The following is a 56,658-nucleotide window of genomic DNA, read 5'->3' as shown; positions in this document are numbered from 1 at the left end:
AAGGTGAGTCGGTCAGGCGCGGCGAGAAAATCGCCGAAATGGGCGACACGGACACCGACCGCGTCATGCTGCATTTCGAGCTGCGCTACCAGGGCCGTTCGATCGATCCGTCGCGGGCACTGCCGCCGCGATAAGCGTTCGCGGGGAATCCCGCGCTGCGTCGGGCACGCGCCCTGCAACTGCAGTGCGGGGAACCCGGCGTGCTATAAAACGCCCAATCGACAGGACGTGGCTTCGCGCCGCGTCCTCCTCTGATATCTGTAAGGAATTTGCAATGAAGAGCGCTTTTGCGTCCGTTTCGACGGCAGTCGCGATCGGTTTCGGCCTCCTGACGCTCGGCAGCCTCACTGGCTGCTCCAGCACGACCACCATGACCTATCTGCCCAGCGGCGACACCGGCTTCGCGATCAACTGCAGCGGCAGCGACGCAAGCTCCAGCTGGGCCGAGTGCTACAAGCAGGCGGGTCAGGTCTGCGGCAATTATGGCTACGACGTCGTATCGAAAGATGTCGACAACGGCGCCACGTCGGGTGGCACGGTCGGCGGCATTTTTGGCGCGAATGTGAAGAACCGCTCGATGGTGGTTCGCTGCAAGCAGTAGCAGAAAAGGCGTGTCAGGTACCCGGCGGGCAACGGCCACCGTGACTACCAATGGCGCCATCGCCCGGAGCGCGGATCGATCCGGGCGGCAAAGCGCAAGAGCACGCTGAGTGCGATCGGCCAGATCGCAAGGAAAGTAATCAACCAGCTCATCGCCGACGGAAAGAAAAGGTAATCTTTGATGATCCATCGCGTGTGTGAATCCGCCATGACCTTCGCAAATCCAGACGAAAAAAAAGCCCGGCACGAGGCCGGGCTAACGGGGGTTCGGCGCATATCGGCAAAGGACCGGTTCACCATGCGCCAGAACGAAATCTAACAACCCGCATTTACAAGTGCAATCTATTAATTTCACAAACAATGTGACACGGCGAACGGATTCCGCACTCCGTGAACTATAAATGTCGGAAATAAGCCGGCCAGAATCGCCGCACATTTCGGCTAATAAATCCGCGACTGGCGCAAATCAGAAACCGTCGGTTCACCGCAGGGCCGCAGCGCTTCAGCATCTACATGGAACACGCTAATATCGCCTGAGGAAAGGCCTCTGGCTGAATTTAACTATCCTCCCTAGTACCTAACCGACATGAGTACGGCGCATTATGTGCGGTAAAGTCTTGGTGCGCCAACGCACCAAGCCGACGTATTAGTTGTTATCGACCGAGATCAATAAAAGTCTACATCTTCAAAAGAAAATTCGCGATTGGCGAAATATTAAACATAGTCAAATCAGCCGACAAATTGCGAAGCGCCAATTCAAATGGCGATTTTCTTTTCATCAAACGAATGATAAGCGCCGCTCGCAAATGTTAAATCCAGCCGACTCGCAAAAGACGGCCGGAAAGCGCAGCGTTCACATGACCCGCAAACCGAGTTCGGTGATCAGCACGGCCGCCTGCTGATGCGAAATCGTCGCGCCTTTGAACAGCGCGGCATCGACGAGCCGAACGCCGCTGAGATCAGCATCGCGTAAATCTGCACCATCGAAACGCGCGCCCTTCAGGTGCGCATTCCTCAAGCTGCAGCCCTCGAAAGTCGCTTCACGAAAATCGACGCCGGCCACATCGGCATCCGAAAAATCCAGTTGCTGCAGCACGGCTTTGCGAAACGACAGTCCACGCAGATGCGCGCCGACCAGCAAGGTTTCGACAAAGCTCAAACCCAGCGCCGCGCACGCCTCGAAGTTCGCGCCGGTCAGCTTGCAGCCGCGAAACGATGCGGACGCGAGCTTTGCGCGCCGCCAGCTGGTGTTGTTCAGATCGCTTGACTGGAATGCCGCGTCGATCAGATCGGCAGACGCAAAATCGGCCTGGCGGCCACGGCAGCGGACCCAACGGGTATGGGACAGCGCGGCGCCGAAAAACGAAGTTTCGACGATCGAACAGCGATGAAACTCGGCGCCGCGCAAATCGAGTCGCGAAAGGTCGACGCCTTCGAAATCGCAGTCGGTAAAATGAAGCGGCTCATGGTGGCCGGCTTCGGCGCCCGCATGGTTCGCCGCGGTCAGGCGCTCCACGTCTGCGCGCGTCAGGGTGGCATCGCTCACCGCGTGGCCTCGCGCATCCGGCGCCCGCGTCGTTGAATCGAGTGACATGTAGGTTCAGAATCGATTTAGAAAGACCTTAAGCGTACCGGAACGCGCGCCCGCCTGGCGGGCCGCGCCGATGGTTTATAGTGACGGCCCCGTCAGAGCCCGCTTACGATGACTTCCACCCCCACCCCAAACGACGCTTCCAACTACGCCGCCCACAGCCCGCTGTACGCGACGCTGCTCGCGGAAACCGCAAAAATCGGCTGGACCGAACTCGAACGCTTTTTCGCACGCGGCATCTTGCTGCGCGTTGCGCGCGACCTCGATCTGGTGAGCGTCGCCGAGGCCATTGCCAGCGACGACACCAGGCAGGTCACGCAATGGCTGTCGGCGGGTCTGGTCGAACGGGTTCAGGCCGACACCGCCGCCGATTTCGCCGCGCGCGATCCCGACCTGTGGGCCGTGGTCGTATCGCCGTGGGTGTGCGTACAGGAACGCAGTTGAGCGACGCCACGCGCGCTACCGATTCGGCGAGCGCTGCGGCCAACGCTGCGGCGGATGCCGCCACCGCGGCCGTCGACCCGAACGGCCCGGCAGCCACGCCCGCCGTGCCGGTGCACTGGCATCGCCGCGTGCTGACGCTGGCGTTCCCGATCGTCCTCGCCAATCTGACCCAGCCGATCCTCGGCGCGGTCGACGCCGCAGTCGCCGGCCATCTGGACAGCGCGTCGTATCTCGGCGGCGTCGCGCTCGGCGGACTGTTTTTCAGCTTCGTGTTCTGGGGCTTCGGCTTCCTGCGCATGGGCACCACGGGCCTGGTCGCACAGGCTCACGGCGCGGGCCACGACGCGCAATTGCGCAACACCGTGCTGCGTGCGCTGCTGATGGCCGCCGCGATCGGCGCGGCGGTGCTCGCGTTGCAACTGCCGTTGATCGACTACGCGTTACGCCTGATCGGCGGCAGCGACGCAGTGCAGCGTCACGCGCGCATTTATTGCCATGCGCGCATCTGGGCCGCCCCGCTCGCGCTCGGCAATTACGTCGTGCTCGGCTGGATGCTTGGTACGCAGCGGGTACGGCTTGCACTGCTATCGCAGGTATTCATCAATAGCGTGAATATCGTGGCGGTGCTGCTCTACGTGTACGCGTTCCATTGGGGGGTGGCCGGGATCGGCGCAGCCACCGCCACGGCCGACGCGCTCGGCTTCGTGCTCGGCGCGGCGCTGCTGTGGCACGGCAGGCCGCGCGGTCTGCCGCCGGTGAACCGCGCGGCCTTGTTCGATGCGACGGCGCTCAAGCGCCTGGTCGTGCTCAATCGCGACATTTTCATCCGCACGTTGTGCGTGCTGTCGACGTTCGGATGGTTCGCCCATCTGGGCGCCCGGCAAGGCGACGCCACCCTCGCCGCCAATGCGCTGCTGCTCAATTTCCAGACCTTCATGGCTTATGGGCTCGATGGCTTCGCGCATGCCGCCGAGGCGCTGGTCGGCGCGGCGATCGGCGCGCGCAACAGGCACGCGTTCGTGCAGGCGGTCAAGGTCACCGCGCTGTGGTCCGCGATCGGTGCGCTGGGCTTCTCGCTGGTGTACTGGGGCGCGGGATCGTGGATCATCGGTCGACTGACCGATCAGGTGGCCGTACGCGCCGTCGCCGACACGTATCTGCCGTGGGCCGCGCTGTCGCCGGTCATTTCCGTGTGGGGCTTTCTGCTCGACGGCGTGTTCATCGGCGCGACCCGCACAGCCGAGTTGATGAAATCGATGATGATGTCGATGGTGGTGTTCGTCGCGGTGTCGTGGGCATTGCTCGCGCTGTACGGCAACCACGGGCTGTGGGCGGCGATGATGGTCTTTATGGCGGTGCGCGGCGTTACGCTGGCGCGCTATCTGCCGGGTGTTGTGCGTGGGATCGCGGGCCCGGCGGCGGCGTAGCCGTAGCCGTAGCCGCAGCGCCCGTGGACACAAGCGCCGTGTAGGCGAATTCGCCCGCCTCGCGCCTGCCAACGGGCAATCGCCATAAGATCATCCACTTGCATTTCGCATAGCGGGACCCCGTTACGGCTTGAAACAAGCGCATACATATCGCGCGTGAAGCTCGCCCTAGAATGACTTCAGCCCGCGCTCTCCGCGCGAACAGTCTGCGCGGGTCAGAAGCGCCGGCGTGCCCGCGCCGACGCTTCGCCTTCTTTCCTCACCGTACGGACGAATACGGCTAATGCGCATGCAAGGTTAGCAGGCACCTCAAGGCGCGGTGGGCACCATGACCGGCGGACGTGTGTCGGTCGGCACGCCGTGATAGTCAGCGGGATCCTGCGGCGGCGGGCCGCCATGATGGACTGACGAATCGTCCGCACAGCCGGCGAGGCCGGCAGATGCAGCCAGTGCAGCGGTCAATAAAAGCGTGATCATCGGAACGCGAAACATAGACAGTCGTCTCTCCAGACAGAATCGGACAACGGCAACCAGATGGAAAGCCGGGCGCGGAGAGTCTACCTGTAAAGCCCCATCCGCGATGCGCGACACGCGGTTCATCCCTCCCATTTCGTGATGCGTGACCTACTATGAAAGTCACAGCCACATGTCATAGGAGACTGCCATGGACGCTGAAACGATCGCGGGTCTGGTCGGGCTCGCAATAGGTCTGGCCGTGCTGTTCGCGCTGTCGATTTTCGAATCGAGAACTTACCGGCGTGAACATGACGGCGAGGGAATGCTGCATCACTGGCTGACTCATCAGAACATGCATATGCCGCATTGGAAGCGGCCGCGGCATTGAGTGATTAGAGAGATTTCCGCTTACGTTGCTGTGATGCTTCACAACGCGGGCACCTGCGGAGCGGCGTGAATGCCGGAGACAAGTCGTGTCGACCTCGATCATCACGTCGGCGCATTCATTGATCGATGCGCCGACATCCGATCGCGCAACGCGCGTGGTCGCCGTTTCGTTGCCTGGCTGCTTCGTTCGTGAGTCGCTTCGCTAGACCGATGGCGGACACGAGCGCGGTCCGTCACTTTGGCGCATGGCCGCGTGGCCAACCAAAACCAGACAACACGGAACGCGCGCAAATTCTTCCTGTTCAGCGCCAGTTCATTGCAACGCCAACGCCCATATCAATGCCTCGTCGCGCACCCGACACCGCTCTCTGCCGGCCGTCCCCGTTACCGCCCTGATAGGCACATGCCTTGCTGATGATCGACGGCAAGGCGCGCATTGAGAAGCGCGTCAATTGTCCCGGCGCTTACGCGCCGGACCAACCGGCGACGCGGCCCAGCCATCCCGAGGGCCAGACAGGGAGACTCGACAATGACCATCGGAACCATCCTGCTTATCGTGCTCATCCTGCTGCTGATCGGCGCGCTGCCGAGCTGGCCGTACAGCAGCGGCTGGGGCTATCGGCCGACCGGCCTGCTCGGCGTCGTGCTGATCATTGTGATCATCCTTCTGCTGATGGGCCGCATATAAAAGCGGCAGCATCGAACTCTTTTTACGTCCGATGCAATTCGTGGTTGACTCCGGCCCGTCATGCCTCTATTATCCTGCCTTCGTCGGAGCGTAGCGCAGCCTGGTAGCGCATCTGATTTGGGATCAGAGGGTCGAAGGTTCGAATCCTTTCGCTCCGACCACGAAAAGCAATACGAAACCCGCGTAGCCTCCGGCTTCGCGGGTTTTTGCTTTTTTACGCGCCACTTGCCGGGTTCGCGCGATCCATGTCGGATGCTTCAGGTACCCGCATTTATAGCGCCGTCACCGCCCATCTATCCGACCAAACCTTGCGGCCACCCGGGCCCGCATGCGACAGTCATTCAAACTGGCGCACAGTGACCACCGTGACCTGAGTAACGACACTCACTGATGCGCTGCAAAACAGAGTCAAGGAGACACGCATGGATCTGATTCTCTGGCGTCACGCCGAAGCCGACGACTACGCCGCCAGCGATCTCGCCCGCGCACTCACGACTCGCGGCCGCAAACAGGCGCAGAACGTCGCCAAGTGGCTGCGCACCCGTTTGCCCGCCGACGCTGTGGTTCTCGCGAGCCCCGCTGTGCGCACGATCCAGACCGCCGAAACGCTGAGCGACCAGTATCGCGTAGTGCGTGAACTTGCCCCCAACGCGAGTGCCGATGATGTCCTCAACGCTGCGGGCTGGCCGAATGGCATCGCGCAGACGGTCGTGATCGTCGGCCATCAACCGACGCTCGGCCACGTCGCCGCGCGACTGCTCGGCAACAGCAACGCAAGTTGGCCGCTGAAAAAAGCGGGCGTGTGGTGGATCGCGAGCCGCGAGCGCGACGGCGGCGAGCAAGCCGTCTTGCGCGCGGCGATGAGCCCCGATCTGATCTGAGTTAGATCGAATGCGGGCGTGAGAAAGACGCCCGTACCGGTCCGGGGCACGGCTAGCGAATCTCGGTCCCCCGTTGCCGGTCGCGCAAAAACAACGTCCGGGAAATCTCTCCTCAACATTACAAGCCCCACGCACGCGGCTTACACGAGGTCATTCAATCGTCATGGCTTTGCCATGCGAGCGTCACCAGGCGTTACTACATTGGCGAAAAAAGAAACCTTACTTTTTTCGAACAGGACCCCCAATGCGAGAACTGCCGACGTCTACCCTGCCCCTCGCTTCGATCTTCGACACGCGCAGTTTGCCGCGCGCCGAGGAAACGGTCACCGCGCAACATCGCCTGCAAGTCACGTGGGCACGCACCGACGACGAGCTTCGTGAAGCGCAGCGTCTGCGCTACCGTGTATTCGCCGACGAAATGGGCGCACGCCTGACAGGTCCCGCAGGTCTGGACGTCGATGCATTCGATTCGTACTGCGATCATCTGCTGGTGCGCGATCTCGACACGCTGAAGGTGGTCGGCACGTATCGCGCATTGCCGCCGCATCAGGCCGCGCGCATCGGCCGCCTGTATGCGGAAAGCGAGTTCGACGTATCGCGCCTCACGCACCTGCGCGCGAAGATGGTTGAAGTGGGCCGTTCGTGCGTGCATCCCGACTATCGCAGCGGCTCAGTGATCATGTCGCTGTGGGCCGGACTCGCCGCGTATATGAAACACAATGGCTACGAGACGATGCTGGGTTGCGCGAGCGTCGGGATGGTGGACGGCGGTCATTACGCGGCGAATCTTTACTGCTCGTTGCGCGACACGGCGCTGACGTCGCCGGAATATCGCGCGTTCCCGCATACGCCGCTGCCGCTCGACGAATTGCAGACCGGCGTCGAAGTCGCGGCACCGCCGCTCGTGAAGGGCTATCTGCGGATCGGCGCGAAGATCTGCGGTGCGCCGGCATGGGATCCTGACTTCAATACCGCAGACTTTCTGACGCTATTCCGACTGTCCGATATCAACGCGCGTTATGCGCGTCACTTCCTCGGCGAATGACCACGCGGTATTAACCACGCCGCGATACACGTAGAAAAGCCCGGTAAAACCGGGCTCTCCATTCACGCGTGATGCGCAAAAGCTTCACTCGTCCGTATAAACCACGCGATACGGAATGCCGACCTTTTCCCACTCCGCCGCTTCCTGAATCAGGCTGTAATCGGTCAACGGATTATTGGCGACCCACTCGTTCGGCAAGCGCACTTCGTACCCGCCATTGACCTGCGCGACCGCAATACCTGGCAATCCGACATCCGCACGACGACGGCATAGCAGCGCCGCGAGTCGCAGACAGAACAGCAACGGCCACTCCACCTCGCGCGTTTGCGACAGCTTGCCGAGTTTGCCTGCGTGACCCAGCACGAGCGCCGCGAGCCGCGCCTGATCAGTGCGGGAGAAGCCCGGCATGTCGGCATTACTCGTAATGTAGGCCGAATGCTTGTGGTACGCGCTATGTGAAATCGACAGCCCGATTTCATGCAGCGACGCCGCCCAGTTGATAAACATCCGGTTTTCCACCCGGCGCTCTTCGTCGGGTTCCGCGAACTGGTCGTAAAAGCTCGCCGACAATTCGCCGATCCGCGCCGCCTGCGGACGATCCACGCCATAGCGGCGCATGAAGCCTTCCACCGTCACCGTGCGCATATCTTCGTGCTGCGAACGGCCCAGCAGGTCGTACAGCACGCCGAGGCGCAGCGCGCCGTCGGTGGTGTCCACGTAATCGACGCCGAGTTCGTCGAACACCGCGATCATGATCGACAGACCGCCCGCGAGCACCGGAATGCGATCGCCTTTCAACGCAACCAGCTTCAACCGGTTGACGTTCTCTGCCTTGATCAATGCCCGCTTGAGCCGCTCGAGACCGCCGCGCGAGATACCGTGCGTGATGCCCGGATCGTTGAAACCATTCGCCTCAACCAGTTCAGCCAACGCGCGCGCGGTGCCCGACGAGCCGATCGCCTGCTCCCAGCCGGTTTTCTTGTACTCGGCAGAGATGATCTGGATTTCGCGGCCCGCGGCGAGTTCGGCCTGGCGCATCGTGTATTCGTCGACATTACCGGCCGGGAAAAATGCACGGCTATGGCTCACGCAACCGATGTACAGGCTCTCCATCTTGATCGGCGTGTAGTGCGAGCCGATGATGAATTCCGTCGACCCGCCGCCGATATCGACCACCAGACGCTTGCCCGGGCTGGCCGGCACGGAGTGTGCCGCGCCCGCATAAATCAGGCGCGCTTCTTCACGCCCGGCAATCACTTCGATCGGAAAACCCAACGCGGCCTGCGCCTCCCCGAGAAACTCGCCCGCGTTCTTGGCGATGCGCAACGTGTTGGTCGCGACCGCGCGCACGTGATCGGGATGAAAGTCGCGCAGACGTTCGCCGAAACGCTTCAGCGCGTCCCAGCCACGCACCTGCGACGCACGATCGAGCATCTTGTCGCGCGACAGACCAGCGGCAAGACGCACCGGTTCACGCAGCGCATCGACCTGATAAATCTGGCTGCCCGCCTCGGTTTCCTCGACCCGGCCGACGATCAGACGGAAGCTGTTCGAGCCAAGGTCGACGGCGGCGAGGAGTTGTGGGGTATTGACCATCGGGTAAGCGGACTCCATGCGCGCGAGCGCGGCGGCGGTGGGCGACGAAGACAAAGGCGCCGGACGTCGACCCGGTGCTTTGGGCGTCTTGTGGCCGGCCGCGCTATTCAAAGACGCCATTCTAAGCGTACCGGGCCTCACGATGTCACCTCGCAGCAATGGGGGTGCCCGATGATCCCATAACCACTGCGTCATATTGACGACACGCAACGATTCAAGCGTAGAATAAAAAAATCGAGAATGTCATAACAACGTCATCATATTGTGAGAATTTCCGAGCGTCTTTCCGCCTCTCTTCCTGACATTCCATTCTCGCTGCCGATGTCCATCCGCTATCCCCTTTTGAATCGCGAACTGGGCATTCTGGGTTTCAACGAGCGTGTGTTGGCACAAGCTGCCGACCCAGCCGTCCCTTTGCTCGAACGCTTGCGCTTCATCTGCATCACCAGTAGTAACCTCGACGAATTCTTCGAAGTCCGCATGGCCGGACTGCAGGAGCAGATGCGCGACAATCCCGGCGCATTGTCGCCGGACGGCATGTCGTTGCAGCACGTGTACGACCTGGTGGTCGAGCGTGCGCAAAAGCTCGTGCATCGTCAGTACACCATGTTGCACGACACGGTATTGCCCGCGCTCGAAGGCGAAGGCATCTATTTCCACGGCACGGAAGCGTGGAACGAAGCGCAGACCGAATGGGCGCGCAATTATTTCTTCGACGAACTGCTGCCGGTGCTCACGCCGATCGGACTCGATCCGGCGCATCCATTTCCGCGTGTGCTCAACAAGAGCCTGAACTTCGTCGTCGAACTCGAAGGCAAAGACGCATTCGGCCGCCAGGCGATGATGGGCATCGTGCAGGCGCCGCGCGCGTTGCCACGGCTCGTGCGCATGCCGCAGGGGCTGTCGGGCTATCCACACGGCTTTGTGCTGCTGAGCTCGCTGTTGCAGCGCTTTGTCGGCGAGCTGTTTCCGAACCTCGTCGTGCGCAGTTGCAATCAGTTCCGCATTACGCGTAATAGCGAACTGTTTGTCGACGAAGACGAAATCACCAATCTGCGCGTCGCGTTGCAGGGCGAATTGCCGGCGCGACATCTGGGCAATGCGGTGCGGCTCGAAGTATCGGCCGAAACGCCCGCGCATGTCGTGCGGCGTCTGCTCGACGAAAGCGGTCTGTCGAACAAGGACTGCTATTACGCGAACGGCCCGGTCAATCTGGTCCGGCTGATGCAATTGCCGGAAATGGTCGACCGGCCCGATCTGAAGTTTGTGCCGCACATTCCCGCTATTCCGCCGAGCGTCGCCAATAGCGCGAGCATGTTCGACGTGATCGATCAGGGCGACGTGCTGCTGCATCATCCGTATGAGAGCTTCCAGCCGGTGCTCGAATTGCTGCTGCAGGCCGCCAAAGATCCGAACGTGGTGGCGATCAAGCAGACCATCTACCGTACCGGCACCGACTCGCCGCTCATGGACGCGCTGATGCAAGCCGCGCGCAACGGCAAGGAAGTCACGGTGGTGGTCGAGTTGCTCGCGCGCTTCGACGAAGAGACCAATATCAACTGGGCGTCGCAGCTTGAAGCAGTGGGCGCGCACGTGGTGTACGGCGTGGTGGGCCACAAGTGCCACGCGAAGATGATGCTGATCGTGCGGCGCGTGTCGGTGGGCGGCAAGACGACGCTCAAGCGCTACGTGCACCTCGGCACGGGTAACTATCATCCGCGTACCGCACGCCTTTATACCGACTTCGGTTTGATGACCGCCGACCAGAAAATCTGCGAAGACGTGCATCACGTGTTCCAGCAGTTGACCGGTATTGGCGGCGAGCTGAAGCTGCATGAGTTGTGGCAGTCGCCGTTCACGCTGCATCCCAAACTCGTTGAAGCGATTCGTGCGGAAGCCGAGCATGCGCGCGCAGGCAAGAAGGCGCGCATCGTCGCGAAGATGAATGCGCTGCTCGAGCCTACGGTGATCGCCGAGTTGTATGAGGCGTCGCAGGCCGGTGTGAAGATCGATCTGATCGTGCGAGGGGTGTGTTCGCTGCAGCCGGGTGTACCGGGGCTGTCGGAGAACATCACGGTGCGTTCCATCGTCGGGCGCTTCCTCGAACATCACCGCATCTTCTACTTCTACGACGACGGCAAGGAACAGGTCTATCTGTCGAGTGCCGACTGGATGGACCGCAACTTCTTCCGCCGTGTCGAAGTCGCGTTTCCGATCAACAATCGGCGTTTGAAGCGGCGTGTGATTGCAGAGGGTCTATCGGCGTTCCTCGGTGACAATCAATCGGCATGGCTGATGCAAAGCGATGGACACTATCGTCGCCGCCGCCCCGGCAAGTCGTCGCGCAATGCGCAGATGAGTCTGCTGACGAAGTTCTGTCCTTGAAGGATGAATGCGCGCCCGTCGTTCAGACTGGCGCATCCTGATTCGAGACGTGCATAAAAAAACCGCCTTATTCAGGCGGTTTTCTCTTGCGTCGACGTCTGTGTTCCCGACTATCAAACCGGCGCCGGTTGCCGCCGCGCCGTGCGATACACCGGGAAGCGCACGGTGAACGTGCTGCCGCGTCCCTCTTCGCTCTTCACGTCGAGTTGCGCATCGTGCCGCTGCAGCACGTGCTTGACGATCGCCAAACCCAAACCCGTGCCACCGGTATCGCGCGAACGGCTGCGATCGACGCGATAGAAGCGCTCGGTCAGCCGCGGAATATCCGCAGCCGGAATGCCCAAACCGGTATCGGTGACGGAGAACACTGCGTGGCCACCTTGCGCATGCCAGTTCACCCTGATCGCACCGCCGTCCGGCGTATAGCGAATCGCGTTGGTCACGAGGTTGCCTAACGCGCTGAGAATTTCGGTTTCGACGCCGGTGACCGTCAGCCCCTCGTCGGTATCGAACGTGATCCTGTGATGATCGCTCGACAGGCTTTCGGCGTCGTCCCGCAAATGACGCAGCACTGCGCGCATGTCGATCATCTGATCGCTCGGCGGCTTGTTGTCGCCTTCGAGTTTCGCGAGCACCAGCAGATCGCTGACGATATGACGCATGCGTGAAGCCTGCTGCTCCATCAGTTCGAGGTAGCGCGAACGCTCTGCTTCGCTCAGCGGCAACTCGCGCATCGTCTCCAGAAAACCGGACAGCACGGTGAGCGGCGTCTTCAGTTCATGCGAGACGTTGGCGACAAAATCGCGGCGCATCGCATCGGTACGTTCCAGCTCGGTAATGTCTTGCGACAACACCAGCTTGCGATTCTCGCCGTAAGGAAACACCTGCACCGACAGCACGTTCTGACGCTTGTCGCCCATCCCGCGCATGATCAGCATCTGTTCATACTGGTGCGAATTCAGATAACGGACAAAGTCGGGATGACGCACCAGATGCGTAATGTGCTGACGCAGATCGCGCTTCGCATCGAGGCCGAAGTGGCTCTCGGAAATGGCATTGCACCATTCGATCTGGTCATGATCGTCGAGCATCGCCACGCCGTTCGGCGATGCCTGGATGGCCTGAATGAAACGGGAATGCTGCTGCTCGACCTGGCGCACCTGCGCATGCCAACGCTTCGCGAGCTTATGCAAACGGTAATAGATTTCGCCCCAGATGCCGGGTGCGCTCGGCACTTCGCCGTACACCGGCGCGTCGAGCAGACGCCATAGCCGCTGCTTGTGAAAGGTGCTGAAAATGCTCTGTGCAAGCAGCATGACGATCGCGAGGACGAGTGCTGCCTTGACGTTCACGAGTGCGCCGACCACTGCGCAAAGAACTGCCAGCAGCACGATCGACACGAGGGAGCGCGCCCAGATGATGTTCATGGTCTAGCGATCGAAGAGAAAAGCACACGCGCCGAAATTGGATTGGCCGCGCCTGCGCATGGCGAATATGACGTACCGGGAATCTGCCCAACCCGAGCGACGCAAGCGGTAAGAACCAGCCCGCGCCGCGACGGTTTGTCAGGCGCTCTTCGCCAGCCGGTAGCCGCTACCGCGCACCGTTTCGATCATAGCATCGCACCCGGCCGGCTTCAGAGCCGCGCGCAGACGCTTGATATGTACGTCCACCGTGCGCTCTTCGACGAACACGTGGTCGCCCCACACCTGATCGAGCAATTGCGTGCGGCTATGCACGCGCTCCGGGTGCGTCATGAAAAAGTGCAGCAGACGGAATTCCGTCGGACCGAGGTCGAGCTTGATCTCGCTGCCTTCGGCATGCGCAGCGACGCGGTGCGTAGCCGGATCGAGCTTGAGACCGTTGATCGCGACGAGGTCTTCGGTCAACTGCGGCGCACGGCGACGCAACACCGCCTTGATCCGCGCCATCAGTTCCTTCGGCGAGAACGGCTTCGTGACATAGTCGTCTGCGCCGATTTCGAGACCCAGCACCTTGTCCTGCTCATCGCCACGCGCGGTCAGCATGATGATCGGAATGTGCTTGGTGCGCTCGTTGTTGCGCAGATCGCGGGCGAACGCAATGCCAGATTTACCCGGCAACATCCAGTCGAGCAGCACGAGGTCGGGCAATACATCGCTGATCAGGTTCTGCGCCTGCTCCGCGTTGTATGCGCGAATCGGGCAGTGTCCGGCGTGTTGAAGATTGACCGAAATCAATTCGGAAATGGCGGGCTCATCTTCAATGACGAGAATGCTGCTGGGCATCGGCACCTCTGTTCCTTATCTCTGGATTAACTGAGTGCTTCGCGTTCGAGCGCGTCGCGCGACTTGTGCCGCACGTCGGTGCCCTTCACGATGTAAATGATGAATTCCGCGATGTTCTTCGCGTGGTCGCCGATCCGCTCGATCGCTTTCGCGATGAACAGAAAATCGAGGCCCACCGAAATCGAACGCGGATCTTCCGTCATGTACGAAATCAGCTTGCGCACGAACGCGCGGAATTCTTCGTCGATCGCTTTATCGTCGCGCACGATCTGCGCGGCGGCGACCGTGTCGAGACGCGCGAACGCGTCGAGCGCGCGGCGCAGAATCGACACCGCCATTTCGCCCGACAGCTTGATCTCGGCAATGTTGATGGTGCGCGACGCGCCGTCTTCCATCAAACGCTTGGTACGTTTAGCGATTTTTTCGGCTTCGTCACCGGCGCGCTCGAGATTCGTGATGGTCTTCGAAATCGCGATCAGCAAGCGCAGGTCACGCGCGGCCGGCTGACGGCGCGCGATGATGTTGCTGCATTCTTCGTCGATCTCAACTTCCATCTTGTTCAAACGGTCTTCGGCCGCGATCACCTGTTCGGCGATATCGAGGTCGAATTCGTTGAGCGCCTGCATCGCGTTGACGATCTGCGATTCAACGAGGCCACCCATTTCGAGCACTTTCGAAGACACCAGATTCAGGTCGGCATCGAACTGGCTGGACAAGTGTTTATCGGACATGTCGTACTCCCTTATTTCTGCGCTGTGGCTTAGCCGAAGCGGCCAGTAATGTAGTCCTCGGTTTCCTTGCGGACCGGCTTGATGAAGATCTTTTCGGTGTCGCCGAATTCGATCAACTCGCCGAGGTACATATAGGCAGTGTAGTCCGAACAGCGGGCCGCCTGTTGCATGTTGTGCGTGACGATCACCACCGTGTAATCGCTCTTCAATTCGGCGATCAGTTCTTCGATACGGCCCGTCGAAATCGGGTCGAGTGCGGAGCAAGGTTCGTCCAGCAACAACACTTCAGGACGGATCGCGATGCCGCGTGCGATACACAACCGCTGTTGCTGACCGCCCGACAGACCGTAGCCGCTCTGACCCAGCTTGTCCTTCACTTCGTTCCACAGCGCGGCCTTGGTGAGCGCCCATTCGACGCGGTCATCCATTTCCGAGCGCGGCAGCGTTTCGAACATCTTCACGCCGAATGCGATGTTGTCGTAGATCGACATCGGGAACGGCGTCGGCTTCTGGAACACCATGCCGATCCGTGCGCGCAGCAGCGAGATATCGCGCTTGGAAGTCAGCAGATTTTCGCCGTCCATCATGATCTCGCCTTCCGCGCGCTGCTCCGGATAGAGCGCGTACATCTTGTTCAGCGTGCGCAGCAACGTGGACTTGCCGCAACCGGACGGGCCGATGAACGCGGTCACCTTGCCCTCGGGAATGTGCAGGTTGATGTTCTTCAGCGCGTGGTACTTGCCGTAGAAGAAGTTCAGGTCGTTGATCTCGATCTTCGGACGCGACGGCGACGAAGCCTGGCCGCTCTGCATGGGATCGGAACCGGCGGGCGCGGGATGACGCGCGATCGGATTGAGTTGAGTTTCTGCCATATTCATCGGATTACACTCCGCCCTTACTTATTCGAGAAGACCGTGCGCGCGAGGACATTCAGTCCGAGCACCGCGAGCGTGATCAGGAAGACGCCGGCCCATGCAAGCGATTGCCATTGCGCGAACGGGCTCATCGCAAACTTGTAGATCGTGACCGGCAGGTTCGCGACCGGCTGATTCATGTTCATCGAGAAGAACTGGTTCGACAGCGCCGTGAACAGTAGCGGCGCGGTTTCGCCGGCAATCCGGGCAACCCCGAGCAGCACGCCAGTAACGATACCGGAGACGGACGCCTTCAACGTGATCGACAGCACCATTTTCCACTTCGGTGTGCCGAGTGCGAATGCGGCTTCACGCAGTGCGTTGGGCACCAGCTTCAGCATGTTTTCGGTCGTGCGGATCACGATGGGGATCTGTAGCAACGCGAGCGCGAACACGCCGGCCCAGCCGCTGAAGTGACCCATTTTCGCGACCACCAGAGCGTAGACGAACAGACCGATCACGATCGACGGCGCCGACAACAGGATGTCGTTAATGAAGCGGGTGACCTGCGCGAGCCAGCCCTTCTGACCGTATTCGGCGAGATAGACGCCCGCCAGAATACCGATCGGCGTGCCGATGAAGGTAGCGAGACCGACCAGCATCAGGCTGCCGACAAGCGCGTTGGCGAGACCGCCGCCGTCGGTATTCGGCGGGGGCGTGGACTGCGTGAACAGTTCGACCGACAAACCACCGATACCCAGACGCAGCGTCGTATAGAGAATCCACACGAGCCACACGAGGCCGAATGCCATTGCCGCGAGCGACATGGTCAACGCAATCGCGTTCTTGAAACGGCGACGCCCTTGCAGACGCACACGCATGGCTTCGAGCTGAGCCGCGTCGTGTGAACCCGGCATATTCAAAGTGGGCTGGCTCATTTCGCGCCCTCCCCTTTTTCGAGGCGAAGCAGCATGATTTTCGAAATCGCCAGCACGATGAAAGTAATCACGAACAGGATCAGGCCGAGTTCCATCAGCGCCGACGTATGCAGGCCCGGGTCCGCTTCTGCGAACTCGTTGGCGAGCGCCGACGTAATGCTGTTGCCCGGCGAGAACAGCGAAATGTTGTCGAGCAGATTGGTGTTGCCGATCACGAACGTGACCGCCATCGTCTCGCCAAGTGCACGGCCAAGACCCAGCATCACGCCGCCGATCACACCGGTCTTCGTGAACGGCAGCACGATCTTCCACATCACTTCCCACGTCGTGCAGCCGATGCCATAGGCCGATTCCTTCAGCAGTACTGGCGTGACTTCAAACACGTCGCGCATCACCGAAGCAATGTACGGAATGATCATGATCGCGAGAATCACGCCCGCGCACAGAAGGCCGATGCCGATCGGCGGCCCGGCAAACAGCGCGCCGACGAACGGAATGCCGCCGAGCACCGCACCGAGCGGCTTCTGGAAGTACTGCGCGAAGATCGGCGCGAACACCAGCAGACCCCACATACCGTAGACGATCGACGGAATGGCGGCGAGCAGTTCGATCGCGATGCCGAGCGGCCGACGCAACCACGCAGGCGCGAGTTCGGTCAGGAAAAGCGCAATGCCGAAGCTGACCGGCACCGCGATGATGAGAGCGATGAGCGAGGTGGCGATCGTGCCGTAGATCGGCACCAGTGCGCCGAATTGCTTGCTAGGTGGATCCCACTCGGCGGTCCACAGGAAGCGGAAGCCGAACTCCCTGATCGACGGCATGGACGCGACGACCAGCGAAATGATGATGCCGCCGAGCAACAACAGCGTGATGATGGCGGCAAGGCGTGCCAGACCGCCGAAGATCACGTCGCCGGCGCGGCTGGGCGCCTTCTGCTGCGACGTGCTGCCGGGCGGCGTAGACCTGCTGGCGCCGGACGCTAATTGGATATCGGACATGAGAGCCTGATGGACCTGTTTCCAGTTGCCGTATGACACGTGTCGTGCGGCCGGTGATGCTGAAGTTCAGCTGGACTCGATACGGGTGCATGCCGCACGTAAAGGCAGGCAAGCTTGCTGCAAGTTAATCGTTGCGGTTAATGCCATTGGCCGTCCTCACACGAGGACGGCCAATGTAGTACGACCTGCTGTTGCTTACGTCAGAAGCTTAGTCGGCGATCGGCTTGCCTGCTGCGTCTTTGACCTTCGCCTTCCACTGCGTGCGGATTTCAGCCGTGACGGATTCCGGCAGCGAAATGTAGTCCAGATCGTTTGCCGCTTGCGTGCCGTTCTTGAATGCCCAGTCGAAGAACTTCAGCGTTTCCGTGCCTTGCGCCGGCTTGTCCTGCGCCGTGTGCAGCAGCACGAACGTTGCGCCGACGACCGGCCATGCATCCTTGCCCGGCTCGTTCGTCAGGATCTGGTAGAACGACTTCGACCAGTCAGCACCGGCAGCCGCTGCCTTGAAGGTTTCCGTCTTCGGCTCGACCACTGCGCCCGACGAATTCTTCAGCGACGCGTATGTCATGTGGTTCTGCTTCGCGTATGCCCACTCCACGTAGCCGATTGCGCCCGGCAGACGTTGCACGAAAGCAGCGACGCCGTCGTTGCCCTTGCCACCCGTGCCGGTCGGCCAGCTAACCGTTGCACCTTCACCGACCTTCGACTTCCAGTCAGGGTTGACCTTCGACAGATAGTTCGTCCAGATGAACGTCGTGCCCGAACCGTCGGCGCGGCGAACCACGGCGATGTCGGTATCCGGCAGCTTGATCTTCGGGTTCAACGCGACGATTGCCGGGTCGTTCCACTTCTTGATTTTGCCCAGGTAGATATCGCCGAGCACTTCACCCGACAGCACCAGTTCGCCCGGCTTCACGCCCGGCACATTGATAGCCGGCACCACGCCGCCGACCACCGTCGGGAACTGGAACAGACCTTCCTTCGCGAGTTCGTCGTCTTTCAGCGGAGCGTCCGAACCGGCGAAATCCACGGTCTTCGCAACGATCTGCTTCACGCCACCCGACGAACCGATACCTTGATAGTTGACCTTGCCGCCGCCGGACTTCTGATAAGCGTCGGCCCACTTCGTGTAGATCGGTGCTGCGAAGGTGCTGCCCGCGCCAGTGATGTCTGCGGCTTGCGCTGCCATAGCGAAAAGCGCGCCAGCGACGCCAGCGAACACGGTTTGCATCAATTTCATGAGACCTCCAAGGTGTGAGCGGGTGTGAGCGGATAACTCGAACACCGCGAAGCTTAGGGTCTATTTGTGACAGTAACGTGACTTATCGTGAATCGAATGTGACAGTGGAATTACAGGACGAAAGGCGTTTGGAGGGACGGAATGGGGGGTTTCGCGGCGGTTCAGGCGCTATTTGTAGGGTGATTTGAAAGAGGAAATCAGGGGGTGAACGTTTGCGAGAGGGTGAGGGCAAACGTGGTTGGGAATCTGCTCGCGGCGGCAATTGCGGCATATTGCCGCGGCGTGCGCGATGGGTTGCGGCAAGATGCGGTTAGCGGGCCGTTAGTTGCGCTGGGGACGCGCATGATGCCGCGAGATTTCCGGCAGCGGCAGCGGCAGCGGCAGCGGCAGCGGCAGCGGCAGCGGCAGCGGCAGCGGCAGCGGCAGCGGCAGAACGATAACCCGCCGTCCGCGCCGCTGCCGGAACAAAAGCGCTTAAGCCGTGGCCTGCCTCACCGCATCGGCGATGGTTTCCGAATGCAGTAGCGCGTCGTCGGCATTTTCCGCCTCGACCATCACGCGTAGCACCGGCTCCGTACCGGAAGCGCGAATCAGCACACGACCTCGTCCTTTCAGCGCGTCCTCAGCCTTGCCGATCGCGCGACGGATCGAGTCGCTGCCCTTCCAGTCCGCGTCGGGCTTCATACGCACGTTGATCAGCTTCTGCGGGAACAGCGTGACGCCATCCAGCAGTTCGGCAAGCTGCTTGCCGCTACGCTGCATCGCCGCCAGCACCAGCAGCGCAGAGACGATTCCGTCGCCGGTCGAGTGGCGATCCAGCGACAGAATATGGCCCGAACCTTCCGCGCCGAGTTGCCAGCCGTGCTCACGCAACTGCTCGAGCACATAGCGATCGCCCACCGCCGCGCGGACGAACTTCACGCCCGCTTCCTGCAGCGCGACCTCGACGGCCATATTGGTCATCAACGTGCCGACCGCGCCTGCCACCTTGCCTTCGGTGGCGATGCGGTCCTTCACCAGCACGTACAGCAGTTCATCACCGTTATACAGACGCCCTGTCGCGTCCACGACCTGCAGACGGTCGGCGTCGCCATCGAGCGCAATGCCGAGGTCCGCGTGATTCGCACGCACCGCGCGCACCAGCGCGTCAGGCGCCGTTGCGCCGACACCGTCATTGATGTTGAAGCCGTTCGGCGCCACGCCGATCGGGATCACCTCCGCGCCCAGTTCGTGGAACACGTGCGGCGCGACGTCATAAGCGGCGCCATGCGCACAGTCGACCACCAGCTTCATCCCACGTAGATCGTACGCAGCCGGAAACGTGCTCTTGCAGAACTCGATATAGCGACCAGCAGCATCATCGAGGCGCCGCGCCTTGCCAAGTTGCTCGGAAGCCGCGCACGCGAGCGGCTGATTGAGTTGCTCTTCGATCATCGACTCCACCTCATCCGGCAACTTGTTGCCGTCGGCGGAGAAAAACTTGATGCCGTTGTCGTAATACGGGTTGTGCGACGCGCTAATGACGACGCCCGCGGCCAGCCGCAACGCGCGAGTCAGATAGGCAATGCCCGGTGTCGGCATAGGACCCGCCAGCATGACGTCGACTCCCGCCGCCGAAAAGCCCGACTCCAGCGCCGCCTCGAGCATGTAGCCCGATACCCGCGTGTCTTTGCCGATCAGCACCGTTGGCCGTGCGCCGGATCTGGCCCACCGGTCGGCGCCCGCGAGCACCTTGCCCGCCGCGTAGCCGAGCCGCAGCACGAATTCCGGCGTAATAGGACCTTCGCCAACCTTTCCTCGAATCCCGTCCGTTCCGAAGTAACGACGTGCCATTTTTATCTCTCTCCCGTGGCTTTGGGTTCAATCGTGCGCACGGGCGTGTTTCGCCGCGTCGCGCATAGCTGCCCATACTTTCAATGAATCTACAGTTTGTGCGACGTCATGGACACGCAGAATCGCCGCGCCCCGTTCGGCCGCGCACACAGCCGCAGCGATGCTACCCGCGACGCGCTCCGGAGCAGGACGCCCAACCACCGCGCCGACCATCGACTTGCGCGACATGCCCGCGAGAATCGGGTACGGCGGCTCGGCGCGTGGCGCCGTGTCCGGCAGATGCGCGAGCAACGCATAGTTATGCTCGATCACCGCCTTGCCGAAGCCGAAACCCGGATCGACGCTAATGCGTTCGCGCGCGACGCCTGCCTGCTGCAACCTGGCCACCCGCTCCTCCAGAAATTGGCGGACTTCGCTCACCACGTCTTCATACGCGGGCTCGCCGAGTTGCATGGTCTGCGGCTCGCCGAGCATATGCATAACGCATAAACCGCAGTTGCTGTCGCGTACGGCCTCAATTGCGCCTGGCATGCGAAAGCCCCAGATGTCGTTAATCAGATCGGCGCCCGCGCTTAGCGCATGACGCATCACTTCCGGCTTATACGTATCGATCGATAGCGGCACATTTGCACCGCGCAGTTGCTCGACAAGCGGGATCACACGTTCCAGCTCTTCGTCGAGCGGCACGGGGGGCGCTCCGGGGCGAGTCGATTCGCCACCGATATCGATGATATCCACGCCGTCGAGCATCATGCGCTCGGCCTGACGCAACGCATCGTCGCGCATCGCGTATTTGCCGCCATCGGAGAAAGAATCGGGCGTGACGTTCAGAATGCCCATGACCAACGGGCGTTCAAAGGTCAGCTTGAAGCGACCGCATTGCAGCGGCGCGGGGACGGGAAGAAAACTGCAATCGACTTTCGACACGTAACGACTTCACGCAAAACGAATAAATGCAAAACGGGCCGGCGTGTAACACACCGGCCCGCACTTTCTGCTAATTGCCGATCACGCCGGCGCAGTCGCGCTACCTGGCTTGACTTCGGTGCCCGGGCTGCCGCCCGACGACGCGTCGGTTGCCGACGGCGATGAGCTCTTCGGCGAACGCGGCGGACGGCCTGCCATGATGTCGTTGATCTGATCTGCGTCGATCGTTTCCCACTCCATCAGTGCGGCAGTCATCGCTTCGACCTTGTCGCGGTTTTCATCCAGCAGGCGCTTGGCGAGTGTGTACTGCTCGTCCAGCACGCGACGGATTTCAGCGTCGACCTTCTGCTGCGTTGCTTCCGAAATCGTCCGCGTAAAGCCACGGCCAAACGGCGTTGCGTCGTTTTCGTCGTCGACGTAGACCATCGGTCCAAGTGCGTCTGTCATACCGAAACGGGCAACCATTGCACGCGCGGTTTGCGTCGCCTTGTTGAAGTCGTCCGATGCACCTGTGCTGATCAGGTTCAGGAACAGCTCTTCAGCTACGCGGCCACCGAACAGAATCGCGAGACGATCCAGCAGGTAATCTTTCGAATACGTTTCGTTATCGTGTTCCGGCAACTGCCACGTCACACCCAATGCACGGCCACGCGGAATGATCGTGACCTTGTGAACCGGATCGGCCTTCGGCAGCAGCTTCGCGATCACCGCATGACCTGACTCGTGGTATGCGGTAGCACGCTTCGACTCTTCGCGGATCACAGCCGACTTGCGCTCCGGACCCATGAAAATCTTGTCCTTTGCATCTTCAAAGTCGTTCATCTCGACAATGCGCTTGCCTCGGCGAGCCGCGAACAACGCTGCCTCATTGACGAGGTTTGCGAGATCGGCGCCCGAGAAGCCCGGCGTGCCGCGAGCGATCACCGCTGCGTCGACGTCGTTCGAAATGGGTACCTTGCGCAGGTGAACCTTCATGATGTGTTCGCGACCGCGGATATCCGGCAGACCGACGTACACCTGACGGTCGAAACGGCCCGGACGCAGCAGCGCCTTATCGAGCACGTCGGAGCGGTTCGTTGCAGCGATCACGATCACGCCCGAGTTCGCCTCGAAACCGTCCATCTCGACGAGCATCTGGTTCAACGTCTGTTCGCGCTCATCGTTACCGCCGCCCATACCGGCGCCACGATGACGGCCGACCGCGTCGATTTCGTCGATGAACACGATGCACGGTGCATGCTTCTTCGCCTGTTCGAACATGTCGCGCACACGAGCCGCACCGACACCGACGAACATTTCCACGAAGTCCGAGCCCGAGATGCTGAAGAACGGCACCTTTGCTTCGCCAGCAATGGCGCGCGCCAGCAACGTCTTACCGGTTCCCGGCGGCCCGACCAGCAGCACACCGCGTGGAATGCGCCCGCCCAGCTTCTGGAATTTCTGAGGATCGCGCAGGAAGTCGACCAGTTCGGAAACTTCTTCCTTTGCTTCGTCGCAACCGGCGACGTCGGTGAAATTGATTGCGTTGTTGTTCTCGTCGATCAGACGAGCACGGGACTTGCCGAACGAGAAGGCGCCCCCTTTGCCGCCCCCCTGCATCTGTCGCATCATGTAGAACCAGAAACCGATGATCAGGATCGTCGGTCCGAGGTAATACAGCGCGGACACCAGCGCATTAGGTTCGTCATCAGCCTTGCCGCTTACCTGAACGCCATACTTCATCAGATCGCCGACCATCCAGATGTCGCCCGGCGACACGATCTGGTACTTCTGGCCGTCTGCTGGAGTGACCGTGAGGTTCCGCCCCTGGACGATGACGTTCTTGACTTTGCCGGCCTTAGCGTCATCCATGAACTGCGAATAGGAAACACCTTCCTGGACACGGGGCTTGTCGAACTGCTTGAACACCGTAAACAGCACCAGTGCGATAACCAGCCACACTGCTGCCTTCGAAAACATATTGTTGTTCAAAGCACCACTCCTTCACTTAGACGGGCGCCTACATTTGCCTTGCGGCACCACGAAAGCATTCTAATCCAGTCCGCAGACCCCTGCCATAACGTTTCGCTACCACAGAAATAGCGTAGCGGGCCGCTACAGCGCCAATTTCCGGCGCCATCAGCGCCTTATCGGCAGATGCGGAACCGTTCTGCAGCGCCCCTATGCGGGACGCTTGAGATGCTTACCCAAAATAAATGTTTCTGACGACTTATCCCGCGACGCTTTCGGCTTGCGGGCCGCCACCACCTTGAACTGATGCTTGAACTTTTCGACAATCTGGCTGTAACCGCTGCCGTGAAAGCACTTGACCAAAAGGGCACCATCCGGTTTCAGGTGATTTTGTGAGAATTCCAGCGCGAGGTCGCACAAATGCTCGATTCGCGCGGCATCCGCCACCGCCACTCCCGACAGGTTGGGCGCCATATCCGAAATTACAAGGTCAACCTGACGTTCTCCGACCAATTCTTCCAGCCGACCCACGACCGAGTCTTCGCGGAAGTCACCCTGAATGAAGTGGACGTCAGCGACCGGCTCCATTGGCAGGATGTCTAGCGCAATGATTGTGCCGTCAATGCCGCCTTCGCGCTCGGCGTCGCGTTGCGCGCCTTTGGCGAGTTTGTTGCGGACGTACTGGCTCCAGCTGCCCGGTACCGAACCGAGATCGACAATGACCTGTCCTGGACGGATCAGCTTGTCCTGTTCGTCGATTTCCTTGAGTTTGTAGGCTGCGCGGGCGCGATAGCCCTCTCGCTGCGCCATCTTCACGTAGGGATCGTTGATGTGGTCATGCAGCCACGCGGTGTTGAACTTGTTTTTTGCCATTAAAGGTGAACTCTTGCTGCGTGGTGACGCGCTTTAGGGGATAATACGCGGTTAATTCGCGCGGCCGGTGCCAAACTGATGCCCAAAGCGGCAATAAGTGGCGGTGAGCCGCGATTCTGTTGTTCTGACGCGCCGCCCTGTTGAATCGGCCCAATCGAGCAAATCGATCGGGAACGCAGGTGCCGCCATTTTAGTCGAGTCTCCCACTTTCCATGCCAGCCCTCAAAGTCTCTTCCGACCAACGCGCCGAGTTGCGCTCCCAGGCACATGCGCTCAAACCGGTCGTGCTCGTCGGCGCCGAAGGCTTGACCGACGCTGTGCTCTCTGAGATCAAGGTGCACCTTGGTGCTCATCAGCTGATCAAAATTCGTGTGTTCGGCGACGAACGCGAAGAGCGCATCGCAATCTATGAAGAAATCTGCGACAAGCTAAACGCTGCGCCGATCCAGCACATTGGCAAACTGCTGGTGATCTGGAAGCCCGAATCGGCACAGCCCGCCGTGAAGGCCAAACGTGGCGCTTTGCCGAGCGCCCGTGAAGCCGCGGAAGAAGCCAAACCAGGTAAAGGCCGCGCACCGCGCGTCGTCAAGGTGGTGAAGCCCAGCGAAATTCCGATGCGCAAGCCGAAAGCCAAAGCAGTCGTCGTGCGCGGCAATGAACGCGTCACGCAAGGCGGCAACATCAAACGAGCCAAGAAGCGCCAGACCAGCGCAAAGCGCTCGCATCAATCGTCGAAGTAAACGAATGATGAGGGGTGCGGCGAAGTCCGCACCTCGTGTCTGCGTACCCGGGAACCAAAGAGCAACTGCCCCGGCAAATTCACCTGGACTAACAGACTGCACGCACAGGCAATACGCACGCCGCATCGGCCTGTTACTTCATGGTGCTTCAGCCCGCCGCCTTCCCCGCAGCGCCGCTACGAGCGCCCTGCTCTATCGCCACCACGCCAGCACTCGCCGGCAACTTCCACACCAGCGCCAAGCCCAGCAGGCTTTCGATCAGATAGAACAGACTCGATACGCCATGCAGGATGCCAAAGCGCGTCGCATAAACCGAATGCCCAACATCGCTGCCAGCCTCAAGTGCAGCCACGCGCATCGCATTCATGAATGGCTGCAACCCGAAGTAACCCACCAGCACACACACCAGCATGCCGGCAAGCAGCCAGCGAACGCGGCGATAGGGTTCGTCACCACGGCGCACCAGAACATTCGCGAGAACGAGCAGCAAAATGCCGCACACCGCGCCCACCAGCCCCTGAATCCGGAATAGCTGTGCCGCCACGCCCCCCGCCGAAATCCGGTCGAGCGACATGAACAACACCGGCGCGACGGCATAGCCGATAGTCAGCAGACTACCGACCCACACTACCGTCAACAGGCGAAAAATCCGATGGGGCATCTGGGACACGGCAGCCATCGTCAGACGTAGCTAACCGCAATAATTTCGTATTCGCGCACGCCGCCTGGCGCCTGCACCGAAGCCACATCGCCTTCCGACTTGCCGATCAATGCACGCGCGATCGGCGAGCTGATCGAAATCAGACCGTGGTCGATGTCCGCTTCGTCGTCGCCGACGATCTGGTACTTGACCGATGCACCCGACGCCAGGTCTTCCAGCTCCAGGGTCGCGCCGAACACCACGCGGCCGTCCGCGTCGACCTTGGACGGGTCGATCACCTGCGCGCCGGCCAGCTTCGATTCGATCTCGGCAATCCGGCCTTCGATAAAGCCCTGCTTTTCTTTCGCCGCGTCGTATTCCGCGTTTTCCGACAGATCGCCCTGCGCACGCGCCTCTGAGATCGAATTGATCACCGAGGGACGCTCAACCGATTTCAGGCGCTGCAATTCATCGCGCAACATTTCCGCGCCGCGCTTCGTCAATGGAACAGTGCTCATAAACAACTCTATGCAAAAAACAGCCGTAAAAAAAATCACCGCGGTTAAGTGCATTCCGCGGAAGCCAGCGCCGCGGGGCAAAACCCGGGCCACAGCACCTGCGGAACGCCGCTTAACCGCGGCACTTACTTCTTGGACAAAAAGTCGAAGCCTTAGTTTAGGCGAGCGTGCAGCCCTTGTAAATCATAGACTTCGAGGTCCTTCAAATAGCGCAAACCTTCAACTGCAGCCCGCGCGCCGGACATCGTCGTGTAGTACGTGACCTTGTTCGCCTGCGCACTCATGCGGATCGAACGCGAATCGGCGATCGCAGCGCGGGTTTCGTCGACAGTCGTGAAGACCAGCGCGATTTCGCCATTCTTGATCATGTCGACAATGTGCGGACGGCCGTCCTTCACCTTGTTGACGACCTTGACCGGCACACCGGCTGCCTCGATTGCAGCAGCCGTGCCCTTGGTCGCGACGATCGGATAACCGAGTTCGTGCAGCATGCGCGCGACTTCAACGGCCTTCGGCTTGTCTGCATCCATTACGGTCAACAGCACCGTACCCGACTCCGGCAGACGCGAACCTGCCGCGAGCTGCGACTTGAACAGCGCCTCACCGAATGTCTGACCCACGCCCATCACTTCACCGGTCGAACGCATTTCCGGTCCAAGTACCGGATCGACTGCCGGGAACTTGACGAACGGAAACACCGCTTCCTTCACGCTGAAGTACGGCGGGATGATTTCCTTCGTCACGCCCTGGTCGGCGAGCTTCTGGCCGACCATCGCGCGCGCTGCGATCTTTGCGAGCGGCAGGCTGGTCGCCTTCGACACGTACGGCACCGTGCGCGACGCACGCGGGTTCACTTCGAGTACGTAGATGATGTCTTGTTTCGAGCCATCCGCCTGCGGCACTTGCTGGATCGCGAACTGCACGTTCATCAGGCCGATCACGTTCAGCGCCTTCGCCATTGCACCGGTCTGACGCTTCAGTTCAGCGACGGTTTCCTTCGACAGCGAATACGGCGGCAGCGAGCAAGCCGAGTCGCCCGAGTGGACGCCTGCCTGTTCGATGTGCTCCATCACGCCGCCGATAAACACGGCTTCGCCATCCGAAATGCAATCCACGTCGCATTCGATCGCGTCGTTCAGGAAGCGGTCGAGCAGCACCGGCGAGTCGTGCGACACCTTCACGGCCTCGCGCATATAGCGCTCGAGGTCGCGCGGCTCGTGGACGATTTCCATTGCGCGGCCGCCCAGCACGTACGACGGACGCACCACCAGCGGGTAGCCGATTTCGTCGGCGAGCTTGAGTGCTTCGTCTTCGGCGCGCGCGGTGCGGTTAGGCGGCTGACGCAAGCCGAGGTCTTGCAGCAGCTTCTGGAAACGCTCGCGGTCTTCAGCGGCGTCGATCATGTCCGGCGACGTGCCGACGATCGGCACACCGTTCGCTTCGAGGTCGAGTGCGAGCTTCAGCGGCGTCTGGCCGCCGTACTGCACGATCACGCCGACCGGCTTTTCCTTGTCGACGATTTCGAGCACGTCTTCGAGCGTCAGCGATTCGAAGTACAGACGGTCGGACGTGTCGTAGTCGGTCGACACGGTTTCAGGGTTGCAGTTGACCATGATCGTTTCGTAGCCGTCTTCGCGCATCGCGAGCGCGGCGTGCACGCAGCAGTAGTCGAACTCGATGCCCTGGCCGATCCGGTTCGGGCCGCCGCCCAGCACCATGATCTTCTTGTTGTTGGTCGGGTTCGCTTCGCACTCTTCCTCATAGGTCGAGTACATGTACGCGGTTTTCGTCGCGAACTCGGCCGCGCACGTGTCGACCCGCTTGTACACCGGGCGCACGTTCAACTCGATACGGCGTTGACGCACTTCCGCCGGCTTCGCGCCGAGCAGCTTCGCGAGACGACGATCCGAGAAGCCGCTTTGCTTCACGTACTTCAGTTCTTCCTTCGACAGGCTGGCCAGCGTACGTCCTGAAAGCGCTTTTTCCTTCAGGATGATCTGTTCGATCTGCGCGAGGAACCACGGGTCGATCGACGTCTCGTCGAAAATTTCCTGAGCCGTCATGCCGACACGGAACGCGTCGCCGACGTACCAGATGCGATCCGGACCGGCTTCGCCGATCTCGCGGATGATCTCGTCGCGGTTATCGGTCTTTTCGTCCAGACCGTCGACGCCAACTTCCAGACCGCGCAGCGCCTTCTGGAACGATTCCTGAAACGTGCGGCCAATTGCCATCACTTCACCGACCGACTTCATCTGCGTGGTCAGGCGCGAATCGGCTTCGCGGAATTTCTCGAACGCGAAACGCGGAATCTTGGTGACGACGTAGTCGATCGTCGGTTCGAACGATGCCGGGGTCTGGCCACCGGTGATTTCGTTCTTCAGCTCATCCAGCGTGTAGCCGACTGCCAGCTTGGCCGCGACCTTCGCGATCGGGAAGCCGGTTGCCTTCGACGCCAGCGCCGACGAACGCGACACGCGCGGATTCATTTCGATCACGATCATCCGGCCATCTTTCGGATTGATCGAGAACTGCACGTTCGAGCCGCCGGTATCGACGCCGATCTCGCGCAGCACGGCGAGCGACGCGTTACGCAGGATCTGATATTCCTTGTCGGTCAGCGTTTGTGCGGGTGCGACGGTGATCGAGTCGCCAGTGTGGATACCCATCGGGTCCAGGTTTTCGATCGAGCAGACGATGATGCAGTTGTCCTTGGTGTCGCGGACCACTTCCATCTCGTACTCTTTCCAGCCCAGCAGCGACTCTTCGATCAGCAGTTCGCGCGTGGGCGACAGATCGAGACCGCGCTTGCAGATTTCTTCGAATTCGTCACGGTTGTACGCGATACCGCCGCCCGAACCGCCGAGCGTGAACGACGGGCGAATCACGACCGGATAGCCGCCGCTGCCCGTTTGTGCCGCGATGTCCGCTTGTACGGTCAGCGCTTCTTCCATCGAATGCGCGGTGCCCGACTTGGCCGAACCGAGGCCGATCTTGGTCATCGCGTCTTTGAACTTCTGGCGGTCTTCTGCCTTGTCGATCGCTTCCGGCGACGCGCCGATCAGCTCGACCTTGTACTTTTCCAGCACGCCGTGCGCGTGGAGGTCCAGCGCGCAATTCAGCGCGGTCTGGCCGCCCATCGTCGGCAGGATCGCGTCCGGGCGCTCCTTCGCGATGATGCGCTCGACCACTTCCCACGTGATCGGCTCGATGTAGGTCACGTCGGCCGTGTTCGGGTCGGTCATGATCGTCGCCGGATTGCTGTTGACGAGAATGACCTTGTAGCCTTCCTCACGCAACGCCTTGCATGCCTGCGCGCCCGAGTAATCGAACTCGCACGCCTGGCCGATGATGATCGGACCCGCGCCGATAATGAGGATGCTCTTGATGTCTGTCCGCTTGGGCATAACGCTCTCGCTAATGTATTCCTGAATTCTTTCCGTCGGCGCGCGTCGGTGTTGCGTTGCGCGCGCTTTGCTGTGCGCTGTTACGTGCGGCTCGGGTTGCGGGTGCCTTGGGCACTTCCAGCGCCCTGAGCGCTGGCCGCGTGTCGAGCCGCGCGCTGCCGGGCCGCTTCTGGCAAGCCCGCAGCGCTGTGCCGCTGCTGCTTACGCCGCTGCGCTCTTGCCGCCCTTCTTCGCGTCCATCAACCCGGTGAAGCGGTCGAACAGATAAGCGATGTCGTGCGGACCGGGCGATGCTTCCGGGTGACCCTGGAAGCAGAACGCCGGCTTGTCGGTCAGCGCGAAGCCTTGCAGCGTGCCGTCGAAAAGCGAAACGTGCGTGGCGCGGGCGTTCGCGGGCAGCGTGTCGGCGTCGACCGCAAAACCGTGATTCTGCGATGTGATCACCACGCGGCCGTCGTCCAGATCTTTCACTGGATGGTTCGCGCCGTGGTGGCCCGTCTTCATCTTCATGGTTTTTGCGCCAACCGCGAGGCCCATGATCTGATGGCCGAGGCAGATGCCGAAAGTCGGAATGCCGCGTTCGATCAACTCACGCGCCGCTGCGATTGCGTAGTCGCACGGTTCCGGGTCGCCAGGGCCGTTCGACAGGAAAATGCCGTCCGGGTTGAGCGCGAGTGCGTCGGCCGCGGTGGCTTGCGCCGGCAGCACAGTGACGTGGCAGCCGCGTTCGGCCAGCATGCGCAGGATGTTGTATTTGACGCCGTAGTCGAATGCGACCACCCGGTACTTCGGCGCGTTCTGCGTGCCGTAGCCGGTGCCCAGACGCCATTCGGTCTGGATCCATTCGTAGTTTTCCTTCGTCGACACGACCTTCGCGAGGTCCATGCCGGCGAGGCCCGGGAACGAACGCGCGAGTTCGATAGCCTTGGCTTCGTCGTCCGAACCGGCGAGGATCGCGCCGTTCTGCGCACCCTTGTCGCGCAGAACGCGGGTCAGCATGCGGGTATCGAGGCCGGCGATGGCAACCACGCCTTCGTCCTGCAGGTATTGCGGGAGCGTGCGCTCCATGCGGAAGTTCGACGCGAGAACCGGCAGATCACGGATGATCAGGCCGGCGGCATGGACTTTCGTAGCTTCGACGTCTTCGGCGTTCACACCGACGTTACCGATGTGCGGATACGTGAGGGTCACGATCTGGCGCGCATAGCTCGGGTCAGTCAGGATTTCCTGATAGCCGGTGATAGCGGTGTTGAACACGACTTCGCCGATCGTATGCCCGGGGGCGCCGATCGAGTAACCACGAAAGACCGTGCCGTCGGCGAGCGCGAGCAGAGCGGGAGAAAATGACGGCAACACGGGAGACTCCTTGGGGGAACACCCTGTTGCCGACCAGCCTATCCGACTGCGAGCCGCAGCGAAACACATCGAAGATGCGCGCGCAGACTCGCTCGCGTACTGCCTGTAACGTTGCAAGGGGTGCGCGACGTGTCCAATGTATCCATTGTGTGGACGGATCGGCTTGGTGCGGGGCCCTTCTTGCTACGCCATTGGCGCGCGGCGGATGAACGGTATGGGAGAGGTAGGCGCTAGGGTGCGGGTTGATAAGCTCAAACCTTGAAATTATAGCGTGAAAGTGCCCCTCTCACCAAATCCGAGATGGCGTACCGACCTGATCCGACACCTGTGCAATACGGTCAAACCCTTGCCAGACAAGGCCTCGACGCCGGCAGAGAGAAATTTAACCGATTCAAATCAGGATAGAGTCAGTAAGTTCTACCTTTGTGTAGGGCGAGCCGTTCGGTGCACTCAGGCGTCCTGCCCAACGTGCACTTGCGCGGACCGAATCGCCTTCCGGCCAGGCAATACGTACCAGATCGCGCTCAGCACCTGCAACGTCACCAGAATTCCCCACGCAGTCAGATGCGCCGCTTCCGGATAATGACCGTTAGTGGCCGGCCAGTGCGAGAGGACCGCGCCGACGCCAATCTGGAAGCCGAAAATCAGCAAAAAAATAATCAGCGTCAGCGTGGTATTCACGCGGCCAATCATCTGCGCGGGAAAATGCCGGGCCATGACGGCATAGCTGAGAATACCGGTCCCGCCGAAAATGCCATACGCGGCCCACAGCAGCCCGGCAGGCAGCGGTGCCTTGAACATGATCAGCAACTGCGTGACGACATAGAGGGTCATGCCGATCCCGCAAAACGCGTACAGCGAGATGCCGCGTCGCTCGAGGCTGCGCGCCGCCGCACCGAAACCGACGCAGCCGGCCATCATCGCGAAACCCAGTACCGACACCAGCGCGGCCGCTTCACGTGGCTCGAAACCTTGCACGTCACGCAGCCAGGCGCCGACCCACAGCGATTGCATCGCGTAAAAAACGCCCTGCGTGACGACCGAGAACGACGCCATTTTCCAGAACGCGGTACTGCGCAAAATGTGCAATGTGCCTTTGAACTGCGCGCCGATGCTCGCCTGGTGACGAGTTTCCCGGGTATCGGGCGCGAGCGTCCATTGTGCGAGCGCGACGAGCACCGTCAGCACACCGAGCCCGACGCAGACCGAGCGCCAACTGGCAAAACCCAGCACCCACGTCAGCGGCGAGCCGACCATCACGCCGCCAAAGCCGCCGATCGCCATCACCAGACCGTTCATCAGCGGAAGACGCGCCGTCGCAAAATGCTGCGCCAGCGCCTTGAACGCCGCACCGAGACAAACGGACACGCCGACACCGATCAGCAGACGCCCGATCATCATCACGCCCAGACTCTGCGCCGCACCGAACACCCAGATGCCGAGCGCGGCAAATATCAGCGTGGCAGCCGTCACGCGCCGGGCGCCGAAGTGGTCGAGCAGCACGCCGGCCGGGATCTGCGCGCCCGCGAAACCAAGGAAATACAAGCTGGTCAGCAGCCCCAGATCTGCCGCCGACAGCCCAAGGTCATGCGTGATAAACGGCGCAAAACCAAGATTGACGCCACGAAACAGGTAGGAAACAAAGTAGCCGGCGGAGAAAAGAAGAAAGACGCGGAGTTGGGTCGACGACATAAGCTTTTACTTTGAATTGGACAGCCGAAGTAACCGAAGCACGAACGATAAAGGAAATGCGCGAAACTCGCCGGATTGATCTGCAGAATGAAAAACGCCGTCACCAGAGGTGACGGCGTCAAAAAACACGGTGCGTGATCGGAGCGCAATTCATGCGCTGCCCCCGCAGCGCATGGGTCACTACCGTGGGAGCCGCTATTGGTCTACTTACCCTTCTTCGCGTTGGCCGCAGTCTTCGGGCGGCTCTCAGCCGCAGCCTTCGACGCCTTGCTGGACGTGGAAGCCGATACCTTCGTCACCTTGCCCTTGCTGTCGGCGGATGCGGTCGGCTTGCTGACCTTCCCTACCGGCTCGGAGACCTTCACCACAGCGGATGACCGGCCCCGACCCTTCTTTCTATCGTAGCGCGATTCGCTATGCGTGTCTGCGACATGGGTGCCGATCTTCTCGACGCCGCCACCCGACACGTCGGCCGCGATGCGCTCCGGACCCGGCTCGCTCGGCATGGCCTTGCCGACTGGAACGTGCAGCACGATCACCTGACCGCGGGACACCTGATCGCGGCGGGTGCGGTTCCAGGACTTCAACTGACCGACCGACACGCCGTAGCGCACGGCGATCGCTGCCATTGACTGATTACGACGCACGCGGATCAGCATCTTGCGGGTATCGGGGACGTCGGGCTCCATCGCCAGAACCGCGCTTTCGGCGACGTCCGCGCTAATGTCTTCGTCGTCATCCGAACCACGCGGCACCACGATCGTGGAGCCAGGCTTCAGACGCATGCCGACCGGAATCTTGTTCACTTCCATCAGCGTGTCGGCGTCGACACCGATTTTTTGCGCGATCGCCGCAGGCGTTGCGCGCTGGTCGACCGTGTACGTGGTCCACGACGACAGCGAACCGGAATAGGCCTTCAGATTGCGCTCAAACGCGCTGGCATTGTCGAACGGCAACAGGATCTGCGGCTGCGTGGCGCCGAGAATCACCGGCTTTCTGAACGACGGGTTCAGCGAGCGGAATTCGTCCGTTGACAGGTTCGCGAGCTTCGCGGCCACTTCAACGTCCATATCGTGCGACGTGGTGACCGTCACAAAATACGGGTGATTCGGAATGGGCGGCAACGTGAGCCCGTACATTTGCGGGTTCATGATGATGTTCTTCACCGCTTGCAGCTTGGGCACGTAGTTACGTGTCTCGTTCGGCATGCGCAGACTGAGGTAGTCGGTAGGCAGACCTGCCGCTTCGTTACGCGCGATCGCGCGCTGCACGTTGCCCTCACCCCAGTTGTATGCGGCGAGCGCCAGTTGCCAGTCGCCAAACATGTCATGCAGATTCGACAGATAGTCGAGCGCGGCGCTGGTCGACGCCAGCACGTCACGGCGCTCGTCCTGCCACATGTTCTGCTTGAGGTTATAGGTGCGACCTGTGCCCGGCATGAACTGCCACATGCCGGCGGCCTTCGCGACCGACAAAGCCTGCGGGCTATACGCGGATTCGATGAACGGCAGCAGCGCGAGCTCGGTCGGCATATGGCGCGCTTCGAGCTCTTCGACGATGTGGTACAGGTATTTCTGCGAGCGCTCGGTCATGCGCTGCACGTAGTCGGGACGCTGCGCATACCAGTTGACCTGCATGTCGACGAGGTCGGTTTGCAAGTCCGGCATCTGGAAGCCACGGCGAATACGGCCCCACAGGTCTGCGTCGGCGCTCGTCAGCTGGCTGACGGAACCTTTGTCGACATCGATGGTTTCTTTAGCGGTGGCGGTCTTGCGAAGTGCGTCGGCTACGGCTTGCTGACTGGCGGGATTGGTTGCGGTGGAACTGCTCGTTGCCGGTCCTTGACTCGCGCAAGCGGCGAGCGTCAGGACCAACAACGCACTAAAGATAAATCTCATGAACGTCTCGGCTTCCACAAGGGCTGGAATTTGCAGCCGATAGTACGAAACGGCAACGTTTCCGTCAATCAGAAAATTACGAAAAAAATCAAGGAAATCTTGGGCTTGGCGAATTTTTCCGATTCATCGCGTGAAGACTCCCTTCATGCGGAGCGAATTAGCGGAACCGGTTTTTCCATTCACGCATCAGCGTAAAGGCAGTCAGGCGGTCCGGGATTTTTTCATGCAACTGATCCCGCAAGCTCGTCTGGACCGACGGATCGCCGGCGCGCAGGAACGGATTCACCGCCCGTTCATGAGCGATCGTGGTAGGCAGGGTTGGCACGTGACGCGCCCGCAATTCCGTCGCCTTGTCGCGCCAGGCCTGCAGCTCAGCGTTGTCCGGTTCGCAGGCGAGCGCGAAGCGGATATTCGACAGCGTGTACTCGTGCGCGCAATGGACCTCCGTCGCGCCGGGCAACGCGGCGAGCGCGTCGAGCGACGCCAGCATCTGCTTTGGCGTGCCCTCGAACAGCCGGCCGCAGCCGCACGCGAACAGCGTGTCGCCGCAGAATACGTGCGGCGTGCCGTGCGGGTCTGCCGCCTGGAAATAGGCAATATGTCCGCTCGTATGACCTGGCACGTCGAGCACCGAAAATTCGAGTGCGGGCGCCGCAATCGTCACGTGATCGCCATTTTTGAGACGCTGCGTGAGATGCTCGATCGCTTCACCGGCGGGGCCGTAGACGGGCACGGCCTGGCCATTCAGCAGATCGGCCACCCCGCCGACATGGTCTTGATGATGGTGGGTGAGTAAAATAGCGCTCAGCCGCCACCCTCGTTTCGCCAGATAGGCTTTCACGGGCGCGGCCTCACCCGGATCGACGACTACCGCGTGTTGTCCGTCGGACACGACCCAGATGTAATTGTCTTCAAACGCCGGGACCGGAACGTACTCGAGCGCATTCATAGGCGACGCATTCTCTGATATGACTGACCGAGCGATTATAGACTGGCCCGCCTGGACCCACTCGCCGCCGGGCCGCTACGTGCTGGACTGGGAACAAACCCAGCTCGACCGGGTGGTATCCGACGTGTTCGGCTATCATGCGCTGCAACTCGGCCTGCCGCAGCTAGACGCTTTGCGGGAAAACCGCATGCCCTGTCGCGGCCTCGTGCTCGATGCAGCAAGTGGCGCCAGCGCACCCTACACGTTTCCGCGCGGCGCGGCACGCCGTGCCGCCAATGGTGTTCTGCCTTTGTCCGCCGCGCCTTCGTTTTCGCCCGCCGGCCCGGTGGGTTTGCCCGCGCCGGCCGGACGCAGCACAGTATGGTGCGATTTGCTCGATTTGCCGTTCGAAGCACAAAGCGTCGACCTGATCGTGATGCCGCATACGCTCGAATTCACCAGCGATCCGCACCGGCTGCTGCGCGAAGCCGAGCGCGTGCTGATGCCCGAAGGCCAGCTGATCATCCTTGGCTTCAACTCGCTGTCGCTGTGGGGCGCACGGCAGTCGGTCGGCAAGATGACCGGCCGGCCGTTCGTCCCCGCGGCCGTCGATCTGATCGCGTTCACGCGGCTGAAAGACTGGATCAAGCTGCTGGGCTTCGACCTTGAACGGGGACGTTTCGGCTGCTATCGTCCGCCGCTCGGCAGCGACCAATGGCTGTCCCGCTATGGTTTCATGGAAGCCGCCGGCGACCGCTGGTGGCCGATTTTCGGCGCCACTTACATGATCAAGGCGATCAAGCGCGTGCCCGGCATGCGCCTCGTCGGTCCGCTGAAAGTGAAGAAACCTGTCCTCGCCCCGGGCCTCGCGCCCGCCGCCTCACCGAATACACGCAATCACACTCAATGACTTCCGATCTCATCGACATTTATACCGACGGCGCCTGCAAGGGCAATCCGGGCCCAGGCGGCTGGGGTGCGCTGCTGCGCTTCGGCAACCAGGAAAAGGAACTGTTCGGCGGCGAAGCCAACACGACCAACAATCGCATGGAGCTGATGGGCGTGATCGGCGCGCTCGAAGCGCTGAAGCGTCCGTGTAAGGCCGTCGTGCACACCGACTCGCAATATGTGCAGAAAGGCATCAGCGAATGGATTCACGGCTGGAAGAAGAAAGGCTGGATCACAGCCGCTAAACAGCCGGTGAAGAATGCCGACTTGTGGAAGCGGCTCGACGCGCTGGTCGCGCAACACGAGATCGAATGGCGCTGGGTGCGCGGGCACAATGGGCACCCGGAAAACGAGCGCGCCGATCAACTGGCCAATCGCGGCGTCGCGTCGCTCGCGCAAATGTGATGGCCGCTGCCAGGCGCGCTGCCAGACTGCGCGCCCTTCCGTCTTCTTGCGCGCGTGCGCCGCAAATTTTTTCGCTGCAATTTTCTGAAGCAGGCTAATCCGACATGCGTCAACTCATCCTCGATACCGAAACTACCGGCCTGAATGCCCGTACTGGCGACCGGATTCTCGAACTCGGCTGTGTCGAGCTGGTGAACCGCCGGCTCACCGGCAACAACCTGCACTTCTATATCAACCCGGAACGCGACAGCGATCCAGGCGCACTCGCGGTACACGGTTTGACCACCGAGTTCCTGAGCGACAAACCGAAGTTCGCGGAAATCGCCGACCAGTTTCGCGACTTCGTCCAGGGCGCCGACCTGATCATTCACAACGCACCGTTCGACATCGGCTTTCTCGATGCGGAATTTGCGTTGTTGGGCTTGCCGAAGGTGAGCACCTATTGCGGCGAGATCATCGACACACTCGCACGCGCGAAGCAGATGTTCCCTGGCAAGCGCAATTCGCTCGATGCTTTGTGCGACCGCTTCGGTATCAGCAATGCGCACCGCACACTGCACGGCGCACTGCTCGACTCCGAACTGCTCGCCGAAGTCTATCTGGCGATGACACGTGGCCAGGAAAGCCTCGTCATCGACATGCTTGGCGAGTCGCATGCGAACGGCGATGCCAACGCGCCGCGCATCTCACTGCACACGCTTGACCTGGTTGTACTCGCCGCCAGCGACGAAGAAATCGCCGCACACCAGGCGGTGCTCGACGGCCTCGACAAGCAGGTCAAAGGCACGAGCGTCTGGCGACTCGAACCCGCGCCGACTGCAGATGAGCAAACCGCGTAAAAAGTACTAGACAGGGTCGAAAATCCCTGGCATAATTTCGTTCTCTTCGGGTGGTTAGCTCAGCGGTAGAGCACTGCCTTCACACGGCAGGGGTCACTGGTTCGATCCCAGTACTACCCACCAGAATTTTGGTGTGTCGATCACCGAAGATTAAAGGGCTCACGTAGAAATACGTGAGCCCTTTTTCATTTTGCGGTTGGCATTGAGCCTGCATCAAACCAGCCCAGTCATCACAACGTGATCGCACCGTCAACACCGTAACTTCGTACGATTGCGGCCGCCAAACAGGGCTGATATAGTCGGTTTTCGGGCACTCGCCCCGTCTACTTTCTCCACCCCCTTCGACCATAGGGAGGCGCCACATGTCCGCAGTGCATATCGCTTTCCCAGGCATGGTCCCGCGATCGCTCTCACGACCTTAACAAGTCGTCGCGTCGCCGCTTAAACGGTTTCGCCTCAATGGCGTACCGCGCAAATTCCAGACAGTCCGCTCTTCCGTTGCCAGTGCATTCCGGCACGCTTTGACTGTCCGATCCTTTCGCTTCTGACTGGAACCTCGGTGCGCTCAGGCGTCATCGGGTCGTAGCAAATGGCCAATAAAAAACTCGACTTTCGCGGACAAGCCTTCAAGGATGTCCTCGGCTTCACCTTCCTTCACTGGGCCAAACAGCCCAGGCGGATCTGTGTGATCGCGGCACTGGCGCTGTCCGCAGCACTCGCGGACGTGCTCACGCCGCTGTTTGCCGGACGCCTGGTCGACGCAATCGCGTCCGGCTCTTCGGCCGACGCAGTGGCGTGGCATGCGGCCATCACCGCGTTCTGCGTGCTGGCTGCGCTCGGCCTTAGCGCCACCCTGCTTCGGCAAGGCGTGTACTTCAACATCATCCGGCTCACGCTGAAGATGATGAGCGAGATCGCGGCGAACGCGTTTCATCGCGTGCAACGCTTTTCAACCGACTGGCACGCAAACAGCTTTGCCGGTTCGACCGTACGCAAAATCACGCGCGGCATGTGGGCGCTCGACCTGCTCAACGATACGCTGCTGATCGCGTTGCTCCCGTCGCTCGCCATGCTGGTTGGCGCAACCGTGCTGCTCGGCTGGCACTGGCCGATGATGGGCGTGGTCGTCGGGATCGGCTCGCTGCTGTATATCGCAGTGACCGTGTCGATGTCGCTCGGCTTCGTTGCGCCGGCCGCGCGCCTCGCGAATGCATGGGACACGCGCATGGGCGGCGCACTCGCCGATGCCGTCAGTTGCAATAACGTCGTCAAGGCGTTCGGTGCCGAAGAGCGCGAAGAGGTGCTGCTGCAACGCGTGATCGGCAAGTGGCGTCATCGCACGCGCCGCACCTGGGTGCGTGGCACGATCAACGGCGGCGTTCAGGGCGGGATGCTGGTGGCGATCCAGGCGGCCATCCTCGGCGTAGCATTGCTGATGTGGATGCGCGGCAACGCAAGCGTCGGCGACATCACCTTTGCACTGACCATGTTCTTCATGCTGCAAGGGTATTTGCGCGACGTCGGCATGCACATCCGCAACCTGCAACGCTCGGTCAACGACATGGAGGAACTGGTGTCGCTGGAGAAGCAGCCGCTCGGCATCGAGGATCTACCCGATGCAGGGCCGATCGCGATCGGCAAAGGCGAGATCCGTTTCGAGCATGTCACTTTTCACTACGGGTCGAATGAGAAGCCGCTGTACGACAACTTCTCGGTGCGGATCGCACCCGGCGAGCGGGTCGGGCTGGTTGGACACTCCGGCTCGGGAAAGACGACGTTCATCAAGCTGATCCAGCGCCTATACGACATTTCGGGTGGCCGGATCATGATCGACGGTCAGGATATCGCTCATGTGCGGCAAGCGTCGCTGCGCAGCCAGATCGCGATCGTTCAGCAGGAGCCCGTGCTGTTTCACCGCTCGCTGGCGGAGAACATCGCGTATGCGCGGCCCGGCGCAAGCCGCGCCGAGATCGAGCGTGCGGCGAAGCTCGCGAGCGCGCACGACTTCATCGCGGCGCTGCCGAACGGCTACGACACGCTGGTCGGCGAGCGGGGCGTCAAGCTGTCGGGCGGCGAACGTCAACGCGTGGCGATTGCGCGGGCGTTTCTCGCCGATGCGCCGATCCTGATTCTGGACGAAGCCACGTCGAGTCTCGACAGTGAAAGCGAAGTGCTGATCCAGCAAGCCATGGAGCGCCTGATGATGGGCCGTACGACGCTGGTGATTGCGCACCGCCTATCCACCGTGCGCGCGCTGGACAGACTGCTGGTGCTGGACAAAGGCAAGGTGATTGAGGAAGGCAGTCACGACGCGCTGATCAGACTCGACCGCGGCTTGTACCGCCGGTTGTTCGAACGTCAGGCGCTGGAGTTGATCAAGGGTTTGGGCGAGTCCGAATCCCTACCGGAGACTACGGGCGCGAAGACAGCCGCGAGAACGAAACGGATCGACGATGCCAGCCTGGTGGTCGAGAAGTAAATGGCATGACGCGCTTGAAGTGTGACGTGGAAGCCCCTTTCCAGGTGGCTTCCACGTTTCGGCATTGATTCACCGCGCATACACCGGCGCTATTGGCGGCCGTCGTTCATGTCGAAACGACAGCGCAGTTGCAACCACACAGCCACGCAGTGATACAGCAAGGCTTTAAACCACCCCGGCCGGCAGCCCAATGCCGCGCGCCATCCCCGTCGCGGCAAACACCATCAATACCAGCAAGATCGTCTGGATCACGCTAAAGCGCGCATAAGAACGTGCTTTTTTCAGATTCGGCGCAGCGCCTTTGCGGATCGCCGCGCGCCAGCGCATCAACGCGAGCATCGACGGGATTTCGAGGATCAGGATCAGCACGAGCAGCGTCATCTTGATGTGAAAGAGCGGCTCGTGGAGATAATAGTCGGCGCCCTTCTCATAGCCGCCGAAAGCGCGCATCAGCCCGGTGACAATCAGGATCAGCGCGGAAATGCCCCACCCGGTATCGGCACGGAATACGGATCGCAATGCGGCAGGTACGGAAGCGCGACGCAACGCCCACGTGCGCCGGAGAATCGACGCGAGAGCGAAGCCATAAGCGAGCAGATGAAGGGCGGCAAGCAACCAGCGAACCAGCATGGCGACTCCTGCAAAAGACGCAATACGATCGATGTATGTCCCACTCGCCCGCCGTTAAACGCCGGGCGCCCTGACTCTATTATCGACTAAGGATCGATTTAAGACGCGCGTGTTGGGCACAAGGTGTGACCGACAGCACAAAGCACGCAGATTCAGACCTGCTGCAAGGTCGTGTCGAGCGCCCGGGCCGCGACCCGATCGCCTTCAGTCATCAACGCGGCGCGAAACACGGTTTGCCGGTTGTGGCCCGCCGCTGCAGGCGAATCCCACAGCAACTCGACCTTCGGACGACGCGCGAAAGCGCCACGCGTCAGCGCGGGAGTAGGCGCCGAATGAAGCGGCACCGCGGACGGATCGCCAGCCGTGCCGAACGCGACTGCGGGTGCAGGCGTCGGCGTTGCGCGCAGGTCCTGCCCGGCGGCCCAGCGCACGGACAGTTCGCGTGCGTCGTACTGCCCTACCTTACGACGCTCGGCCCACACGATCACCGTACGCGTGACCGGATCGAGTGAGACCGCGTATCGGCCGATCGCAAAACGGCGCGCGGCAATATTGGTCCGCCAGAGAGGACGCGGCCGGCAGATCCACATCACCGCGGCGTACAACACCGGCGCCGCGATCAGCCAGCCATTGGTTGCCGCAACGGCTTGCGCGGCACGCCGCCAACCGGCGCTCGCGACAAACGCACCGACCGACCACACCGCAAACAGGAATCCGAGGAAAGCAAACAGACGCACCGCCTGACGCAGCCATTGCGGCAGCGGGTGGTACGGACGCTCGGCCAAGGCGCGCGCGCCCGGCAGGAAGATCAGCAGGAACAGAAAAACCAGGTTGACGCATGCCCAGGGCGACGACACCATCGCCGACAACGACGCAGTCAGACCCATTTGCGCCATCGAAAAAAGCCAGCGGGCAAGGAGCACGAGACCGATGGCGCGCAACGCGAAAATCGTTCCGGCGCCAGGCGCGGCATTCGCACGCGTCTCTTTCGTTCTCGCCAAGGCATCCTCCTGTCGTCGGCGGCTCCGCAGCCAAATTTGCGGCACGGCCATTATAGGGATATTACCGAGCGTGGCTCATTGTTACCCGGCCCAAAGCCCCACTTTCGGCCATTCGTCCGAAAAAACGCGGCGCGCATGCAACAACGCCCCGTGAGCGGGTCGCGCACGGGGCGTTGTCAGGTGTGGCAGCGGCGGAGTTTGAAGCGATCCGGCCAGCCGCCTGCCTTCTTTTTTAGCTACCGCGAATCAGCTTGCGTTGACTTCGCGCAGCACGGTGCGGTGCTTCTGGCGCAGCAGTTCTTCGTAAGTCGCGACATAGTTCTTCGCCATGACCTTCGACGAGAAACGCGATTCGAAGGCCTTGCGCACGCCAGCACGCGGCAGCGTGTGCAGACGCTTCACGGCGGCAACCGCGCTGATTTCGTCTTCGACGACAAAGCCCGACACGCCGTTTTCGATCACTTCCGGCACCGAACCGCGATTGAACGCGATCACCGGCGTACCGCAGGCCATCGCTTCGATCATCACCAGACCGAACGGCTCTGGCCAGTCGATCGGGAACACCAGTCCATGCGCGTTGCCGAGGAACTCACGCTTCTCGGTTTCGCCGATTTCGCCGATGTACTCGACGTGCGGGAGCGCCATCAGCGGCTTGATGACTTCTTCGTAATAGGCACGGTCGGCCTTGTCGATCTTGGCAGCAACCTTGAGCTTCATGCCTGCCTGGCCGGCGATGCGGATCGCGCGGTCGAGACCCTTCTCCGGCGAGACGCGGCCGAGGAATGCGAGGTAGCCCGGCTCGACGTCCTTGATCGGCGTGAGCACGTTTTCCGGCAGACCGTGATACACGGTTTGTAGCCAGTTCGCCTGTTGCAGCGGAATGCGCTGGTTGTCGGAAATCGACACGACCGGCACGTCGCTGAACGTGTTGAAAATAGGTTGCAGTTCCGGCAGATCGAGACGGCCGTGCATCGTGGTCAGGAACGGCACCGGCTGGCGCGCGAACAGCGAGAACGGGTAGTAGTCGATGTGGAAATGCAGCACGTCGAACTCGTCTGCACGGCGGCGCACTTCTTCCAGCAACAGCATGTGCGGAGCCATCACGTCGCGGATGGTCGGGTCGAGGCGCAGCGCCTGCGGCCAGAACGCTTCGAGCTTCGCCGACGTTTGCGAATCGCCGCTCGCGAACAGCGTCACGTCGTGACCTTGCTCGACCAGAGCTTCGGTCAGATAGGACACCACGCGTTCCGTCCCGCCATACAGCTTGGGAGGAACCGCCTCGTGCAACGGAGCGATTTGAGCGATTCGCATAATAGATAACTCCTGAAAAAAATCTGGCAAAAATACTGCGTTTGGTTAAAAGCGACTCGCTTGCTCGCCAGGGCAGTCGGCCGGATCTGCCGGCGCGGGCCTGATTCTTTCGAGAAATCCTGCGATGGATCGCTTGGGTAGTGAGCCCAGACCAGTTGGCCACCGTCTGCGCGTATGCGAGTAAACGCGTATCTGGCACCTACGTTGACAAACTGTCAGAAATTTTGCTGAGCCAACAGAGCATGCATTATCGATGCCGGCATTCTCGCTGCACTACAACATTTCAAAGTCTTTACGTTGTTACAAACGCGAAACACTTTGCAAACCTATGTTTTATAAGACAGTTCTACAGTGGCAACTGGTTTGCGGGATCTCACGAAGAGCCCGCGTCTGTAAGCTCCTGCTTCAACTTTGCCGGTAAGCATTGAAAAAATGCCGCACCGCGGTTGAATGCAATCTGTAATTATATCTCGAAATTTTCTGCAACTAGCGTGAACCACCGCCCAGTCGGCGGGTCGAGCAACAGGTAGGTTGCAGAGGTCTATCGCGAAATCAGTCGCGCCAACGCCCGGATACACAGGGCGCAATCGCTTTTGCATGTTTACAATGCGAAGCATCGGCTTCGCAGCGAACCCATCCAGCCTACCCGGCTGATGTGGCCCGCGCTTTGCATGCACAACCCGAAACACACCGACCTCACGATCAATTGGAACAATTAACCATCGCCCAGCGCAACGCCCAGAACGCAAAGCTAGCCAGCTATGCGCATCGGCCGCTTGCGTTTCTCTTCCGCTTTATCCGCCGCCACCCGCTCGCCCATGCGATCGTCCTGTGCAGCGTGTTTGCGGCCGTGGGCTGTGCGCTCGCTTCACAATACGCGATCAAACATCTGATCGACGTGCTGGGTGAAGGCCGTCATCATCCCGGTCCGCTGTGGGGCGCGTTCGCGATCCTCGTCGGCCTGATCGCGGCAGACAACCTGCTGTGGCGGGTCGGCGGATGGGTCGCCGCGCATACGTTCGTTGCCGTAACCGGCGACTTGCGGCGCGATCTGTTCTCGTATCTGAGCGGACATTCGCCGAGTTACTACGCGGAGAAACAGCCCGGCATGCTCGCGAGCCGGATCACGGCAACCTCGAACGCCGTCTATACCGCCGAGAACACCACCGCGTGGAACGTGCTGCCGCCATGCATCGCCGTGCTCGGCGCGATCGTCATGATCATCGCGGTGAATCCGTTGATGGCCGGCGGCCTGATGCTGTGCTCGGCGATTCTGTCCGTCGTGCTGTACAAGCTCGCGGGACGTGGCTCGGCGCGTCATCATCATTTCGCGACCAGGGCGGCGTCCGTCGACGGCGAACTGGTGGACGTGATCAGCAACATGGGCCTCGTCCGCGCGTTCGGCATGACATTCCGCGAGCAGCAGCGGTTCGGCGCAACGGTCAAGGCGGAAATGGACGCGCGCCAGCAAAGCCTGCTGTATCTGGAAAAGCTGCGTCTGCTGCACGCGGTGATTACCGCGCTGCTGTCGGCGGGCTTGCTGGGCTGGGCACTGTGGCTGTGGGACCAGGGCAAGGCGACCTCGGGCGACATCGTACTGGTCAGCTCGCTCGGCTTCACGATTCTGCACGGCACGCGCGATCTGGCCGTGGCGCTGGTGGACGTGACACAACATGTCGCGCGGCTCGCCGAAGCCGTCCGCACGCTGCTCGAACCGCACGGCATGCCCGATCGCGACGGCGCGACCGAACTCGTGCCGCAAGGCGGCCGGGTCGACTTTGAGAGTGTGACGTTCGCGTATCCGCGTCGCCGCCCGATTCTCGATCACTTCGATCTGCATATCGAGCCCGGTCAACGCGTCGGCCTGATCGGCAAGTCGGGCGCGGGTAAGTCCACGGTGCTGGCGCTGTTGCAGCGTTTCTACGAGACCCAGGGCGGTGCCATCAAGATCGACGGTCAGGACATTGCCGCGATCACCCAGGACAGCTTGCGCCATGCCATCGCGCTGGTGCCGCAAGACATCTCGCTATTCCATCGCACCGTGTACGAGAACATCGCTTACGGCCGCCCCGAAGCGACCCGCGAGGAAGTACTCGAAGCTGCGCGTGAAGCGCGTTGCACGGACTTTATCGAAGCGATGCCGGAAGGATTCGACACGATCGTCGGCGATCGGGGCGTGAAGTTGTCGGGCGGTCAGCGCCAGCGGATCGCGATCGCGCGGGCCATTCTGAAGAACGCGCCGATTCTGCTGCTCGACGAAGCGACGTCGGCGCTGGATAGCGCATCGGAAGAAGCCATTCAGAAGGCGCTCGACCGGCTGATGGTCGGCCGCACGGTGGTCGCCATTGCACACCGGCTGTCGACGCTGAACAACTTCGACCGGATCATCGTGATGAGTGCAGGAAAGGTGATCGACGACGGCAGCCCCGACGAGTTGCGTCAGCGTCCCGGCCTGTATCGCGACTTGCTGGCCAAGCAGTATGGCAAGGGCACGACATTGCACATCGGCGGAAAGAAGGTCGACGAGCAGCACGTGGTTTGAACCGGGCGCCGCGCGGTGAGAGAGTTGACCGCATGCAGGCGCAGGCATCCGAAAAAAAAGCCGCTTCGACGAAGCGGCTTTTTTTCGACCCCCACCGGCGGCGCTTAACCAACGCGCACCCAGTCAGACTATCCCGCCAGCTTGGCCCGCACTGCCCTCTTGCGAGGCGCCGCTGCGACCTTCGCGTTCGCGCCTTTCGCACGCTTCGCAACCGCTCCCACTCCTTGCAGATCACGCATGAAGTTATCGCGCCACACGGACACATTGTTCTCGCGCAATTGCACCATCATGTCGCGATGACGCGCCTGGCGCTCCGCCAGCGGCATCTGCAATGCGCTCGCCAGCGCCTCGGCCATCCCGTCGATATCGACCGGATTGACGATCAGCGCGCCTTCCAGTTCCTGTGCCGCACCGGCAAAACGCGACAGCACCAGTACGCCCGGATTCTCCGGGTCCTGCGCCGACACGTACTCTTTGGCCACGAGGTTCATCCCGTCGCGCAACGGCGTCACATAACCGACGTGCGCGGTACGGAACAGCGCGGCCAGCACTGAGCGCTCGTACTGCTTGTGGATGTACAGAATCGGCGTCCAGTCCAACTCGGCAAAACGCCCATTGATGCGCCCCGACTCCCCTTCGAGTTGCAAACGGATGTCCTGGTATGCATGCATGTCGGCGCGCGTGGGCGGTGCGATTTGCAGGAACGAGACCTTGTTGCGTTGCGCGGTCACGTGCTCCAGCAAACGCTCAAACGCGCGGAATCGCTCGACCAGTCCCTTCGAATAATCGAGCCGGTCCACGCTCATGATCAGCTTGCGCGAATGCAGCGTCGCCTTCATCGTGCGCACCGGCTTGCCGCGCTCGCCCGCCTTTGCGAGTTCGGCAATTTCGTCCGGATAAACGCCGATCGGATAAGCCGCCGCCCGCAACGTGCGGCCGAATGCGTGGATCGTCAGCGGGCCGGCGGCCGCGTGATCGACCGAGCCATTCGCCTCATTGACGATGTAATCGCAGAACGCACGCAGGTCCGGCGCGGTCTGGAAACCGAGCAGATCGAACGAACAGAGCGCCTCGACCAGCTTGCGATGCGGCGGCACGGCAAGCAGCACCTGGGACGCCGGAAACGGAATATGCAGAAAGAAGCCGATGCGATTCTTCACGCCAGCCGCACGCAACGCCTGAGCGAATGGAATCAGGTGATAGTCATGCACCCAGATCACATCGTCTTCACGCAATAGCGGCACGAGTTGCTGCGCGAGCCACGCATTGACGCGGCAGTAGCCTTCGAAGTCGTGCCGGTCGTATTGCAGCAGATCAGCGCGATAGTGGAAGGCCGGCCACAGCGTCGCATTCGAAAAGCCACGGTAGTACTGGTCGTAATCGCGGCGCATCAGCGCGATGGTCGCGAAGGTGACGGGCCCGCGTTCCTCGACCTTGATCTGCGGCTGGCCTGAGCTGAGCACGTCGCCACTCCAGCCAAACCACATGCCGCCGGTTTCTTTCAGTGCGTCGTACACGCCAACCGCCAGACCGCCCGCCGCCGGACCGCCCTCCGAAATAGGCGCGACCCGGTTCGATACGATAATCAGTCGACTCATGAAGCGCGATCCCCGATGCAATACGTGTGCTTGGTTTGCGTCATTGACGTTGATCGATGCGGCGTCGGCATCATGCTCGCTCTCATGCGCTGCGCGCCGCCGCGACGATCGTCTCCAGCCAGTCGAGTAGCGCGGACACCGATTCGATCCGCGTATGCGCCATCGTCTCGCCCGCGCCGACCTTGATCGACACGCCGCCGCGTTCGTTGACGACCGCAAAACCTTTCTCATCGGTCAGATCGTCGCCGGCAAACACCGGCTTACGGCCGACGAAAGGCGGCTCATCGAGGAACGCACGCATGGCGCGGCCTTTGTCGACGTCCTTCGGCTTGATCTCGTAGACCATCTTGCCTGGCTGCAATACGTACGAGCCGGGATAGTCGGCGACCAGCCGCTCGGTCGCCTCGCGGGCCACCTGCTCGCGGTCCGGCGCATTCCGATAATGCAGCGCGAGAGCCGCGCCCTTGATTTCGAGCAGCATGCCGGGATGTTCGTTGACGACTTGCGCAAGCACCTGCTCCATGCGCAATAGCCGCTCGTCATGAAAACCGATCCGCTGCGTGTCGCCGTTCGCGTCGCGCCGCTCGGCGCCGTGCAAACCGGCAATCGGCAGATCGGGCATGCCAAGAAAACTGTCGATGCTGTCGATGCCACGCCCTGACACGACTGCGACCGCGCCGTTCGTCAGGCTTCGCAGCGCGCTCAGCAGTTCGATCACGCGAGGTTGCACCAGCACGCCGTCCGGCGTGGGTGCGAGTTCGACGAGTGTGCCGTCGAAATCGAAGAAAAATGCTGTCTCGCTGGGAGACAGAACAGCCGGAAGTGCTTGCATCGATTGGGTTCGCCTTTCAGCCTTCTGCGGCCGGAAAAGTGTGCGCATCTTACCGCGCATCGGTCAAATTTTCGAGAAAGTAAGCCTCGATTCAAGCCCGGCGGGGCCTCGCGAGGCTGAGCTTTCAACGATGGCGTTCAAAAAGGGGACGATCTGGCTCCAGCCCGCTTTCCAGCTGATGCGTCAAATTGCCTCGCGATACACGCTCCGCAGGCGCTGCGCGACGCCGCGCGATATTTTGTTATACAGTCCCTGCCACATAGATGCTTGTCGTTCCGGCCATATTTGCACACTATGGCGGACTCGCAGCCAGCCGGACGCTCGCGAGGTAACGCATGCGAATCGGCCGGCGCCGTTCATGGCGACGTCAGCCGCCACTCTTCAATCGAGTCATTGAACCCTGCTTTGTTCCCGATCCGGTCATCCTGTCAGCCGAAACCGACCTCCAGCGCACCCTTGCGCCGGCATCGGATGGCGCGCCGATTGGCGTTGACGTCGACGATCGGCGCGTTGATCGCACTGGCAGGCTGCACGCACCGCACCAGCGAAACCTGGCAGCTCACCAATGTCACTGGCCATCTGCCGGATCTCGACTTCGCCCTCACCGGCGACGACGGCAAGCCCGTCAACGGTGATTCGTTCAAAGGCCGCACGTCGCTCGTCTACTTCGGCTACACCCATTGCCCGGATGTATGCCCCGAAACGATGGGCCGCCTGATGCAGGTGCTCGGCAAACTCGGCCCCGACGCACAGAAAGTCCGCATCCTGTTTATCACCGTCGATCCGGCGCGCGACACGTCGCAAGCGTTGCACGATTACGTCGGCGCATTCGATCCGAAGCACGCCGAAGGCCTGACCGGCAGCGACTGGCAGATCGAGTCACTGGCCAAGCGCTACCGCGTCGCGTATCAGATGGAAAAGCGCGACCCGAGCGGTAATTACGAAGTCACCCACAGTTCCGCCGTGTACGTGTTCGACAGCCAGGGCCACGCGCGCCTGCTGGCCACCGATCACGACACGCCCGATGCGATCGCGCAGGACCTGCGCCGTATCATTGATGACCATTCCTGACCTTTCCCGAGTTCATTCATGTCGATCCAGATCAAAACGTTCGCTTCCCTGAGCTGCGCCCTCGCCCTCTCGTTCGGCATCGTTGGTGCTGCGCAAGCCGCTGGCGCCAATGCCATCAGCGTCAAGGACGCATGGGTCCGCTGGCTGCCGAACAACCTCCCTGCTGCCGGCTACGCGACGCTGGTCAACGCAAGCGACAAACCGGTCGACCTCGTCGACATTTCGAGCAACGACTACGGCGACGCGATGCTGCATCAAACCGTGTCGAACGGCTCGTCGCAAAAGATGGTGATGGTCGACAAGCTGACGGTGCCCGCCCACGGCCAGGTCGCGATCTCGCCGGGCGGCTATCACGTGATGCTCGAAGACGCGAAGCATAAGGTCGCGCCGGGCGACACGGTTCATCTGCAACTAAAGTTCTCCGACGGCGAAACGCTCGACACACCATTCGTCGTCAAGTCGCCAGCGCAGGCCAACTAATCCGCCGCGATGAACCTGCTCTACTGGCTCGACCCGTGGGAGTTTTCGCCGACTGTCGTGATCGCGCTGCTAGTGCCCGCGATCCTGTTCGTGCGCGGCGCGCGCAAAGCGAAACTGTCGATCGCGCGACGCATTTCCTTCTGGTTCGGGCTGGTCGCGCTGTATGTCGTGCTGCATACGCGGCTCGATTATTTCTTCGAGCATGAGTTCTTCATGCATCGCTTGCAGCATCTGGTGCTGCATCATCTCGGGCCGTTTTTTATTGCGCTGTCGTATCCGGGCGCGGCGTTGCGTGCCGGTATTCCGTTTCGCTGGCGACAACGTTTCGTGCGGCCCGCGCTCGACAACCCGGTGGTGCGCAAGCTGCTCGATGTGGTGATGCACCCGGTCGTCGCGGTCACCCTGTTCGTCGGGCTGATCTATTTCTGGCTGATGTCGCCGATTCATTTCGTCGCGATGCTCGACTGGCGGCTGTATCGCGTGATGAACTGGAGCATGGCGATCGACGGGCTGCTGTTCTGGTGGCTCGTGCTCGATCCGCGCCCCGCGCCGCCGGCGCGTTTGTCGCCCGGCAAGCGCGTGCTGGTGGTGATCGCCGCGATTCCGCCGCAGATCATTCTTGGCGCGTTTATCTTTTTTACGTCGCACGAGCTGTATCCGATCTATTCAATCTGCGGCCGCGCGTTCACGTGGCTGAGCCCGATGCGGGATCAGCAGATCGGCGGCTTACTGCTGTGGATTCCGGGTTCGATGATGAGCGTGATCGGCGCGTTGATCGCGATGCGTCACTGGATGCGGCTGTCGGCGCGTGGACGGTTGCGTAACGAGCGGCGTGAGAAAGAAACGCGAGGTGTGGCGGCGCATGGGGCGTCGACGCCTGCCGGCGGTCATCGTTGACTGCTGGAGTTTGGAGCGAGGACGAAGGGGTTGAAGGGGTTGAAGCGGTGCTGCTTGGCGTAACGCCGAAGCGCGTGACGCGCCTTTAAACGAAGCCAACGAAGCCGATTGCGGCGGTCTAACTGACCTGAGCGCGGCCGGCTTTAACAGGAGCGTTGAACTACGCAGGCCAAAGCGAAGCCGTCGCCAGCCCGTCAACGCTCATGCCCGCTGCTTCACTACACCCTCACACCGATCGCATCCACACATGCGGAATGCCGTCCTCGTCGTGAATCTCCGAGACCGGCGCAAAACCAAACGCACCGTAAAATTTTTGCAGGTGAGCCTGTGCATGCAGACGGATTGGCGTGCCAGGCCATTGTGCTCGGATATGCACCAACGCCCGCTCGAGCATGGCATTACCCAGCCCGATTCCGCGAAACGGTGCCGTAGTCAGCACACGGCCGATGCGCACGTCGGTGTCGTCGGCATCGGGCAGCAGGACACGCAGATAACCGGCCAACGATGGCTGCGTAACGTTAGCACCAGCGTTGGCACCAGCGTCAACACCAGCGCCCGCATCGGCCGCAGCGCCGTACGCCAGCAGATGCCACGCGGCCATATCGAGCCCGTCGATATCCGCGTACACGCAATTCTGTTCAACGACGAACACCGCGCTGCGGGCAGCCAGCGTCTCGTACACTTCGACGCTCGTCAGGTGCGCGAAGCTTTTCCAGCGCCATTCGAGTTGCGCGAGCCGCGTGGCGGCAGTTTGCTGCGATTCAGTCATCGGATACTTTAAAAAAAACGCGCCGCCAGACACGGCGGCGACCATGCACAATTATGCCGCGTGCGGCAGCTCCGGGCCATTTGCCGGGCCCACGACGACACGCATCAACCGCGTCGCGCGCCGCGCGCTTTCGACGCCTGCTTGTGGCTGTACATCGCGGCATCGGCGGCCGCCAGCAGTTCGGCAATCAACACATGGCGCGACGGATCATAAGATGTCTGCCCCACGCTATACCGGATTTCATAACCGCGCCGCTCTTCGGCATTGCGCGCGTCGAGCAACTGCGTGAGACGCCGGGTGACCTCATGCGTTTCCGCGCTGTCTGCGTCGGTCAGCAGCGCGACGAACTCGTCTCCACCGAGCCGCCCGATCACGTCGCTTTCACGCAGTGCCGTGCGCAGCAGTTCCGCGAAGGTCTGCAATGCGCGATCGCCTTCCGCATGGCCGAAGGTGTCGTTGATCAGCTTGAAATCGTTCAGGTCGAAGAACAGCAGTGACGCGGGTTTCTCCATCCGCTTGCAAACATTCAACGCATGCTGCGCGAGCGCTTCGAAACCGCGCCGGTTCGACAGCAGCGTCAGTTCGTCGAGCGTGGCCAGTTGCACCGCCGCCAGTTCCTGCTCGGCCATCCGGGCGAGATCGCGCAGCAACTCACGCTCTTCAGCATCGAGACCGCGTGGCTTGACGTCGATCAGACACAGTGTGCCCAGCCTGCTGCCATTGGCCACCGTCAGCGGACAGCCCGCGTAGAAACGGATATTCGGATCGTTCGTGACGAGCGGGTTGTCGTAGAAACGCTCGTCCGCCAGCGTGTCCGGCACTAGCAAGAGTTCGTCGCCGAGGATGGCGTGCGCGCAGAACGACACGTCGCGTGACGTTTCGCTCGCCGACAAGCCGACGCACGACTTGAACCACTGCCGGTCCGCATCGACGAGGCTCACGAGCGCAATGGGCACGCCGAACAGGCGTTTGGCAAGCCTCGTCAGGCGGTCGAACCGCTCTTCGGGCGACGTATCGAGAATTTGCAGCGCACGCAATGTGTCGATACGGGCGCTTTCATTGCTGGGCGTCGATGGAACCTGCATGTCGTGTTCTCTGGATCCTTCGTGATGATCGGAAGACGGGGCCGCTAGTGTATAGCGGCATTTCCTACGGTGGGATTGAGGTGGAGTTTCGGAGTTCCGTCAAAGGCGATTGCCGCAGGCCCTATTTTCAGGGCGGCCCAGACCATTTCATCCGAAATGGTGCCGCGCCTCCGAACATCGCCCCAAGCCACCAGCCACTTAAAAGACCTCTTCGACGGGATGCGCGAGGCATTCAATCAGATTGCCCGGACCGCACAGATGCAGCGCACCGACGACCACCAGCGTCCGCTCCGGCCGCCCGGTCCGCTGCGCCAGACGCGCGGCCCATGCACGATTACGTCTGTCGAGAATGGCCTGGCGAACGCCGGGCAGATTGAACATCGGCGACTCGACGGCGATCTGCTGCACAGCTTCAAGATCGCCGTCAAGCCATGCCGCATGCATCCGTTCGAGCGTGCGCTGCGGCTCGCCGCGATCCGCCATCAGCAGATCGAGTGCGGCGCCGACTGCTTCGAGTGGAATCGATTCGAGCGCGGCGGCTATCTCACCGGCTGTCTCCAGATACTCGTAGGGTTTGGACTGGGCAAGCGCGGAGCGCATCATACGCGGCTCGACGCCTTCGACGACCTGCTGAAACAGCGTCGGCGCGACGATCAGCGCAGCCCATGGACGCAATCCGGCGAGCGGCGCCAGCAGCCCCTCCGTGGGCCAGAACGCCTGGAGCTGGTTCCACGCGTCTGCGGAGACGAACGGTTGCAACCGGGCTGTGCTGGGCGTCGAAATGGCCTTCAGGAACGGCAGAATAGTCGGCGGATCGGATTCGAAAACCAGAGCTTCGGCCCAATCGTAGGCCTCGGCGACCCACGGCGGCGTTCTGCGACTGGTCGTGGGAAACAGATGCATCGAGCCAAGCAGACGCACGTGGGTGCCGGCGAGTTGTAGGTACATGCGGCCTCGGTGAACAAACAGTCACGCAAAAAAGCTGGCGTGTGATTCAAACAATTCAGTCGATCACGCTCAGTCCAGTACGCCGGCTCGTGGCTCCACGCCACGCGGTCCGTACGGTGAACGCGACGAACAAAAGAAAAACGATCTGCGAAAGATACAGATCCATGCGAACGGGATGATGCAACGCGAACCACGAATTGTGCGCCACATCGGTCACGATGACGGCGACGCAGGGTATCAGCCCTGCTCCCGGCATCACCAGCAGAAGCAGTGCGATGAGCGGATCGACGAACAGCAGCGAGGTCCAGTAGACCTGCGTGAGTCGCGCGACACCGCCATAGTCCCAATCCAGGCCATGGACTAACGCCACTTGAAAATGAGTCCACGTTGCGCCGACCAGGCAGAGTGCATAGATCACGCGCAAGTAGAACGAACGACGGCGAATGTCCTGCTTGCGCATGGGTTGAATGTGATGGCTTTGGACTTGAGCGCCTCACTATAGCTGCGCGCGCGCGACAGAACGTCTGATAGGTAGGTAGAGCTGCTTGCAGATGAAACCAGCGCATGGCGTCGAGGGATCGACGTGGCAGCCTTTTGCATGAACGGATAGAGCAAAAGCGCGAATCGTACGGCGGGCGCCGTAGAAAAAAGAAAAGCCCCGACTTGTCGGGGCTTTTCTTTACATCAACTACTGGAGGCGCGAGCCGGAGTCGAACCGGCCTAAACGGCTTTGCAGGCCGCTGCATAACCGCTTTGCTATCGCGCCGCAAGCGGACTGGAACCTAGCTGCAGGCTCGCAGATTTGTCTGGTGGGCGACAGGACCGTAATGGCCAGCCCATCAAACAAAAAGGGAAGCGTTGCTTCCCCTTATGTATGGAGCGGGAGACGAGGCTCGAACTCGCGACCTCAACCTTGGCAAGGTTGCGCTCTACCAACTGAGCTACTCCCGCATTGAACTGCTTCACAACGCGCTGCACTTTTTACTACGCCAAACAACGCGGTGCTTCAAAAATCTGGAGCGGGAGACGAGGCTCGAACTCGCGACCTCAACCTTGGCAAGGTTGCGCTCTACCAACTGAGCTACTCCCGCATTGTGCTGCTTACTGCTGCCAATTTACTGCAACTACTCTGTTACTGCTCCGTCGCTTCAAACTGCGTGCATCGGAGAAACGAGATTATGGAGAAACGACCGAAATGCGTCAACCCCCTTTGCGAATCTTTTTTAAATAAAATTTTTGACTCGTTCTTCCGCCCCGTTTGGGCGAACTTCTGCGCCCTCTTCGTCCCTCTCAACAGCCGTTGCCGCCGCGATTAAAAATCAGGCGACGCCACCCCGTTCACGAATTTGCGGCCATGCAAGCTTCATGTAGTAGAGCATTGACCAGATCGTCAGGAACGCGGCGAGATAGATCAGCCACAGGCCCCACACACGCGTGTCGACCGAGACGCCTGCGCCAAACGGCAGCGGACCGTAAAACAACAGCATCGGGATTGCCACCATCTGACAGACGGTCTTGAGCTTGCCAAGCGAATTCACCGCCACACTCTTCGACGCGCCAATCTGTGCCATCCACTCGCGCAACGCGGAGATCGCAATTTCGCGTCCGACGATCACGAGCGCGATGGCCGAGTCAATGCGCGCGAGTTGCACGAGCACGAGCAATGCGGCCGTCACCATCAGCTTGTCGGCGACCGGATCGAGAAACGCGCCGAACGCGGAGGTCTGATTCCATTTGCGGGCCAGAAAGCCGTCGAACCAGTCGGTCAGCGCCGCCAGGATGAAGATCGTCGCGGCCGCGAGATTACGGTGCGCGGGGCTCATCATCATGTCGGGCAGATAGAACACACCGACGACCAGCGGAATCAGAACGATCCGCAGCCAAGTCAGGAAAATCGGGAAATTGAACGGCATGGGCAGGCGCAGCGTCTGACGAGGGAGATGCAATTGTGCCGTGTCGCAGGGCCTGCCACAAGCAAAGCGGCGGACGGGGCCTGGCGGGAGGGGCTGCCTTGAGGATTTGGTGGCTGCCCTCCAGCGGATTGACGCGCGCCGACTGAACGCCTGCGCGCAGGCTGGAAGGGATACCTGTTGTCGCACATCGGCAGCATTGAGATCGGATATCGATACCTCGCGGCCGTGCTTGCCGGTAACCGCGCAGGCCGCTTGAGCCTGCGGATACCCGATTGCGCCTGCTACCGCCACCCAGCCGCCAAAGGTCAGCTGCTCGCCGACCGCTCCGTCGCGCCGCCTAATGCAATTGCCGGTAAATCTGCTCCGCAAGCGCCTGAGAGATACCCTCGACACTCGCCAGATCCTCGACGCTCGCCGCCACCACGCCACGCAACCCGCCAAACCGCGCGAGCAATCGTTGCCGCCGCTTCGCGCCCACGCCTTCGAGTTCCTCGAGCCGCGAAGTCTGGCGCGTCTTGCCGCGCTTCGCGCGCATGCCGGTGATCGCGAAGCGGTGCGCCTCGTCGCGAATCTGCGCGACCAGCATCAGTGCCGCGCTTTCTTTGCCGAGTTCGAGCGCCGCGCGGCCATCGGCGAAAATCAGTGTTTCGAGGCCGACCTTGCGGCCCTCGCCCTTGGCGACGCCGACCAGCATGCCGGTATCGAGGCCCAGTTCCGTGAACACCTGGCGCGCGATTTCGACCTGCCCCTTGCCGCCGTCGATCAACACGATGGTCGGCAGAATGCCGCCCGCCGCCACCGGCTCGGCCGCATCGGAGGCGAGCGCCGGATCGGCCGCCGCGTCGGTTTGCAACGCGGCGGCTTCGTCGGCGGCATTCGCGGCGGCTTGCGCGACCATCTTCTCGTAGCGGCGCGTGAGGACCTGGCGCATCGCCGCGTAATCGTCGCCGGGAGTAATGCCCGTGATGTTGTAGCGCCGGTATTCCGACGACTGCATCTTGTGATGGTGATACACCACGCACGACGCCTGGGTCGCCTCGCCCATCGTATGACTGATGTCGAAGCACTCGATGCGCAGATGCGCGAGATCGTCGCACTCCATGCCGAGCGTATCGGTGAGCGCGCGCGTACGGGCCTGCTGCGACCCTTGTTCGGACAGCAGACGGGCCAGCGCGAGCCGGGCGTTCTGTTCGGCCATTGCGAGCCACGCGCGCCGTTGTCCTTGCGGCTGACGCAAGACGGTCACCTTGTGGCCGGCCTGTTCGATCAGCACGTCGACGAGTTCACGCGTAGCCGGCGCGTGGCTGACCACCAGAACGGGCGGCACGCGGTTGCCGAGGTAGTGCTGCGCAATGAATGCTTCGAGGACTTCGGATTCGATCCCGCCCGATGCGCGGCCTTTGCGTGCCGGGGCGGGTTGGGTGTCTTCGGTGGCGGCGAGGTCGGATTCGGCAGTTTCGGCGGCTTCGGCTTCGGCTTCGGCTTCGGCTTCGTCGTCCACTTCGACGTCGTCGGCTTCCGAGGCAATGCCGGTGTCGCGTGACTCATCGCCGTCATCACCGTCATCGCCTTCGTCGTCCTCCCCCTCCGATCGCATCTCCTGCGCGAGCATCAACGCAT

Annotated in this window: 51 protein-coding genes and 5 tRNA genes (2 of these 56 cut by a window edge); 20 read left to right on the top strand and 36 right to left on the bottom strand. The window is 61.3% G+C overall.

Going from position 1 to position 56,658, the window contains the following annotated elements:
- Positions 1-134 carry the end of a peptidoglycan DD-metalloendopeptidase family protein gene (locus LMG28727_RS24735; RefSeq protein ID WP_201644933.1) on the top strand. The gene continues 613 nt to the left of window position 1, outside the view, so only the last 134 of its 747 coding nucleotides appear in the window; its start codon lies off the left edge, out of view; it ends in the stop codon at positions 132-134.
- Between the two features lie 140 nt (positions 135-274).
- Positions 275-601, top strand: a complete 327-nt coding sequence (locus LMG28727_RS24730; RefSeq protein WP_201644932.1) for a hypothetical protein — start codon at positions 275-277, stop codon at positions 599-601.
- A 44-nt stretch (positions 602-645) separates the two neighbouring features.
- Here the strand turns inward: LMG28727_RS24730 and LMG28727_RS34305 are convergent, their stop codons facing one another.
- Complete coding sequence (locus tag LMG28727_RS34305; RefSeq protein WP_236592317.1) at positions 646-810, bottom strand: hypothetical protein; 165 nt, start codon at positions 808-810, stop codon at positions 646-648.
- A 643-nt stretch (positions 811-1,453) separates the two neighbouring features.
- Positions 1,454-2,194 (bottom strand): pentapeptide repeat-containing protein, encoded by a 741-nt coding sequence (locus LMG28727_RS24720; protein WP_201644931.1) that lies wholly within the window; start codon positions 2,192-2,194, stop codon positions 1,454-1,456.
- 108 nt (positions 2,195-2,302) lie between these two features.
- Between LMG28727_RS24720 and LMG28727_RS24715 the strand changes: the two genes are divergently transcribed.
- Positions 2,303-2,635: a DUF2288 domain-containing protein gene (locus LMG28727_RS24715; protein ID WP_201644930.1), complete on the top strand. Its 333-nt coding sequence runs from the start codon at positions 2,303-2,305 to the stop codon at positions 2,633-2,635.
- The gene (locus LMG28727_RS24710; RefSeq protein WP_201644929.1) at positions 2,632-4,062 is read left to right on the top strand and encodes an MATE family efflux transporter; all 1,431 of its coding nucleotides are present in this window, start codon (positions 2,632-2,634) and stop codon (positions 4,060-4,062) included. The genes LMG28727_RS24715 and LMG28727_RS24710 overlap by 4 nt, the downstream gene beginning before the upstream one ends.
- A gap of 309 nt (positions 4,063-4,371) precedes the next feature.
- Here the strand turns inward: LMG28727_RS24710 and LMG28727_RS24705 are convergent, their stop codons facing one another.
- Positions 4,372-4,554: a hypothetical protein gene (locus LMG28727_RS24705; protein WP_201644928.1), complete on the bottom strand. Its 183-nt coding sequence runs from the start codon at positions 4,552-4,554 to the stop codon at positions 4,372-4,374.
- 172 nt (positions 4,555-4,726) lie between these two features.
- Here LMG28727_RS24705 and LMG28727_RS24700 point away from each other — a divergent pair, with 172 nt between their 5' ends.
- The 5 genes from LMG28727_RS24700 to LMG28727_RS24680 all read left to right on the top strand — a co-directional run bounded on the left by LMG28727_RS24700 (position 4,727) and on the right by LMG28727_RS24680 (position 7,519).
- Positions 4,727-4,906 carry a hypothetical protein gene (locus LMG28727_RS24700; RefSeq protein WP_201644927.1) on the top strand — a complete coding sequence of 60 codons (180 nt, stop codon included), beginning with the start codon at positions 4,727-4,729 and terminating at the stop codon, positions 4,904-4,906.
- Between the two features lie 528 nt (positions 4,907-5,434).
- Positions 5,435-5,593, top strand: coding sequence for a DUF3309 family protein (locus tag LMG28727_RS24695; RefSeq protein ID WP_074764823.1), 159 nt, complete (start codon positions 5,435-5,437; stop codon positions 5,591-5,593).
- An 84-nt stretch (positions 5,594-5,677) separates the two neighbouring features.
- Positions 5,678-5,754, top strand: a tRNA-Pro gene (locus tag LMG28727_RS24690).
- Positions 5,755-6,015: 261 nt separating this feature from the next.
- On the top strand, positions 6,016-6,474 hold the full coding sequence (sixA, locus tag LMG28727_RS24685) for a phosphohistidine phosphatase SixA (RefSeq protein ID WP_201644926.1): 459 nt from the start codon (positions 6,016-6,018) through the stop codon (positions 6,472-6,474).
- A gap of 244 nt (positions 6,475-6,718) precedes the next feature.
- Positions 6,719-7,519 carry a GNAT family N-acetyltransferase gene (locus LMG28727_RS24680; protein WP_201644925.1) on the top strand — a complete coding sequence of 267 codons (801 nt, stop codon included), beginning with the start codon at positions 6,719-6,721 and terminating at the stop codon, positions 7,517-7,519.
- A gap of 84 nt (positions 7,520-7,603) precedes the next feature.
- On the opposite strand, the gene LMG28727_RS24675 is transcribed toward LMG28727_RS24680, so the two are convergent.
- Positions 7,604-9,235: a Ppx/GppA phosphatase family protein gene (locus LMG28727_RS24675; protein ID WP_201644924.1), complete on the bottom strand. Its 1,632-nt coding sequence runs from the start codon at positions 9,233-9,235 to the stop codon at positions 7,604-7,606.
- 201 nt (positions 9,236-9,436) lie between these two features.
- Between LMG28727_RS24675 and ppk1 the strand changes: the two genes are divergently transcribed.
- Positions 9,437-11,500, top strand: coding sequence for a polyphosphate kinase 1 (gene ppk1, locus LMG28727_RS24670; protein WP_201644923.1), 2,064 nt, complete (start codon positions 9,437-9,439; stop codon positions 11,498-11,500).
- 113 nt (positions 11,501-11,613) lie between these two features.
- Here ppk1 and phoR read toward each other — a convergent pair whose 3' ends face one another.
- The 11 genes from phoR to LMG28727_RS24615 form a co-directional block, all read right to left on the bottom strand.
- A complete protein-coding gene (gene phoR / locus LMG28727_RS24665) occupies positions 11,614-12,927 on the bottom strand; it encodes a phosphate regulon sensor histidine kinase PhoR (protein WP_201644922.1) in 1,314 nt (437 codons plus the stop codon).
- Positions 12,928-13,065: 138 nt separating this feature from the next.
- The gene (gene phoB, locus LMG28727_RS24660; protein WP_028199153.1) at positions 13,066-13,767 is read right to left on the bottom strand and encodes a phosphate regulon transcriptional regulator PhoB; all 702 of its coding nucleotides are present in this window, start codon (positions 13,765-13,767) and stop codon (positions 13,066-13,068) included.
- Positions 13,768-13,793: 26 nt separating this feature from the next.
- Entirely contained in the window at positions 13,794-14,498 is a 705-nt protein-coding gene (gene phoU, locus LMG28727_RS24655) for a phosphate signaling complex protein PhoU (RefSeq protein ID WP_042322168.1), read from the bottom strand.
- A gap of 29 nt (positions 14,499-14,527) precedes the next feature.
- The gene (gene pstB / locus LMG28727_RS24650; RefSeq protein ID WP_201644921.1) at positions 14,528-15,376 is read right to left on the bottom strand and encodes a phosphate ABC transporter ATP-binding protein PstB; all 849 of its coding nucleotides are present in this window, start codon (positions 15,374-15,376) and stop codon (positions 14,528-14,530) included.
- A 17-nt stretch (positions 15,377-15,393) separates the two neighbouring features.
- Positions 15,394-16,290 carry a phosphate ABC transporter permease PstA gene (gene pstA, locus LMG28727_RS24645; RefSeq protein ID WP_201644920.1) on the bottom strand — a complete coding sequence of 299 codons (897 nt, stop codon included), beginning with the start codon at positions 16,288-16,290 and terminating at the stop codon, positions 15,394-15,396.
- Positions 16,287-17,288, bottom strand: coding sequence for a phosphate ABC transporter permease PstC (pstC, locus tag LMG28727_RS24640; protein ID WP_201644919.1), 1,002 nt, complete (start codon positions 17,286-17,288; stop codon positions 16,287-16,289). The genes pstA and pstC overlap by 4 nt, the downstream gene beginning before the upstream one ends.
- Before the next feature lie 208 nt (positions 17,289-17,496).
- Complete coding sequence (gene pstS, locus LMG28727_RS24635; RefSeq protein ID WP_201644918.1) at positions 17,497-18,528, bottom strand: phosphate ABC transporter substrate-binding protein PstS; 1,032 nt, start codon at positions 18,526-18,528, stop codon at positions 17,497-17,499.
- A gap of 474 nt (positions 18,529-19,002) precedes the next feature.
- Positions 19,003-20,361 carry a phosphoglucosamine mutase gene (gene glmM, locus LMG28727_RS24630; RefSeq protein WP_201644917.1) on the bottom strand — a complete coding sequence of 453 codons (1,359 nt, stop codon included), beginning with the start codon at positions 20,359-20,361 and terminating at the stop codon, positions 19,003-19,005.
- A gap of 27 nt (positions 20,362-20,388) precedes the next feature.
- Positions 20,389-21,288 (bottom strand): dihydropteroate synthase, encoded by a 900-nt coding sequence (gene folP, locus LMG28727_RS24625; protein WP_201644916.1) that lies wholly within the window; start codon positions 21,286-21,288, stop codon positions 20,389-20,391.
- 81 nt (positions 21,289-21,369) lie between these two features.
- A complete protein-coding gene (gene ftsH / locus LMG28727_RS24620; protein ID WP_201644915.1) occupies positions 21,370-23,259 on the bottom strand; it encodes an ATP-dependent zinc metalloprotease FtsH in 1,890 nt (629 codons plus the stop codon).
- A 189-nt stretch (positions 23,260-23,448) separates the two neighbouring features.
- Positions 23,449-24,111: an RlmE family RNA methyltransferase gene (locus tag LMG28727_RS24615; protein WP_201644914.1), complete on the bottom strand. Its 663-nt coding sequence runs from the start codon at positions 24,109-24,111 to the stop codon at positions 23,449-23,451.
- 212 nt (positions 24,112-24,323) lie between these two features.
- On the opposite strand from LMG28727_RS24615, the gene LMG28727_RS24610 reads away from it, so the two are divergent.
- On the top strand, positions 24,324-24,851 hold the full coding sequence (locus tag LMG28727_RS24610; RefSeq protein ID WP_201644913.1) for a YhbY family RNA-binding protein: 528 nt from the start codon (positions 24,324-24,326) through the stop codon (positions 24,849-24,851).
- Between the two features lie 148 nt (positions 24,852-24,999).
- On the opposite strand, the gene LMG28727_RS24605 is transcribed toward LMG28727_RS24610, so the two are convergent.
- From LMG28727_RS24605 to gloB, 7 genes are all read right to left on the bottom strand, one after another.
- Positions 25,000-25,512 (bottom strand): DUF4149 domain-containing protein, encoded by a 513-nt coding sequence (locus LMG28727_RS24605; RefSeq protein ID WP_201644976.1) that lies wholly within the window; start codon positions 25,510-25,512, stop codon positions 25,000-25,002.
- Positions 25,513-25,532: 20 nt separating this feature from the next.
- Complete coding sequence (gene greA, locus LMG28727_RS24600) at positions 25,533-26,009, bottom strand: transcription elongation factor GreA (protein WP_201644912.1); 477 nt, start codon at positions 26,007-26,009, stop codon at positions 25,533-25,535.
- A gap of 152 nt (positions 26,010-26,161) precedes the next feature.
- Positions 26,162-29,416, bottom strand: coding sequence for a carbamoyl-phosphate synthase large subunit (carB, locus tag LMG28727_RS24595; protein WP_201644911.1), 3,255 nt, complete (start codon positions 29,414-29,416; stop codon positions 26,162-26,164).
- Positions 29,417-29,617: 201 nt separating this feature from the next.
- A complete protein-coding gene (gene carA / locus LMG28727_RS24590) occupies positions 29,618-30,772 on the bottom strand; it encodes a glutamine-hydrolyzing carbamoyl-phosphate synthase small subunit (protein ID WP_201644910.1) in 1,155 nt (384 codons plus the stop codon).
- Between the two features lie 450 nt (positions 30,773-31,222).
- Positions 31,223-32,464, bottom strand: a complete 1,242-nt coding sequence (locus LMG28727_RS24585; protein WP_201644909.1) for an MFS transporter — start codon at positions 32,462-32,464, stop codon at positions 31,223-31,225.
- 203 nt (positions 32,465-32,667) lie between these two features.
- Positions 32,668-34,362, bottom strand: a complete 1,695-nt coding sequence (locus LMG28727_RS24580) for a transglycosylase SLT domain-containing protein (RefSeq protein WP_201644908.1) — start codon at positions 34,360-34,362, stop codon at positions 32,668-32,670.
- Positions 34,363-34,519: 157 nt separating this feature from the next.
- On the bottom strand, positions 34,520-35,311 hold the full coding sequence (gene gloB, locus LMG28727_RS24575; protein WP_201644907.1) for a hydroxyacylglutathione hydrolase: 792 nt from the start codon (positions 35,309-35,311) through the stop codon (positions 34,520-34,522).
- Between the two features lie 19 nt (positions 35,312-35,330).
- Between gloB and LMG28727_RS24570 the strand changes: the two genes are divergently transcribed.
- From LMG28727_RS24570 to LMG28727_RS24550, 5 genes are all read left to right on the top strand, one after another.
- A complete protein-coding gene (locus LMG28727_RS24570) occupies positions 35,331-36,200 on the top strand; it encodes a class I SAM-dependent methyltransferase (protein WP_201644906.1) in 870 nt (289 codons plus the stop codon).
- The gene (gene rnhA, locus LMG28727_RS24565) at positions 36,197-36,643 is read left to right on the top strand and encodes a ribonuclease HI (protein WP_201644905.1); all 447 of its coding nucleotides are present in this window, start codon (positions 36,197-36,199) and stop codon (positions 36,641-36,643) included. The genes LMG28727_RS24570 and rnhA overlap by 4 nt, the downstream gene beginning before the upstream one ends.
- A 104-nt stretch (positions 36,644-36,747) precedes the next feature.
- A complete protein-coding gene (gene dnaQ / locus LMG28727_RS24560) occupies positions 36,748-37,482 on the top strand; it encodes a DNA polymerase III subunit epsilon (RefSeq protein ID WP_201644904.1) in 735 nt (244 codons plus the stop codon).
- A gap of 48 nt (positions 37,483-37,530) precedes the next feature.
- Positions 37,531-37,605, top strand: a tRNA-Val gene (locus LMG28727_RS24555).
- Positions 37,606-38,071: 466 nt separating this feature from the next.
- On the top strand, positions 38,072-39,961 hold the full coding sequence (locus tag LMG28727_RS24550) for an ABC transporter ATP-binding protein (protein WP_201644903.1): 1,890 nt from the start codon (positions 38,072-38,074) through the stop codon (positions 39,959-39,961).
- 165 nt (positions 39,962-40,126) lie between these two features.
- On the opposite strand, the gene LMG28727_RS24545 is transcribed toward LMG28727_RS24550, so the two are convergent.
- The 3 genes from LMG28727_RS24545 to LMG28727_RS24535 form a co-directional block, all read right to left on the bottom strand.
- Positions 40,127-40,591, bottom strand: coding sequence for a DUF2214 family protein (locus tag LMG28727_RS24545; protein WP_201644902.1), 465 nt, complete (start codon positions 40,589-40,591; stop codon positions 40,127-40,129).
- A gap of 152 nt (positions 40,592-40,743) precedes the next feature.
- Positions 40,744-41,592, bottom strand: a complete 849-nt coding sequence (locus LMG28727_RS24540) for a hypothetical protein (RefSeq protein WP_201644901.1) — start codon at positions 41,590-41,592, stop codon at positions 40,744-40,746.
- Between the two features lie 246 nt (positions 41,593-41,838).
- Entirely contained in the window at positions 41,839-42,903 is a 1,065-nt protein-coding gene (locus LMG28727_RS24535; protein ID WP_201644900.1) for a glycosyltransferase family 4 protein, read from the bottom strand.
- 706 nt (positions 42,904-43,609) lie between these two features.
- Here LMG28727_RS24535 and LMG28727_RS24530 point away from each other — a divergent pair.
- On the top strand, positions 43,610-45,445 hold the full coding sequence (locus LMG28727_RS24530) for an ABC transporter ATP-binding protein (protein ID WP_201644899.1): 1,836 nt from the start codon (positions 43,610-43,612) through the stop codon (positions 45,443-45,445).
- Positions 45,446-45,573: 128 nt separating this feature from the next.
- On the opposite strand, the gene otsA is transcribed toward LMG28727_RS24530, so the two are convergent.
- Both otsA and otsB read right to left on the bottom strand, forming a co-directional pair.
- Entirely contained in the window at positions 45,574-47,043 is a 1,470-nt protein-coding gene (otsA, locus tag LMG28727_RS24525) for an alpha,alpha-trehalose-phosphate synthase (UDP-forming) (protein ID WP_236592315.1), read from the bottom strand.
- Between the two features lie 82 nt (positions 47,044-47,125).
- Complete coding sequence (gene otsB / locus LMG28727_RS24520) at positions 47,126-47,875, bottom strand: trehalose-phosphatase (RefSeq protein ID WP_201644898.1); 750 nt, start codon at positions 47,873-47,875, stop codon at positions 47,126-47,128.
- A gap of 471 nt (positions 47,876-48,346) precedes the next feature.
- Here otsB and LMG28727_RS24515 point away from each other — a divergent pair, with 471 nt between their 5' ends.
- Genes LMG28727_RS24515 through LMG28727_RS24505 form a run of 3 tightly spaced genes read left to right on the top strand, consistent with a single transcriptional unit; the run spans position 48,347 to position 50,323 of the window.
- Positions 48,347-48,946 (top strand): SCO family protein, encoded by a 600-nt coding sequence (locus LMG28727_RS24515; protein WP_201644897.1) that lies wholly within the window; start codon positions 48,347-48,349, stop codon positions 48,944-48,946.
- A gap of 18 nt (positions 48,947-48,964) precedes the next feature.
- On the top strand, positions 48,965-49,426 hold the full coding sequence (locus LMG28727_RS24510; protein WP_201644896.1) for a copper chaperone PCu(A)C: 462 nt from the start codon (positions 48,965-48,967) through the stop codon (positions 49,424-49,426).
- A gap of 9 nt (positions 49,427-49,435) precedes the next feature.
- Complete coding sequence (locus tag LMG28727_RS24505; RefSeq protein WP_201644895.1) at positions 49,436-50,323, top strand: cytochrome c oxidase assembly protein; 888 nt, start codon at positions 49,436-49,438, stop codon at positions 50,321-50,323.
- A 226-nt stretch (positions 50,324-50,549) separates the two neighbouring features.
- Here LMG28727_RS24505 and LMG28727_RS24500 read toward each other — a convergent pair whose 3' ends face one another.
- The 9 genes from LMG28727_RS24500 to uvrC all read right to left on the bottom strand — a co-directional run.
- Positions 50,550-51,092, bottom strand: a complete 543-nt coding sequence (locus tag LMG28727_RS24500) for a GNAT family N-acetyltransferase (protein WP_201644894.1) — start codon at positions 51,090-51,092, stop codon at positions 50,550-50,552.
- 104 nt (positions 51,093-51,196) lie between these two features.
- Positions 51,197-52,177 carry a GGDEF domain-containing protein gene (locus LMG28727_RS24495; protein WP_201644893.1) on the bottom strand — a complete coding sequence of 327 codons (981 nt, stop codon included), beginning with the start codon at positions 52,175-52,177 and terminating at the stop codon, positions 51,197-51,199.
- A 198-nt stretch (positions 52,178-52,375) separates the two neighbouring features.
- Positions 52,376-53,125: a TraB/GumN family protein gene (locus LMG28727_RS24490; RefSeq protein ID WP_201644892.1), complete on the bottom strand. Its 750-nt coding sequence runs from the start codon at positions 53,123-53,125 to the stop codon at positions 52,376-52,378.
- 55 nt (positions 53,126-53,180) lie between these two features.
- Positions 53,181-53,585 (bottom strand): hypothetical protein, encoded by a 405-nt coding sequence (locus tag LMG28727_RS24485; RefSeq protein ID WP_201644891.1) that lies wholly within the window; start codon positions 53,583-53,585, stop codon positions 53,181-53,183.
- A gap of 232 nt (positions 53,586-53,817) precedes the next feature.
- Positions 53,818-53,891, bottom strand: a tRNA-Cys gene (locus tag LMG28727_RS24480).
- 109 nt (positions 53,892-54,000) lie between these two features.
- Positions 54,001-54,076: transfer RNA gene (locus tag LMG28727_RS24475), tRNA-Gly, on the bottom strand.
- 64 nt (positions 54,077-54,140) lie between these two features.
- Positions 54,141-54,216, bottom strand: a tRNA-Gly gene (locus LMG28727_RS24470).
- A 228-nt stretch (positions 54,217-54,444) separates the two neighbouring features.
- Positions 54,445-55,038, bottom strand: coding sequence for a CDP-diacylglycerol--glycerol-3-phosphate 3-phosphatidyltransferase (gene pgsA, locus LMG28727_RS24465; RefSeq protein ID WP_201644975.1), 594 nt, complete (start codon positions 55,036-55,038; stop codon positions 54,445-54,447).
- Between the two features lie 337 nt (positions 55,039-55,375).
- A protein-coding gene (gene uvrC, locus LMG28727_RS24460; RefSeq protein ID WP_201644890.1) for an excinuclease ABC subunit UvrC crosses the window boundary here: on the bottom strand, positions 55,376-56,658 show its 3' portion. It continues 955 nt past the right edge of the window; only the last 1,283 of its 2,238 coding nucleotides appear in the window; its start codon lies beyond the right edge, outside the window; it ends in the stop codon at positions 55,376-55,378.

Source organism: Paraburkholderia metrosideri (genome assembly GCF_904848625.1).
GTDB classification, from domain to species: Bacteria; Pseudomonadota; Gammaproteobacteria; order Burkholderiales; family Burkholderiaceae; genus Paraburkholderia; species Paraburkholderia metrosideri.
This window is presented reverse-complemented; position numbering and strand designations above follow the sequence as displayed.

What these genes read in the sequence shown, in the direction of transcription:
- LMG28727_RS24730 (WP_201644932.1), top strand. Translation starts at nt 275, where the DNA reads ATGAAGAGCGCTTTTGCGTCCGTTTCGACGGCAGTCGCGATCGGTTTC.
- LMG28727_RS34305 (WP_236592317.1), bottom strand. Translation starts at nt 810, where the DNA reads ATGGCGGATTCACACACGCGATGGATCATCAAAGATTACCTTTTCTTT.
- LMG28727_RS24720 (WP_201644931.1), bottom strand. Translation starts at nt 2,194, where the DNA reads ATGTCACTCGATTCAACGACGCGGGCGCCGGATGCGCGAGGCCACGCG.
- LMG28727_RS24715 (WP_201644930.1), top strand. Translation starts at nt 2,303, where the DNA reads ATGACTTCCACCCCCACCCCAAACGACGCTTCCAACTACGCCGCCCAC.
- LMG28727_RS24705 (WP_201644928.1), bottom strand. Translation starts at nt 4,554, where the DNA reads ATGTTTCGCGTTCCGATGATCACGCTTTTATTGACCGCTGCACTGGCT.
- LMG28727_RS24700 (WP_201644927.1), top strand. Translation starts at nt 4,727, where the DNA reads ATGGACGCTGAAACGATCGCGGGTCTGGTCGGGCTCGCAATAGGTCTG.
- LMG28727_RS24695 (WP_074764823.1), top strand. Translation starts at nt 5,435, where the DNA reads ATGACCATCGGAACCATCCTGCTTATCGTGCTCATCCTGCTGCTGATC.
- sixA (WP_201644926.1), top strand. Translation starts at nt 6,016, where the DNA reads ATGGATCTGATTCTCTGGCGTCACGCCGAAGCCGACGACTACGCCGCC.
- LMG28727_RS24680 (WP_201644925.1), top strand. Translation starts at nt 6,719, where the DNA reads ATGCGAGAACTGCCGACGTCTACCCTGCCCCTCGCTTCGATCTTCGAC.
- LMG28727_RS24675 (WP_201644924.1), bottom strand. Translation starts at nt 9,235, where the DNA reads ATGGCGTCTTTGAATAGCGCGGCCGGCCACAAGACGCCCAAAGCACCG.
- ppk1 (WP_201644923.1), top strand. Translation starts at nt 9,437, where the DNA reads ATGTCCATCCGCTATCCCCTTTTGAATCGCGAACTGGGCATTCTGGGT.
- phoR (WP_201644922.1), bottom strand. Translation starts at nt 12,927, where the DNA reads ATGAACATCATCTGGGCGCGCTCCCTCGTGTCGATCGTGCTGCTGGCA.
- phoB (WP_028199153.1), bottom strand. Translation starts at nt 13,767, where the DNA reads ATGCCCAGCAGCATTCTCGTCATTGAAGATGAGCCCGCCATTTCCGAA.
- phoU (WP_042322168.1), bottom strand. Translation starts at nt 14,498, where the DNA reads ATGTCCGATAAACACTTGTCCAGCCAGTTCGATGCCGACCTGAATCTG.
- pstB (WP_201644921.1), bottom strand. Translation starts at nt 15,376, where the DNA reads ATGAATATGGCAGAAACTCAACTCAATCCGATCGCGCGTCATCCCGCG.
- pstA (WP_201644920.1), bottom strand. Translation starts at nt 16,290, where the DNA reads ATGAGCCAGCCCACTTTGAATATGCCGGGTTCACACGACGCGGCTCAG.
- pstC (WP_201644919.1), bottom strand. Translation starts at nt 17,288, where the DNA reads ATGTCCGATATCCAATTAGCGTCCGGCGCCAGCAGGTCTACGCCGCCC.
- pstS (WP_201644918.1), bottom strand. Translation starts at nt 18,528, where the DNA reads ATGAAATTGATGCAAACCGTGTTCGCTGGCGTCGCTGGCGCGCTTTTC.
- glmM (WP_201644917.1), bottom strand. Translation starts at nt 20,361, where the DNA reads ATGGCACGTCGTTACTTCGGAACGGACGGGATTCGAGGAAAGGTTGGC.
- LMG28727_RS24615 (WP_201644914.1), bottom strand. Translation starts at nt 24,111, where the DNA reads ATGGCAAAAAACAAGTTCAACACCGCGTGGCTGCATGACCACATCAAC.
- LMG28727_RS24610 (WP_201644913.1), top strand. Translation starts at nt 24,324, where the DNA reads ATGCCAGCCCTCAAAGTCTCTTCCGACCAACGCGCCGAGTTGCGCTCC.
- LMG28727_RS24605 (WP_201644976.1), bottom strand. Translation starts at nt 25,512, where the DNA reads ATGCCCCATCGGATTTTTCGCCTGTTGACGGTAGTGTGGGTCGGTAGT.
- greA (WP_201644912.1), bottom strand. Translation starts at nt 26,009, where the DNA reads ATGAGCACTGTTCCATTGACGAAGCGCGGCGCGGAAATGTTGCGCGAT.
- carB (WP_201644911.1), bottom strand. Translation starts at nt 29,416, where the DNA reads ATGCCCAAGCGGACAGACATCAAGAGCATCCTCATTATCGGCGCGGGT.
- LMG28727_RS24585 (WP_201644909.1), bottom strand. Translation starts at nt 32,464, where the DNA reads ATGTCGTCGACCCAACTCCGCGTCTTTCTTCTTTTCTCCGCCGGCTAC.
- LMG28727_RS24580 (WP_201644908.1), bottom strand. Translation starts at nt 34,362, where the DNA reads ATGAGATTTATCTTTAGTGCGTTGTTGGTCCTGACGCTCGCCGCTTGC.
- gloB (WP_201644907.1), bottom strand. Translation starts at nt 35,311, where the DNA reads ATGAATGCGCTCGAGTACGTTCCGGTCCCGGCGTTTGAAGACAATTAC.
- LMG28727_RS24570 (WP_201644906.1), top strand. Translation starts at nt 35,331, where the DNA reads ATGACTGACCGAGCGATTATAGACTGGCCCGCCTGGACCCACTCGCCG.
- rnhA (WP_201644905.1), top strand. Translation starts at nt 36,197, where the DNA reads ATGACTTCCGATCTCATCGACATTTATACCGACGGCGCCTGCAAGGGC.
- dnaQ (WP_201644904.1), top strand. Translation starts at nt 36,748, where the DNA reads ATGCGTCAACTCATCCTCGATACCGAAACTACCGGCCTGAATGCCCGT.
- LMG28727_RS24550 (WP_201644903.1), top strand. Translation starts at nt 38,072, where the DNA reads ATGGCCAATAAAAAACTCGACTTTCGCGGACAAGCCTTCAAGGATGTC.
- LMG28727_RS24545 (WP_201644902.1), bottom strand. Translation starts at nt 40,591, where the DNA reads ATGCTGGTTCGCTGGTTGCTTGCCGCCCTTCATCTGCTCGCTTATGGC.
- LMG28727_RS24535 (WP_201644900.1), bottom strand. Translation starts at nt 42,903, where the DNA reads ATGCGAATCGCTCAAATCGCTCCGTTGCACGAGGCGGTTCCTCCCAAG.
- otsA (WP_236592315.1), bottom strand. Translation starts at nt 47,043, where the DNA reads ATGAGTCGACTGATTATCGTATCGAACCGGGTCGCGCCTATTTCGGAG.
- otsB (WP_201644898.1), bottom strand. Translation starts at nt 47,875, where the DNA reads ATGCAAGCACTTCCGGCTGTTCTGTCTCCCAGCGAGACAGCATTTTTC.
- LMG28727_RS24515 (WP_201644897.1), top strand. Translation starts at nt 48,347, where the DNA reads ATGGCGCGCCGATTGGCGTTGACGTCGACGATCGGCGCGTTGATCGCA.
- LMG28727_RS24510 (WP_201644896.1), top strand. Translation starts at nt 48,965, where the DNA reads ATGTCGATCCAGATCAAAACGTTCGCTTCCCTGAGCTGCGCCCTCGCC.
- LMG28727_RS24505 (WP_201644895.1), top strand. Translation starts at nt 49,436, where the DNA reads ATGAACCTGCTCTACTGGCTCGACCCGTGGGAGTTTTCGCCGACTGTC.
- LMG28727_RS24500 (WP_201644894.1), bottom strand. Translation starts at nt 51,092, where the DNA reads ATGACTGAATCGCAGCAAACTGCCGCCACGCGGCTCGCGCAACTCGAA.
- LMG28727_RS24495 (WP_201644893.1), bottom strand. Translation starts at nt 52,177, where the DNA reads ATGCAGGTTCCATCGACGCCCAGCAATGAAAGCGCCCGTATCGACACA.
- LMG28727_RS24490 (WP_201644892.1), bottom strand. Translation starts at nt 53,125, where the DNA reads ATGTACCTACAACTCGCCGGCACCCACGTGCGTCTGCTTGGCTCGATG.
- LMG28727_RS24485 (WP_201644891.1), bottom strand. Translation starts at nt 53,585, where the DNA reads ATGCGCAAGCAGGACATTCGCCGTCGTTCGTTCTACTTGCGCGTGATC.
- pgsA (WP_201644975.1), bottom strand. Translation starts at nt 55,038, where the DNA reads ATGCCGTTCAATTTCCCGATTTTCCTGACTTGGCTGCGGATCGTTCTG.